Origin of the sequence: Sphingopyxis sp. YR583 (assembly GCF_900108295.1) — a bacterium.
Classification (GTDB): Bacteria; Pseudomonadota; Alphaproteobacteria; order Sphingomonadales; family Sphingomonadaceae; genus Sphingopyxis.
Genome location: NZ_FNWK01000002.1, coordinates 569811 through 625292 on the forward strand (window position 1 = coordinate 569811; position 55482 = coordinate 625292).

The 55482-nt window shown below is 64.1% G+C and carries 59 protein-coding genes (2 of these 59 running past the window's edge); 30 read left to right on the plus strand and 29 right to left on the minus strand.

From position 1 onward, the window contains the following. Window positions 1-15: the end of a citrate synthase gene (locus BLW56_RS14750; RefSeq protein WP_093511419.1), read on the plus strand. Its footprint begins 1269 nt before the window's first position; the window shows 15 of its 1284 coding nt (coding positions 1270-1284); its start codon lies beyond the left edge, outside the window; the stop codon is at window positions 13-15. A 72-nt stretch (window positions 16-87) separates the two neighbouring features. On the opposite strand, the gene BLW56_RS14755 is transcribed toward BLW56_RS14750, so the two are convergent. From BLW56_RS14755 to BLW56_RS14765, 3 genes are read right to left on the minus strand one after another with little or no spacing between them, the layout of a single operon-like run. Then, window positions 88-1455, minus strand: coding sequence for a sensor histidine kinase (locus BLW56_RS14755; RefSeq protein ID WP_093511420.1), 1368 nt, complete (start codon window positions 1453-1455; stop codon window positions 88-90). Further along, window positions 1452-2354 (minus strand): hypothetical protein, encoded by a 903-nt coding sequence (locus BLW56_RS14760; RefSeq protein WP_093511627.1) that lies wholly within the window; start codon window positions 2352-2354, stop codon window positions 1452-1454. The genes BLW56_RS14755 and BLW56_RS14760 overlap by 4 nt, the downstream gene beginning before the upstream one ends. A gap of 59 nt (window positions 2355-2413) precedes the next feature. After that, window positions 2414-3628 carry a hypothetical protein gene (locus BLW56_RS14765; RefSeq protein ID WP_093511421.1) on the minus strand — a complete coding sequence of 405 codons (1215 nt, stop codon included), beginning with the start codon at window positions 3626-3628 and terminating at the stop codon, window positions 2414-2416. Between the two features lie 257 nt (window positions 3629-3885). Here BLW56_RS14765 and gyrA point away from each other — a divergent pair, with 257 nt between their 5' ends. From gyrA to BLW56_RS14780, 3 genes are all read left to right on the plus strand, one after another. Next, window positions 3886-6585 (plus strand): DNA gyrase subunit A, encoded by a 2700-nt coding sequence (gene gyrA / locus BLW56_RS14770; protein ID WP_093511628.1) that lies wholly within the window; start codon window positions 3886-3888, stop codon window positions 6583-6585. Then, window positions 6582-6893, plus strand: coding sequence for a DUF952 domain-containing protein (locus tag BLW56_RS14775; protein WP_093511422.1), 312 nt, complete (start codon window positions 6582-6584; stop codon window positions 6891-6893). The genes gyrA and BLW56_RS14775 overlap by 4 nt, the downstream gene beginning before the upstream one ends. A 121-nt stretch (window positions 6894-7014) precedes the next feature. After that, window positions 7015-9084 carry an amidohydrolase family protein gene (locus BLW56_RS14780; protein ID WP_093511423.1) on the plus strand — a complete coding sequence of 690 codons (2070 nt, stop codon included), beginning with the start codon at window positions 7015-7017 and terminating at the stop codon, window positions 9082-9084. 5 nt (window positions 9085-9089) lie between these two features. Here BLW56_RS14780 and BLW56_RS14785 read toward each other — a convergent pair whose 3' ends face one another. The 3 genes from BLW56_RS14785 to BLW56_RS14795 form a co-directional block, all read right to left on the minus strand. Next, window positions 9090-10076, minus strand: coding sequence for an MBL fold metallo-hydrolase (locus BLW56_RS14785; RefSeq protein WP_093511424.1), 987 nt, complete (start codon window positions 10074-10076; stop codon window positions 9090-9092). 126 nt (window positions 10077-10202) lie between these two features. Beyond that, entirely contained in the window at window positions 10203-10760 is a 558-nt protein-coding gene (locus BLW56_RS14790) for a peroxiredoxin (protein WP_093511425.1), read from the minus strand. Between the two features lie 131 nt (window positions 10761-10891). Next, window positions 10892-11281, minus strand: coding sequence for a glycine zipper 2TM domain-containing protein (locus BLW56_RS14795; protein ID WP_093511426.1), 390 nt, complete (start codon window positions 11279-11281; stop codon window positions 10892-10894). 166 nt (window positions 11282-11447) lie between these two features. Here BLW56_RS14795 and BLW56_RS14800 point away from each other — a divergent pair, with 166 nt between their 5' ends. Next, a complete protein-coding gene (locus BLW56_RS14800; RefSeq protein ID WP_093511427.1) occupies window positions 11448-12293 on the plus strand; it encodes a TauD/TfdA dioxygenase family protein in 846 nt (281 codons plus the stop codon). Here the strand turns inward: BLW56_RS14800 and BLW56_RS14805 are convergent. Next, window positions 12290-12955 (minus strand): lysoplasmalogenase family protein, encoded by a 666-nt coding sequence (locus tag BLW56_RS14805; protein WP_093511428.1) that lies wholly within the window; start codon window positions 12953-12955, stop codon window positions 12290-12292. The genes BLW56_RS14800 and BLW56_RS14805 overlap by 4 nt on opposite strands. Window positions 12956-13031: 76 nt before the next feature. Between BLW56_RS14805 and trmFO the strand changes: the two genes are divergently transcribed. Then, window positions 13032-14378 carry a methylenetetrahydrofolate--tRNA-(uracil(54)-C(5))-methyltransferase (FADH(2)-oxidizing) TrmFO gene (trmFO, locus tag BLW56_RS14810; protein ID WP_093511429.1) on the plus strand — a complete coding sequence of 449 codons (1347 nt, stop codon included), beginning with the start codon at window positions 13032-13034 and terminating at the stop codon, window positions 14376-14378. Here the strand turns inward: trmFO and BLW56_RS14815 are convergent. After that, a complete protein-coding gene (locus BLW56_RS14815; RefSeq protein WP_093511430.1) occupies window positions 14375-14842 on the minus strand; it encodes an EF-hand domain-containing protein in 468 nt (155 codons plus the stop codon). The genes trmFO and BLW56_RS14815 overlap by 4 nt on opposite strands. 131 nt (window positions 14843-14973) lie before the next feature. On the opposite strand from BLW56_RS14815, the gene BLW56_RS14820 reads away from it, so the two are divergent. Continuing rightward, a complete protein-coding gene (locus BLW56_RS14820) occupies window positions 14974-15879 on the plus strand; it encodes a hydrogen peroxide-inducible genes activator (RefSeq protein WP_093511431.1) in 906 nt (301 codons plus the stop codon). Here the strand turns inward: BLW56_RS14820 and BLW56_RS14825 are convergent. Genes BLW56_RS14825 through pgsA form a run of 3 tightly spaced genes read right to left on the minus strand, consistent with a single transcriptional unit; the run spans window position 15876 to window position 17150 of the window. Beyond that, window positions 15876-16319, minus strand: a complete 444-nt coding sequence (locus BLW56_RS14825; protein WP_093511432.1) for a molybdenum cofactor biosynthesis protein MoaE — start codon at window positions 16317-16319, stop codon at window positions 15876-15878. The genes BLW56_RS14820 and BLW56_RS14825 overlap by 4 nt on opposite strands. Next, on the minus strand, window positions 16316-16573 hold the full coding sequence (moaD, locus tag BLW56_RS14830) for a molybdopterin converting factor subunit 1 (protein WP_177175975.1): 258 nt from the start codon (window positions 16571-16573) through the stop codon (window positions 16316-16318). Before moaD ends, BLW56_RS14825 begins: the two co-directional genes overlap by 4 nt. A 4-nt stretch (window positions 16574-16577) precedes the next feature. After that, entirely contained in the window at window positions 16578-17150 is a 573-nt protein-coding gene (pgsA, locus tag BLW56_RS14835; protein ID WP_093511433.1) for a CDP-diacylglycerol--glycerol-3-phosphate 3-phosphatidyltransferase, read from the minus strand. A 159-nt stretch (window positions 17151-17309) separates the two neighbouring features. On the opposite strand from pgsA, the gene BLW56_RS14840 reads away from it, so the two are divergent. Next, window positions 17310-18581, plus strand: coding sequence for an MFS transporter (locus BLW56_RS14840; protein WP_093511434.1), 1272 nt, complete (start codon window positions 17310-17312; stop codon window positions 18579-18581). Between the two features lie 8 nt (window positions 18582-18589). On the opposite strand, the gene BLW56_RS14845 is transcribed toward BLW56_RS14840, so the two are convergent. From BLW56_RS14845 to nadC, 3 genes are all read right to left on the minus strand, one after another. After that, window positions 18590-18814: a hypothetical protein gene (locus BLW56_RS14845; RefSeq protein ID WP_093511435.1), complete on the minus strand. Its 225-nt coding sequence runs from the start codon at window positions 18812-18814 to the stop codon at window positions 18590-18592. A gap of 94 nt (window positions 18815-18908) precedes the next feature. After that, window positions 18909-19625, minus strand: coding sequence for a ribonuclease T2 family protein (locus BLW56_RS14850; RefSeq protein ID WP_093511436.1), 717 nt, complete (start codon window positions 19623-19625; stop codon window positions 18909-18911). Beyond that, on the minus strand, window positions 19612-20460 hold the full coding sequence (gene nadC / locus BLW56_RS14855; RefSeq protein WP_093511437.1) for a carboxylating nicotinate-nucleotide diphosphorylase: 849 nt from the start codon (window positions 20458-20460) through the stop codon (window positions 19612-19614). Before nadC ends, BLW56_RS14850 begins: the two co-directional genes overlap by 14 nt. Window positions 20461-20554: 94 nt before the next feature. Here nadC and BLW56_RS14860 point away from each other — a divergent pair, with 94 nt between their 5' ends. Then, window positions 20555-21685: an NAD(P)H-dependent flavin oxidoreductase gene (locus tag BLW56_RS14860; RefSeq protein ID WP_093511438.1), complete on the plus strand. Its 1131-nt coding sequence runs from the start codon at window positions 20555-20557 to the stop codon at window positions 21683-21685. 38 nt (window positions 21686-21723) lie between these two features. Here the strand turns inward: BLW56_RS14860 and BLW56_RS14865 are convergent, their stop codons facing one another. After that, complete coding sequence (locus BLW56_RS14865) at window positions 21724-22173, minus strand: peptidylprolyl isomerase (RefSeq protein WP_093511630.1); 450 nt, start codon at window positions 22171-22173, stop codon at window positions 21724-21726. A gap of 152 nt (window positions 22174-22325) precedes the next feature. Between BLW56_RS14865 and mgtE the strand changes: the two genes are divergently transcribed. Then, window positions 22326-23777: a magnesium transporter gene (mgtE, locus tag BLW56_RS14870; RefSeq protein ID WP_177175976.1), complete on the plus strand. Its 1452-nt coding sequence runs from the start codon at window positions 22326-22328 to the stop codon at window positions 23775-23777. A 221-nt stretch (window positions 23778-23998) separates the two neighbouring features. Next, window positions 23999-24127 (plus strand): entericidin A/B family lipoprotein, encoded by a 129-nt coding sequence (locus tag BLW56_RS14875; protein ID WP_062180862.1) that lies wholly within the window; start codon window positions 23999-24001, stop codon window positions 24125-24127. A 16-nt stretch (window positions 24128-24143) separates the two neighbouring features. Here BLW56_RS14875 and tatC read toward each other — a convergent pair whose 3' ends face one another. From tatC to BLW56_RS14920, 9 genes are all read right to left on the minus strand, one after another. Next, window positions 24144-24950: a twin-arginine translocase subunit TatC gene (gene tatC / locus BLW56_RS14880; RefSeq protein WP_093511439.1), complete on the minus strand. Its 807-nt coding sequence runs from the start codon at window positions 24948-24950 to the stop codon at window positions 24144-24146. After that, on the minus strand, window positions 24947-25342 hold the full coding sequence (gene tatB / locus BLW56_RS14885) for a Sec-independent protein translocase protein TatB (RefSeq protein WP_093511440.1): 396 nt from the start codon (window positions 25340-25342) through the stop codon (window positions 24947-24949). The genes tatC and tatB overlap by 4 nt, the downstream gene beginning before the upstream one ends. 32 nt (window positions 25343-25374) lie before the next feature. Continuing rightward, a complete protein-coding gene (locus tag BLW56_RS14890; RefSeq protein WP_093511441.1) occupies window positions 25375-25608 on the minus strand; it encodes a twin-arginine translocase TatA/TatE family subunit in 234 nt (77 codons plus the stop codon). 25 nt (window positions 25609-25633) lie between these two features. Beyond that, the gene (gene scpB, locus BLW56_RS14895) at window positions 25634-26227 is read right to left on the minus strand and encodes an SMC-Scp complex subunit ScpB (protein WP_093511442.1); all 594 of its coding nucleotides are present in this window, start codon (window positions 26225-26227) and stop codon (window positions 25634-25636) included. Further along, a complete protein-coding gene (locus BLW56_RS14900) occupies window positions 26224-26997 on the minus strand; it encodes a segregation and condensation protein A (protein ID WP_093511443.1) in 774 nt (257 codons plus the stop codon). Before BLW56_RS14900 ends, scpB begins: the two co-directional genes overlap by 4 nt. A gap of 6 nt (window positions 26998-27003) precedes the next feature. After that, window positions 27004-28011, minus strand: a complete 1008-nt coding sequence (gene nagZ / locus BLW56_RS14905) for a beta-N-acetylhexosaminidase (RefSeq protein WP_093511444.1) — start codon at window positions 28009-28011, stop codon at window positions 27004-27006. Between the two features lie 107 nt (window positions 28012-28118). Then, complete coding sequence (locus BLW56_RS14910) at window positions 28119-28889, minus strand: SPOR domain-containing protein (RefSeq protein ID WP_093511445.1); 771 nt, start codon at window positions 28887-28889, stop codon at window positions 28119-28121. Continuing rightward, entirely contained in the window at window positions 28889-30616 is a 1728-nt protein-coding gene (gene argS, locus BLW56_RS14915) for an arginine--tRNA ligase (RefSeq protein ID WP_093511446.1), read from the minus strand. Before argS ends, BLW56_RS14910 begins: the two co-directional genes overlap by 1 nt. A gap of 135 nt (window positions 30617-30751) precedes the next feature. Beyond that, complete coding sequence (locus BLW56_RS14920) at window positions 30752-31423, minus strand: hypothetical protein (RefSeq protein ID WP_093511632.1); 672 nt, start codon at window positions 31421-31423, stop codon at window positions 30752-30754. A gap of 191 nt (window positions 31424-31614) precedes the next feature. On the opposite strand from BLW56_RS14920, the gene ispH reads away from it, so the two are divergent. The 3 genes from ispH to rnhA are packed head-to-tail and all read left to right on the plus strand — an operon-like array spanning window position 31615 to window position 33994. Further along, window positions 31615-32577 (plus strand): 4-hydroxy-3-methylbut-2-enyl diphosphate reductase, encoded by a 963-nt coding sequence (ispH, locus tag BLW56_RS14925; RefSeq protein WP_093511447.1) that lies wholly within the window; start codon window positions 31615-31617, stop codon window positions 32575-32577. Continuing rightward, complete coding sequence (gene thrB, locus BLW56_RS14930; RefSeq protein WP_093511448.1) at window positions 32577-33539, plus strand: homoserine kinase; 963 nt, start codon at window positions 32577-32579, stop codon at window positions 33537-33539. Before ispH ends, thrB begins: the two co-directional genes overlap by 1 nt. Then, window positions 33536-33994, plus strand: coding sequence for a ribonuclease HI (gene rnhA / locus BLW56_RS14935; protein WP_093511449.1), 459 nt, complete (start codon window positions 33536-33538; stop codon window positions 33992-33994). Before thrB ends, rnhA begins: the two co-directional genes overlap by 4 nt. 19 nt (window positions 33995-34013) lie before the next feature. On the opposite strand, the gene BLW56_RS14940 is transcribed toward rnhA, so the two are convergent. Then, entirely contained in the window at window positions 34014-34190 is a 177-nt protein-coding gene (locus BLW56_RS14940; RefSeq protein WP_093511633.1) for a YegP family protein, read from the minus strand. Between the two features lie 89 nt (window positions 34191-34279). Further along, on the minus strand, window positions 34280-35410 hold the full coding sequence (locus BLW56_RS14945; protein WP_093511450.1) for an NAD(P)/FAD-dependent oxidoreductase: 1131 nt from the start codon (window positions 35408-35410) through the stop codon (window positions 34280-34282). Between the two features lie 108 nt (window positions 35411-35518). On the opposite strand from BLW56_RS14945, the gene BLW56_RS14950 reads away from it, so the two are divergent. The 7 genes from BLW56_RS14950 to BLW56_RS14980 are packed head-to-tail and all read left to right on the plus strand — an operon-like array spanning window position 35519 to window position 42570. Then, complete coding sequence (locus BLW56_RS14950; protein WP_256203488.1) at window positions 35519-35989, plus strand: A24 family peptidase; 471 nt, start codon at window positions 35519-35521, stop codon at window positions 35987-35989. Window positions 35990-36043: 54 nt separating this feature from the next. Then, window positions 36044-37084: a Flp pilus assembly protein CpaB gene (gene cpaB / locus BLW56_RS14955; protein ID WP_093511452.1), complete on the plus strand. Its 1041-nt coding sequence runs from the start codon at window positions 36044-36046 to the stop codon at window positions 37082-37084. 1 nt (window position 37085) lies between these two features. Continuing rightward, on the plus strand, window positions 37086-38564 hold the full coding sequence (locus BLW56_RS14960; RefSeq protein WP_093511453.1) for a type II and III secretion system protein family protein: 1479 nt from the start codon (window positions 37086-37088) through the stop codon (window positions 38562-38564). A 25-nt stretch (window positions 38565-38589) separates the two neighbouring features. After that, the gene (locus BLW56_RS14965) at window positions 38590-39231 is read left to right on the plus strand and encodes a CpaD family pilus assembly protein (protein ID WP_093511454.1); all 642 of its coding nucleotides are present in this window, start codon (window positions 38590-38592) and stop codon (window positions 39229-39231) included. Then, window positions 39228-40499, plus strand: a complete 1272-nt coding sequence (locus BLW56_RS14970; RefSeq protein WP_093511455.1) for a pilus assembly protein CpaE — start codon at window positions 39228-39230, stop codon at window positions 40497-40499. The genes BLW56_RS14965 and BLW56_RS14970 overlap by 4 nt, the downstream gene beginning before the upstream one ends. Before the next feature lie 52 nt (window positions 40500-40551). Beyond that, window positions 40552-41520: a type II secretion system F family protein gene (locus BLW56_RS14975; protein WP_093511456.1), complete on the plus strand. Its 969-nt coding sequence runs from the start codon at window positions 40552-40554 to the stop codon at window positions 41518-41520. Window positions 41521-41532: 12 nt separating this feature from the next. Next, the gene (locus BLW56_RS14980) at window positions 41533-42570 is read left to right on the plus strand and encodes a type II secretion system F family protein (protein WP_093511457.1); all 1038 of its coding nucleotides are present in this window, start codon (window positions 41533-41535) and stop codon (window positions 42568-42570) included. Between the two features lie 62 nt (window positions 42571-42632). On the opposite strand, the gene BLW56_RS14985 is transcribed toward BLW56_RS14980, so the two are convergent. Further along, complete coding sequence (locus tag BLW56_RS14985; protein WP_093511458.1) at window positions 42633-43634, minus strand: fumarylacetoacetate hydrolase family protein; 1002 nt, start codon at window positions 43632-43634, stop codon at window positions 42633-42635. Between the two features lie 57 nt (window positions 43635-43691). Beyond that, window positions 43692-44105: a hypothetical protein gene (locus tag BLW56_RS14990; protein ID WP_093511634.1), complete on the minus strand. Its 414-nt coding sequence runs from the start codon at window positions 44103-44105 to the stop codon at window positions 43692-43694. Between the two features lie 149 nt (window positions 44106-44254). On the opposite strand from BLW56_RS14990, the gene BLW56_RS14995 reads away from it, so the two are divergent. Next, complete coding sequence (locus BLW56_RS14995; RefSeq protein ID WP_093511459.1) at window positions 44255-45487, plus strand: sensor histidine kinase; 1233 nt, start codon at window positions 44255-44257, stop codon at window positions 45485-45487. Between the two features lie 36 nt (window positions 45488-45523). Here the strand turns inward: BLW56_RS14995 and BLW56_RS15000 are convergent, their stop codons facing one another. Continuing rightward, on the minus strand, window positions 45524-46846 hold the full coding sequence (locus tag BLW56_RS15000; protein WP_093511460.1) for an aspartate aminotransferase family protein: 1323 nt from the start codon (window positions 46844-46846) through the stop codon (window positions 45524-45526). A gap of 193 nt (window positions 46847-47039) precedes the next feature. Here BLW56_RS15000 and BLW56_RS15005 point away from each other — a divergent pair, with 193 nt between their 5' ends. From BLW56_RS15005 to BLW56_RS15040, 8 genes are all read left to right on the plus strand, one after another. Next, window positions 47040-48386, plus strand: a complete 1347-nt coding sequence (locus BLW56_RS15005) for a glutamine synthetase family protein (RefSeq protein WP_093511461.1) — start codon at window positions 47040-47042, stop codon at window positions 48384-48386. 14 nt (window positions 48387-48400) lie between these two features. Then, complete coding sequence (locus tag BLW56_RS15010) at window positions 48401-49672, plus strand: NAD(P)/FAD-dependent oxidoreductase (RefSeq protein WP_093511462.1); 1272 nt, start codon at window positions 48401-48403, stop codon at window positions 49670-49672. After that, complete coding sequence (locus BLW56_RS15015; protein ID WP_093511463.1) at window positions 49669-51012, plus strand: aspartate aminotransferase family protein; 1344 nt, start codon at window positions 49669-49671, stop codon at window positions 51010-51012. Before BLW56_RS15010 ends, BLW56_RS15015 begins: the two co-directional genes overlap by 4 nt. Window positions 51013-51019: 7 nt before the next feature. After that, window positions 51020-52411, plus strand: a complete 1392-nt coding sequence (locus BLW56_RS15020; protein WP_093511464.1) for a glutamine synthetase family protein — start codon at window positions 51020-51022, stop codon at window positions 52409-52411. Between the two features lie 105 nt (window positions 52412-52516). Next, the gene (locus BLW56_RS15025) at window positions 52517-53623 is read left to right on the plus strand and encodes an ABC transporter substrate-binding protein (RefSeq protein ID WP_093511465.1); all 1107 of its coding nucleotides are present in this window, start codon (window positions 52517-52519) and stop codon (window positions 53621-53623) included. Window positions 53624-53646: 23 nt separating this feature from the next. Then, the gene (locus tag BLW56_RS15030; RefSeq protein ID WP_093511466.1) at window positions 53647-54552 is read left to right on the plus strand and encodes an ABC transporter permease; all 906 of its coding nucleotides are present in this window, start codon (window positions 53647-53649) and stop codon (window positions 54550-54552) included. Beyond that, on the plus strand, window positions 54552-55394 hold the full coding sequence (locus tag BLW56_RS15035) for an ABC transporter permease (RefSeq protein WP_093511467.1): 843 nt from the start codon (window positions 54552-54554) through the stop codon (window positions 55392-55394). Before BLW56_RS15030 ends, BLW56_RS15035 begins: the two co-directional genes overlap by 1 nt. A gap of 2 nt (window positions 55395-55396) precedes the next feature. Continuing rightward, on the plus strand, window positions 55397-55482 hold the 5' portion of the coding sequence (locus BLW56_RS15040) for an ABC transporter ATP-binding protein (protein WP_093511468.1). 1045 nt of this gene lie beyond the right edge of the window; the window shows 86 of its 1131 coding nt (coding positions 1-86); the start codon lies at window positions 55397-55399; the stop codon falls past the right edge of the window.

The following is a 55482-nucleotide window of genomic DNA, read 5'->3' on the forward strand; positions in this document are numbered from 1 at the left end:
GTCGACAAGCGCTAAGCGCCCGATATCTGGAAATTCGCAGCGGCGGTGCAGGGAACTGCGCCGCCGTTTCGATTCGAGCCCTTCGGTTCAGGCCTCGCGCGCCGGCAGGCTCAGCGTGAAGCGCGCGCCCTGCCCCGGCGCGCTGTCGACGGTGAGGTCGCCGTCCATCGCCCGCGCCAGGCGGCGCGCGATGTAAAGGCCGAGCCCCGACCCGCCGCTATCGGTGCGGCCGAGGCGCTCGAATTTCTCGAACACCACCGCCTGCTGGTCGGCGTCGATCCCCTGCCCCTGATCGGCCACCGTCACCATTGCGCGATCGCCCTCGCGATCAACGCGAATCCAGATTTGCGAATTTTCGGGCGAATAGCGGATCGCATTGCCGAGCAGGTTGAGCAGAACTTGCAAAACGCGGCGAAACTCACCCGTGGCAGGTGCCTTGTCGTCGGTGCGCGGTGCATCGATGCGAATGCCCTTTTCCTCGGCCTTCATGCCAAGCAGGCCGACGGCACGGCGCGCAAGATCGCCAAGGTCGATCTCGTCGCGCGCGGTCTTGAAGCCGGGGCGCTCGATATTCTGCAGATCGGCCAGATCGTCGACGAGGCCGAGCAGGTGACGTCCGGCGTGCGCAATATCGCCCGCATAGCGCGCATAGTCGGCGCGGATAGGGCCGTCGAACTGGCCCGAGATCGTCTCGGCGGTCGCGATGATGCGGCTGAGCGGCCCGCGCAGCGCGCCGTCGATACGGCGGCCGAACTGCGGATCGGACAGCGGCAGCGACCCGAACGCCGGATCAACCAGCGCGGCGGCGGCCTTCGGTTCGGCAGCGACTTCGCCCTCGGCCACGATCGCAAGCCCGCGAAATCCGGTAAAATGCCCCGTCGCGTCGAACAGTGCTTCGCCCGACAAATTCATCGCCATGCCCGCCACTTGAACGCGCTGGCCCTCGAAGCGCGATTGCCGTGCCAGCGCGCGCAGCACGGGAAAGCGTCCATCCTCGTCGGGCTGCAACTCGAACAATTCCGACAGCGAACGCCCTTCCCAGCCTTCCGGTATGGCGGGCGCGTCGAGGGCCGCACGCAACGCGACCAGCCGGAGCTGGGGGTCGCATTCCCATGTCCAGCTTTGTGGCACGGCGGCGGCATCGGCGATCGCCGGCACTTGCGGCAGCGTCACCGGGCGCGTGCGCCAGTCGCTGATCTCGAGATTCGCGCCGTCGGCATCGGGCACGATGCGGATGAGCGCATGGATGTCGCTATGATCGTCAGCGGCGTAGAGAGGTCGGCTGATATCGCGGTGAAGACGCTGCGCGAGCGCGACGAGCCGCGCGAGATGCGGCAGTGCGAGCGGCTTGTCGAGCCCGGAGCCCGCACGTTGCTGCAGACGGAGCAACGGCGCATCGGCGCTGATCAAGGCCCCCGCCCGATCGACCCGCCCCCGGATGATGCGTTCGCTCATCGCGCCGCTTCTCCAGAACTTGCGATCGCACGCGCGGGCAGCATCGCCAGAGAGGCTTCGAGCGGTGCGATCGCTGCATGGTCGAGGCGCAGCGGCGCGAGGAGCGACGGCAGCGCGGCACTCTCGGCCGTCAGCAGCGTCATCGCCATATCGTCATAGGTAGAGCCGTTCGCCGATGCGGCGAGCGCGATCACCATCGGCCAATTGTGCCGCGCAATCGCCGCAGCCGCGGCGTCGGGCCGTGCCGTGCCCAGAATTTCGGAATAGACCCGCCCCGCGTGCGTCATGCCGGTTTCACTGGCCTGCTGCTCGGTCGCGTCACGCACGGCATCGCCCAGCCGGGCAGCACGGCGTTTGTCGCCGCTCAGTTCGGCCAGCCGCCAGGCGGCGATATCTAGCAACAAGGCGCGAAAAATATCGCGATCCACGTCGGCGAGCGCCAGCGCGGGATTGCCAAGCGCATCGAAGCGGCGGCGGTCGGCGATCTGAAGCGCAAGGTAGGCACGGCCGACCTCCGTCAAGGGCGCACCGACCGTGGGAGCTTCGCCATTCGCTGCGTCGGGCTCGGACAGGATCGGCGGCGGGCTGGTGCGCAGCGCCGATTGTTCGCGCCAGCGATGCTCCTCGGCACGAGCGAAGCAGATGCCCGCAAGGCGTGTCGCGCAGGGCAATCCGCCGCGCAGCCATTCCTCCCACAAGCTGCCGGGATCTATTGCGGGATCGAGCCGCGCCGCGACATCGACAACCAGCCGCCGCGCAATGCCCAGCGACAGCGCGCGCTGCTCCTCGGTCAGTCGTCCGGCAGCCGGCGCGGCCAGATAACCCGCCAGCTCGCGCAGGCGCGCCGACAGCGTCGGCGACGGCGTGTCGATGCCGGGAGGGGAGACGGATTCACTCATGCGCATCCGCCAATAACAGCATAGCGTTAATAGGCGTTAAACCTTCAAGCGCATAAGTTTCAACGCGTTTCCGGGCGCCGCGCGAGCCGCAGCCAGAGCAATATCTGGAACAGGGCAAGGAGCGGAAGGATCGCAAACATGAGGGGTGCGAAACCGAAAAGCAGGGCGGGTGCGAGCAATATCCACGCCTGATCGGCATCGGGCAGCAGCCAGTGGAACCGCCGACGCTCGCCCGAATCCTCGTAAAGTGCGCGTGCGAGCAGGATCGTTGCGGCAAGGCATGGCGCCAGCGCCGCTTCCGAAAATGGCGGCATCCGATGCCCGGGGCCCGCAAGCGACAAAAGCCACGGAAAGAGCGCGAGAAGCACCCAGGCGAAAGTGCGGATGATGTCGCGCGTGCGGTCCTGCGCCGCACTTTCCGCGCGGAAGGCCGAAAGAAAGCGCATCGCCGCGAGCCCCAGCCCGCCAAGGGTGGCGACCAGCGCCCCGGCGGCGGCAAGCCCGCTCGCTGCCAAGAGCGCCACGATCACCCATAGCAGCGCCGTGACATAGGGCAGATATCTCGCGGTCGTCGGCGATTTTACAAGCAGCGGCCCCGCCAGCCGGATCAGCGGCATCATGATCGCCGAACGACCGAAGCCCATGCCGCCATATTCGACCTGCTGCAGGCTCGATTGCTCGATCAGCGCCGCCGTCGGACGGTCGGTGACGATCGCAATCTCGCCCTGCTCGAACAATGCGGGTTCGCAATAGAGCCGCCGCGCGCCCGATTGCACCGCGAGCCGCAGCAGCGTGAGCATCATGTCCCATTCGCCCGGCATCGCCGCAAGCTCGGCGGCCATCGGCTGCGAGATCGAGGCGAGCCCGCCCCATCGCCGCGTCGCGTCGATCCTCTCGAACCCCTGCGTCAGCATCGTGTCGCCGGTGACGAGGATCGCGGGCGACCCCGGTTTGGCGATCGCCGCATAATGTGTGCCGCCTGCCCGCAACCCGTCGGCGACGAGGATGATACGATCGTCGGCTTCGACCAGCGGTACCAGATCGCTCGCCTCACGCACCGGCGTAACCTTGATGCCGCGACGGCGAATGCGGTCGCAGGTCGCGAGCAGTTCGGCGGGGACCGCCGCGACCGCAACGGCAATATGCGTCACCCCGACATCTGCAAGCCGCGCCGCCTGCCGCTCGATCAGCGTCTCGCCCGCCACGGTGACGAGCGCGCGCAGCGACCCGTCGGGCAGCGTTTCGCTGGCGCCGACCAGCGCAATCAGCGCCATCGGCGCCGTCGGGTTTCAGCAGCGGTCATCGATGCGCAGCTTTAGGGCCGGTGAAGCGATTGGCAAGCCCCCGCAAGGGCGCGCGGTGACGTCACGCCTTCACCCGATTTTTCAGCGCTTTCCCGGCCATTTTCGTACGCAAAAAAAAGCCCGGAAAAGGACCGAATCGCTGGCCTTTGCCACCGCCATCGGCTAGGCAGAATCCATCTCCCGATAAGCAGAAAAAAGGCCGGGTCTTGACCGAAGAAAATACGTCTATGCCGCCGTCGGACGATGGCGTTTCGTCGATCAACATCGTCGACGAAATGAAGACTTCATACCTCGATTACGCGATGAGCGTGATCGTCAGCCGCGCGCTTCCGGACGTGCGCGACGGGCTGAAACCGGTGCACCGCCGCATCCTCTATTCGGCGTTCGAAAGCGGATATGTCGCCGGGCGCCCCTATCGCAAGTCGGCGCGCATCGTCGGCGACGTCATGGGTAAATATCACCCGCACGGCGACAGCTCGATTTACGAGGCCCTCGCGCGCATGACGCAGGACTGGTCGATGAGCGTCCCGCTTGTCGACGGTCAGGGCAATTTCGGTTCGATGGACCCCGACCCGCCGGCGGCGATGCGTTACACGGAATCGCGCCTCGCAAAGGTCGCGAACACGCTGCTCGGCGATCTCGACAAGGATACCGTCGACTTCCAGCCGAACTATGACGGCTCGGAATCCGAACCGACCGTTCTTCCTGCGCGCTACCCCAACCTGCTCGTCAATGGCGCCGGGGGCATCGCGGTCGGCATGGCGACCAACATTCCGCCGCACAACCTCGGCGAAGTGATCAACGCGACGCTCGCGACGATCGACAATCCCGAAATCACCCTCGACGATTTAATGGCGATCATTCCCGGCCCCGATTTCCCGACCGGCGCGATGATGCTGGGTCAGGGCGGCGCCCGCAACGCCTATGCCACGGGCCGCGGCTCGATCATGATGCGCTCGACCCATGTGATCGAAGAGGGCCGAAACGACCGGCAATCGATTGTTTTAACGTCGATTCCTTTCCAGGTCGGCAAGTCGGGCCTGGTCGAGAAGATCGCCGAAGCCGCCCGCGATAAGCGCATCGAAGGCGTCGCCGACATCCGCGACGAATCGAACCGTGAGGGCGTCCGCGTCGTCATCGAACTGAAGCGTGACGCGACCGCCGAGGTCGTGCTCAACCAGCTCTGGCGCCATACCCCGGCGCAGTCGAGCTTCCCCGCCAACATGCTCGCGATCCGCGGCGGCCGCCCCGAAATGATGGGTCTGAAGACGATCCTCGAGGCATTCATCGCCTTCCGCGAGGAAGTGATCACCCGCCGCTGCAAGTTCGAACTGGCCAAGGCACGCGACCGCGCGCACATCTTGCTCGGTCTCGTCGTCGCGGTCAGCAATCTCGACGAAGTCGTCCGCATCATCCGCGGTTCGTCGAGCCCGGCGGCGGCGCGCGACGCGCTGCTCGCCCGCGAATGGCCGATCGGCGACATCGCCCCCTATATTCGCCTCGTCGAAGCCATCGACGGCGAGATGGACGAGAGCTCGAGCTATCGCCTGTCCGAAGTTCAAGTGAAGGCGATCCTCGACCTCCGCCTGCACCGCCTGACCGCGCTCGGACGCGACGATATCGGGAATGAACTCAAGGAGCTGGCGAGCGAAATTGAGGGATTGCTTGAAATCCTAGCCGACCGCGAGAAACTCTATCTCGTGATGCGCGAAGAGCTGATTGCGGTGCGCGACGAATTTGCCAAGCCGCGCCGGACCCAGCTCGCCCCCGCCGCCGACGGTATCGACGATGAAGACCTGATCGAGCGCGAGGAGATGGTCGTGACCGTCACCCTCGACGGCTATATCAAGCGCACCCCGCTCGAGACCTTCCGCGCCCAGCGCCGCGGCGGCAAGGGTCGTGCGGGCATGGCGACCAAGGACGAGGATGTCGTCACCAATTTGTTCGTCACCTCGACGCACACGCCGGTGCTCTTCTTCTCGACCGTGGGCAAGGTCTACCGCATGAAGGTGTGGCGCCTGCCCGAGGGCGGGCCCGCGACGCGCGGCCGTCCGATGATCAACCTGCTGCCGCTCGCGCAGGGCGAGACGATCTCGACCGTCTTGCCGCTGCCCGAGGATGAGGGCGAATGGGGCAAGCTGCACGTCATGTTTGCAACCGCAAAGGGCAATGTGCGTCGTAACAGCATGGACGCCTTCACCAACGTGCCCTCGAACGGCAAGATCGCGATGAAATTCGAGGGCGAGGACGAGGATGATCGCCTGATCGGCGTGGCGCTGCTCGACGAAAGCGACGATGTGCTGCTCGCCACCCGCCAGGGCAAGGCGATCCGCTTCGCCGGTGACGACGTCCGCGAGTTCCAGAGCCGCAACTCGACCGGTGTGCGCGGGATGCGCCTCGCCGACGGTGACGAGGTGATCTCGCTCTCGATTCTTCACAAGGTCGGCACGACCAGCGACGAACGCGAAGCCTATCTCCGCGCCGCGCCGTGGAAGGATAATGAGAACGAGCCCACGCTGCCCGCCGACCGCATGGAAGAACTGGCCGCGCGCGAGGAATTCATCCTCACCGTCTGCGCCAACGGCTATGGAAAGCTGTCGTCGGCCTATGAATATCGGCGCACGGGCCGCGGCGGTCAGGGGATCACCAACATCGACAATATCGCCCGCAACGGCCTTGTCGTCGCAAGCTTCCCCGCCACCAAGGTGCATCAGCTGATGCTCGTCACCGATCAGGCGAAACTGATCCGCATGGGCCTCGATTCGATGCGCGTCATCGGTCGCGGCTCGGCGGGCGTCCGCTTGTTCGACGTCGCCAAGGACGAGCATGTCGTCTCGGCCGCGCTGATCGAGGACAGCGACGAGGAAGAGGTCGAAGCCGCCGAAACCGCAACCGAAGAGCCCGCGAGCGGGGCGCCGTCCGAATGACGATGCCCGCAACGGCCTTCAAGGTGCTCACCGCACAGCAATGGGCCGATTTCGAGCGTGAACGCGTGTTCCGCGGCGCACCGGTGGATATTGCCGACGGCTATATCCACCTGTCGACAGCGGAGCAGCTCGAGACGACGATCGCGAAATATTTCGCCGGCCAAAGCGGGCTGATGATCGCAGAGGTCGACCTTGTCTGCCTCGGCGACAAGGTCCGCTGGGAACCGGCACGCGGCGGCGATCTTTTTCCGCATATCTATGCCGAACTACCGATCCATGCGGTCGTCAGCCTGCAAAGGCGCGACTGACCCCGCACATTCGGCGCGTTGATCGAATGCTCGTCGCCTTTGGTCGCATCTTGCTTCGTCCGAGCAATCTCCCCTACCACCGTCGGACATCGCGACGTCCGCGCTCAGGGGAGATTATCGAATGCGCCGTTTCTTGATTGCCGCCTTGCTGGCTTCCGCCGCGCCGCTCACTGCGCACGCGCATGAGGCGCCCGCCCCCGTCGCGGCATCGAAACCCGTCCCCAAGGAAGAGTTGCTAAAGGCCCCTGCCGACGCGGCGCATTATGTCGTGGTGTCCGAGGCCGGAAAGCATGGCGACCAGTGGCGTTGGCAGCTTCCCGACGGCCGCACCGCCTATCGCTGGTCGCAGGAACTGCGCGGCTGGATCACCGAGATGGATCAGGTGACGGCCTTCGCACCCGACGGCACGATCGCCGCACTGACCGTGCGCGGCGTGACCATGTCGGGCGACGCTGCCGAGGATTATCGGGTCGCGAACGGACGCGCGACCTGGAAGACCGCGACCGATCAGGGCGAAGCACCCGCCAGCGGCTGGTATATCCCCGCCGGCGGCGTCGGCATTGCCAGCGCCCCGCTGATCGACGCGCTCGCGGCGGCGGGTGACGCGGGGATCGATTTCCTGCCCAGCGGCAAGGGTCGCATGACCTTTGGCCCGACGCAGGTTATCCAGGGGCCGACCGGTCCCAAAACCGTCCAGCTTGCCTTCGTCAGCGGCATCCTGCCGTCGCCATATCTCGTCTGGCTGGACGAGAATAAGCGCTATTTCGCCGACATCAGCTTCATCTCGGTCATCCCTGCGGGCTATGAAGGCGCGCTGAGGCAATTGCGCGATGCGCAGGAAAAAGCGACGGCCGAGGCGGTCGCGAGCGTCGCCAAGCGCTTCCTGACCCCCGCCGCCAAGGCCCCCGTCCTGTTCGACAATGTCCGGCTGTTCGACGCCGACAAGGGCGAATTCCAGACCGCACGCGCGGTGCTCGCACAGGATGGCAAGATCACCGCGATCGGCGCCGCCGGATCGCTGAAGGCGCCCGCGGGAACGCAGCGGATCGACGGCAGCGGCAAGACGCTGGTCCCCGGCATCTGGGACAGCCACCTTCATATCGGCGACGATTGGGATGTGCTGTCGAACATGGCGAACGGAATCACCAGCTTCCGCAGCCCGGGCACGACCTTCGACCGCGCGGTCGATGCGACCAAGCGCCGCGCCGACGGCACCCTGCTGATGGGCGAACCCTTCATCTCGGTCATCGTCGACAAGAAGGATCCGCTCGCGGCGCAGGGGTCCGAAGTCGTCAGCAGCGCCGAAGAGGCGATCGCCGCGGTGCGCCGCGTCAAGGACGCCGGCCTGTGGGGTGTTAAATTCTACACCTCGATGAACCCGGCGTGGATCGCCCCCGCTGCCGCCGAAGCGCACAAGCTTGGCCTTCACGTCCACGGCCATGTCCCCGCGGGCATGAAGCCGAGCGAGGCGGTCGCGGCCGGCTATGACGAACTCACCCACCTCAATTTCGTCGTCATGGAATCGATGCCGCGCGAAGTGATCGACAAGGCGAACACGCGGATGCGGATGGAAGGACCAGCGCGCTTCTTCAAGGACGTCGACCTCGACGCGCCGTTGATGAAGGGCTTCGTCGCCGACCTCGCCAAGACAAAAACCATCGTCGATCCGACGATCGTGATCTTCGAAGGCATGCTGACGCAGGACGGCGGCAAGCCCCAGCCCGCCTATGCCCCCTATATGGGCATCATCTCGCCCGTCATCGAACGCTCGGCCTTTACCAGCGCTGGCTATCCGCTCGTCGAGGGGCTGACGCGCGACGATTACCGCAAAAGCTATGCGAAGATGGTCGATCTCGTTGGCCGACTGCACAAGGCGGGCGTGCCGATCGTCGCGGGCACCGACGGCTGGGGCATCGAACTGATCCGCGAGCTCGAAATCTATCGCCAAGCGGGTTTCACCCCTGCCGAGGCGATCCAGAGCGCGACGATCGTCCCCGCGCGCATCGTTGGCGCCGACAAGCGCACCGGATCGATCGCAGTCGGCAAGGAAGCCGACATGGTCCTCGTCGACGGCGACCCCTCGACCGACCTTGGCGCACTACGCCGCGTCGTGACGGTGGTCAGCGACGGCTATGTCATGGACGCCGACGCGCTGCGCAAGGCGGCGGGGTATAGCGGGCGGCCGAAATAAGCCCGTCAGCCGCCGAAATCGGCAACATCGGCGGGGCGCATCGCAACGAAGCGCGCGGGATCCATTCCGCGCGCCGCGAGCGCCGCCGTCAGCCGGTTCGCGGGATCGTCGCGCGCCTCATCGGTCAGTTTGAAGGTGCCCCAATGCATTCCGACGGCCGCCCTGGCGCCGACGTCCTCGAATATCCGGACGGCTTCCCCGGGATCGCAATGCTGCGCCGCCATGAACCAGCGCGGATCATAAGCGCCGATCGGCAGGATCGCGAGATCGATCGCGCCGAAACGCTGCCCGATCGCGCGGAAGATATTTCCGGTGCCATAGCCCGTGTCGCCCGCAAAATAGATGAGCCTTCCGTCCACCTCGACCACGAAACCGCCCCACAGCGCCATGCGACGATCGCGCGGCCCCCGCGACGACCAGTGCAGCGCGGGCACGATATGCGCTTTTGCGCCGGGCGCGATTTCTATCGCGTCGCCCCAGTCGCCGGTTTCGACGCGCGCGGTCGATATGCTGCCGTGGATGATCGCATCGTTACCCAGCGGCGTAACGACCAGCGGATTGTGCCGGGCGTGCAACGTGCGCAGCGATGCCAAGTCCAGATGGTCATAATGATTGTGCGACAGCAGGATGACGTCGATCTGCGGCAAGTCGTCCAGCCGGACGCCGGGCATGGTGACCCGCCGTGGCCCTGCGAAGGACAGGGGACTGGCGCGATCGGACCATACCGGGTCGGTCAGGATATTGAGCCCGCCTGCCTGAATCAGAAGCGTCGCATGACCGACCATTGTCACGCGCAATCCATCCACCCGCGCGTCCGGGATGACCGGCACGACGTCGACCGATGACGGCCAGCGATTGTCGGGTGCCGAGCGGCGCCAACGCAGGAGGTCTCCGAAAGACCGGTCGGTTTCGGGCTCCCCCGCCGGATTGAGAAACCGCGTGCCGTCGAAATGGTCCGATGACGGGCCCTGATAATATCGATTGCGCGTCATGGTCGAAGGCCTGGTCCATTGAAGCTCGGATCAAGCCGATGTGGCCCCTCGCCGCCGCTCCGCAAGAGACATCCGCAAAGCAAAAAGAAGGCGCTGCAGGCGATCGGCAAGGCGCCTACCCTTTCGTCAGCGCCGCGCCTTCCAGGCCCGCACCGCCGCCAGCGTCTTTTCGATATGTGCCTGCGGTTTGCTGTCGGTGTAGCTCAGCAGGATCGTCCCGTTCGGCGCGACGACATAGGATGTCCGGTTCGATAGCGGCTTGCCGTCGGAGCCCTGCATTGTCGCGTCATATTGCGCGGCGACCTTCGCGCCCGGATCGGCGGCGACGGCAAATTTATCGCGACATTCGGAGCGAGAAAATTCGGCGACGCGGTGGATATTCCCCGCCGTCACGCCAACAACGCGCGCACCCAACTGGTTGAACTGGCCATTGGCTTCGGCGAACAGATGCGCTTCCATCGTACAGCCGGGCGTAAAGGCGGCCGGAAAGAAATAGAGCACGACCGGCCCGTTCCGCAGCGTCTGCTTCAGCGACAGGCTGAACTCCTTGCCCGCCTGCGCCGCAGTCAGCGTAAAATCGGGGGCCTTCGTGCCCTGATTGAGCGCGGCGATGCCCTGCACAGACAACACCGAAAGCGGCAGGCCGAGGCCAACCGCCAAAGCGAATTTGGTCAGCATTTTCATAAGCGGCCTCCCCAAAGGGCAGAGAAACCCTCCGCCGAGATATCCACTTTATCGCCATATTCGGCCGCTGCAAACGGCATCTCGCGTCGCACGCTCCGACGGAACGCGCGACGCGAACGCCCAGACCCCGGTCAGCAGCGGCGACCGCCGCGATCAACCTCGCGTCCGATCAGCGCACCAGCAGCGCCACCGATGATCGTGCCGGGCAGGCGATCACCATAGCGATCGACCTCACGGCCGAGCAGCGCGCCCGCCGCGCCGCCGACGATCAAGCCGGTCGTTCCGCTGCCGCGCCGGCAATAATGGCGGCGGTCGCCACGATAATGGTTCCGACGGTAGTCGCGGCGATAATCACGGCGGTAATCGCGCCGATAGTCGCGTCTGTAATCGCGATAATCGCCGCGGTCGCCATAATAGCCGTGACGATGATGCCGGTCGCGCGCATCGGCTTCGACCGGCATCGCGGCAAACGCGCTGGCCCCGATCAGCGCCGTCAGCGCCAGTTTCTTGAGCAGGAACATCTGTCTTCTCCGTCCTTGCCCCCCATGAGCAGATTAGGAAGCGAAACATGGCGCCCGGCTGAACTGCGAAGCCTCTCCCCTCGGCATCGCCCTCGGTTCGGCGATCTTTCGGGGCGCCCTGCCGCGCCCGATTGACCATACGCCGCAATCGGCGCAGCATCGCCATATGACCTTGACCATCACCCCCAGCGGCCAGTCCTGCGGCGCGCGCGTCACCGGTGCCGACCTGACGCAGCCGCTCGATGCCGGAACCATCGCCGCGATCCGCGCCGCATGGCTCGACCATCATGTGCTGTCCTTCCCGGACCAGAAGATGAGCGAGGATGATCTCGAACGTTTCACCGGCTATTTCGGCGGCTTCGGCGACGATCCCTTCATTCGCCCCATCCCGGGCCGCGAGCATATCATCGCGGTCAAGCGCAAGGCCGACGAGACCGCGCCGCTCTTTGCCGAAAACTGGCATAGCGACTGGAGCTTTCAGGCGCGCCCGCCCGCTGGCACCTGCCTCTTCGGCATCACCATCCCGCCGGTCGGCGGCAACACCGAATTTTCGAACCAGCACGACGCGCTCGACGCGATGCCGGCGGAGCTACGGGCCCGCGTCGACGGCTTGCAAGCGATCCACAGCGCGCGCGCCGGATATGCTCCCACCGGCATGTATGGCGCAAACGATCGCGGCCGCAGCATGGATATCAGATCGGACGACGAAGCGCTCGACACGCAGCTTCATCCGTTCGTTCGCGTGCATCCCGAGACGGGCCGGAGGGGCCTGTTCGGATGCGCCGGCTATATCATCGGCTTCGACGGCGTCGACGACAGCGAAGCCCTGCCCCTGCTCTACGAGCTGATCCAGTGGCAGGGCCGCGAAGAGTTTCGTTACGCCCACATATGGGAGCCCGACATGCTGATCATGTGGGACAATCGATCGGTCCTGCATCGCGCGACGGGCGGCTATGACGGCTATGACCGCCTGCTTCACCGCACGACCATCGCCGCATGGGACGGCGCCTAGGCTTTTGCTTCCTTCGACAAGGTGCTGACGACGCCCCACGCAATCAGCGCTTGCCCGGCAAAATAGAGCGGCCATACGAGCCACAGCCTGACGTCCCTGGATATCACCCCACCCTCGCCCGCAAAGATGAAGAGATCGCTTGCGAGGAAGATCATTGCGCCAATACCCGTGCGATAGCGCGGGAAGCGGCTGGTCCAGGCCGCCGCGGCCATCGCGGCGACGAACAGCGAATAGACGGCGGCATGCCACCAGCCCGGCGCGGGGCTCAGCATGCCCCACACGATCACAAGCGTCGCCGGCATCGCCAGCCAGCCGAGCAGGCGCTGCGATGGCGTCATCTGCGCGCGCCGGTTCGCCAGATAGAGGATGATCGCGATGACATGCCCCACCACAAACGCGACCGCGCCCGTCTCGAGCCCCTTCGCATCGAGCAGATAATCGCCGAGCGCCCCAAAGCCGAGCGCCGCCGCGATCAACCAACCATTCTTCCCGCGCGCATTCGCCGCGGCCCAAACCGCCAGCAGGCCGACGCCGCTCGTCTTCCATGCCCATATGGCCGGACCATCGAGCCGCAAATACACGGCGGCGAAAAAACTGATCCCGCCGGCCAGCGCCAGCCACCACAGCCACCGCGCCCGATCCCAACCCTGTTCGCCGCTCATCGACCGCCCCCTTTGCATCTTGCTTTCAATGGGCCTAGTGCGCGGCTCCACAAGTGCAAGTCAACGGATAGCGTAAATGAGCCACGACATTCACATCATCGGCGGCGGCCTCGCGGGCTCCGAAGCGGCCTGGCAGCTCGCCGAGGCAGGCTATCGCGTGCGCCTGTCCGAAATGCGCGGCGGCGGCGACATGACCCCGGCGCATCAGGGCGACACGCTCGCCGAGATGGTGTGCTCGAACAGCTTTCGCAGCGACGACGGCGACAGCAACGCCGTCGGCCTGCTCCACCGCGAGATGCGTTCGCTCGGCTCGATCATCATGCGCGAAGCCGACGCGACGAAAGTCCCCGCCGGTTCGGCGCTTGCGGTCGACCGCGACCTCTTTTCGGGCGGTGTAACGTCGGCCCTCTCCGAGCATCCGAACATCACCATCGTCCGCGAACGCGTCGACACGCTGCCGTCGGAAGGTCTCGCCATCGTCGCGACCGGCCCGCTCACCGCTGCCTCGCTTGCCGAAAGCATCGGCGCCGCGACCGGCAAGGATGCCCTCGCCTTTTTCGACGCGATCGCCCCCATCGTCTATCGCGACAGCGTCGACATGGACGTGGCCTGGATGGCGAGCCGCTGGGACAAGGTCGGGCCGATCGGCGACGGGAAGGATTATATCAACTGCCCGATGGACAAGGAGCAATATTACGCCTTCGTCCAGGGACTGATCGACGGCGACAAGACCGACTTCAAGGACTGGGAAAAGGACACGCCTTACTTCGAGGGCTGCATGCCGATCGAGGTGATGGCCGAACGCGGCATCGAAACCTTGCGCTTCGGCCCGATGAAAGGCGTCGGCCTCGACAATCCGCGCACCGGCCGCTGGCCCTATGCGGTCGTCCAGCTCCGTCAGGACAATGCGCTCGGCACGCTGTGGAACATGGTCGGTTTCCAGACCAAGCTGAAGCATGCGGCGCAGGTCGAACTCTTCCGCACCATCCCCGGGCTCGAAAAGGCCGAGTTCGCGCGCCTCGGCGGCCTCCACCGCAACAGCTTCATACGCTCGCCCGAACTGCTCGACGGCCAGCTTCGCCTGAAATCGGCGCCGCATATCCGCTTCGCGGGCCAGATCACCGGTTGCGAGGGCTATGTCGAAAGCGCCGCGATCGGCCTCGTCGCCGCGCGCTTCGCAATCGCCGAGCTTGGCGGCCGCACCCTGCCCCCGCCGCCGCCCGAAACCGCACTCGGCGCGCTGCTCGGCCACATCACCGGCGGCGCCGACGCCTCATCCTATCAGCCGATGAACGTCAATTTCGGCCTCTTCCCGCCGCTTGCCGACGATGTGCGCAAGAAGGACCGCAAGCTCGGCTACACACAGCGCGCCGGAACTGCGCTTGCCGAATGGATGAAGCAGGCCGACGGCGTCCCCGCCTAGCAGCTACACTTGGGCTTCGCTGCCGCCTTCGGCGCCGTCGTCGCAAACTCGGCGCGGGTCAGGTCACCTGACTTGTCCGCATCGGCTCCGGCAAAACGCTGCCCCGTCGCTGCGGCCCATTCCTCGAAGGTCAGCAGATTATTGCCGTCCTTGTCGAGCTTGCGGAACGCCGCAGTCCGCGATGACATCAGCTCGACGCGGCTGATCCGGTCGTTACGATCACGATCAAAGCGGTTGAAGCGCCGTTCCTCGCGCGAGGCTTCCTTGGCGGCGGGCAGCGCCGGCGGTGCCGGGCCGCGCTTCGGCGCATTCGCCGCCGCGACCGGGATCGCGGGCAAGGTGGGCGGCGGATCGGGCAACACCTCTTCTTCGGCGATCTGCGTATAGCCCTTCCACATGAAGAGGCCGCCGGTGAGCAGCAGCGCGCTCGCCACGCCGCCGATCAGGAACCGCGAAACCGCCATAGCTCTCTCCCGCAATTTCGGATGAGCTATCATGCCGCGCGCCACGACGCCAACAGACGCCACCATTTTGGCGTCGAATTTCAATCGACAAACTTGTTCAAAATTTCTTGGGTCATAGCTATATTCGATCAATGCATAATTACCTCCCCTCGCTCAAACAGATGCAATATCTCGTCGCGCTGCACGAGCACGGCCATTTTGGCCGCGCCGCCGACGCATGCAATGTCACCCAGTCGACGCTGTCGGCGGGTATCCGCGAGCTTGAGACCTTGCTCGGCCAGACGCTTGTCGAACGCACGCGCCGCGTCGTCCGCTTCACCGCGCTCGGCAACGCAATCGTCGAAAAGGCGCACCGCGTGCTGCGCGAAGCCGAGGAACTTGCCGACATGGCAGCGGCGGCCGCCGCGCCGCTCGTCGGCGAACTGCGCATGAGCGTCATCCCCACAATCGCGCCTTTCCTGCTACCGGGTCTGCTGCCGCGCCTGCGCAAGGAACGCCCGTCGCTCAAACTGTTCCTTCGCGAAGAGCCGAGCGCGCAGGCGTGCGAATCGCTGCACCACGGCACGGTCGATTGCGTCCTGCTCGCGCTCCCTTACGCCTGCGGCGATGTCGAGAGCGAAGCCTTGTTCGACGACGCCCTGTTCGTCGCATTCCCCGGCGACCAGAGCGAAGACCTTCCCGCCATGGTCAGCGCCGACCAGATCGACCCGTCACAAATGCTGATGCTCGAAGACGGCCACTGCCTGAAGGATCATGTGCTCGCCGCGTGCAATCGCCCCGAACTCCGCGCCGGCGCGCGGATGATGGGAACGTCGCTGCACACGCTGGTCCAGATGGTCGACAACGGCCTCGGCATCACGATGCTCCCCCAGATGGCGATCGAGGCAGGCATCCTAGACCACACCGACATCGACACCCGCCCGCTCGATTCGGACCATGACTGGCGCACGATCGCGCTCGTCTGGCGCAAGGGCAGCCCGCGCGCCGACGAATTTCGCATGCTCGCCGATATCTTTCGCAAGCATCAGGTGAATTAGGCGCTCCAGCGTTCGGCGCGCGTGTCGTCATCCGCGCGCTGTTCGACCCACGCCACCCGCCCGTCGCCGAACGTCTCGCGCTTCCACAGCATCACGTCGGTTTTCAGCCGGTCGATCAGAAACTCACACGCTGCCAATGCCTCGGCGCGATGCGGGCTGCTCGCCAGGACGAGCACGATCGTCTCGCCCGGTGCCATCGCCCCGACGCGATGAACCAGCGTCAGCGCCGACAGCCGCCAGCGGTCGGCCGCGGCATGGGCGAGGTCGGCGAGGCCCGCTTCGGTCATCGCGGGATGATGCTCGAGGAACAGCTCGGTCAGACCGTCGTCGCCGCGCACGCGCCCGATAAAGCTCGCGCTCGCGCCATGGCCTCCGGCATCGTGCAGGTCGAATTCGGCGGTGACATCGATGACCGCCGGATGCGCCAGCACCCGGATCATCCGCCGGTCACCGGCGGAAACAGTGCGACCTCGCGCGCGCCGCCGAGTGGCGCATCGGGGCCCATCATCACCCCGTCGACCGCGGCGCGAATCCGCTGCGGCTCGGCAAAAGCCAGCGCGCCGCGCTCGTCGCGCGCGGCCAGCCATGCGACCAACGCGCCGACGTCGGCGACGCCGGTCGGAATTTCGACCATCTCGTCGGCCATTCCCATCCGTTCGCGGACCCAGGCAAAATAGGCGATCTGCAGCGCCATCGCGCTAATCCATATGCTTCAGGCCAACGCGCAGATAATCCCAGCCGGTGATCAGCGTCAGCACAGCCGCGCCCCACAATGAGATAAGCCCGACGGTCTTGATCCACACCATCGCCGGCAATGCGCCCGCCAGGATCAGCGCGCCGAACGCGATGAGCTGGAACGTCGTCTTCCATTTGGCGAGCTGGGTCACCGGCATCGACACCTGCAACGTCGCGAGGAATTCGCGAAGGCCCGATACGATGATCTCGCGGAGCAGGATCATCAGCGCGGCGATGACATGATAGCCCGAAATGTCGCGCGTAAAGACAAGCAACAAGATGACCGCCGCGATCATGATCTTGTCGGCGATCGGATCCAGAAAGGCCCCCAGCCGCGACACGATCCCGCGCGAGCGTGCAACATAGCCGTCAAAATAATCTGTAATGCCCATCAGGCAATAAAGGACGAAAGCCAGAGCATAGTCGATCGGCTTGGGCTGATGCGACCCTTCGACCACCCCCGGCCACAACAGGAAAAGCAGGATGGGCACCGCCAGGATGCGCGACAATGTCAGGATGTTCGGAAGGCTCAGCATGATCCCTGTCGATATGTCCGTTCGAAAATGGGCCCCAAAATCGGCTTTGACCCCGCCAGCCCTAACCGATAAGCCGCCCGTGCGACAACAATATTGCCTCCGGAAAGCTCGGACGGCATCGGCGTTGTCGGGATGTCGGATGATAAAAGTGGATTTTCAATGACCGGTTCTTTTGCGCTGATGAAGCAACGCCGGTTCCTGCCCCTTTTCGCGACGCAGTTCCTCAACGCCTTCAACGACAATTTCTACAAGATGGCGATGGTGATTCTCGTCACCTTCACCATCTACAAGGACCCGGCGACCGAAGCGTGGTTCAACGCCCTCGCCGGCGGCCTCTTCATCCTGCCCTTCTTCCTCTTTTCGGCGCTCGCGGGACAACTCGCCGACAGTACCGACAAGACGCGGATGATCCGCCTGATCAAGACGGCCGAGATTTTCATCATGATCGTCGGCGCGATCGGTATCTGGTTCCATCTGGTTCCGGTCATGCTCCTCGCGCTGTTCGCGATGGGAATGCACTCGACCTTTTTTGGCCCGATCAAATATGCAATTCTGCCCCAGCATCTCGAGGAGGACGAGGTTCTCGCCGGCACCGGCTGGGTCGAGGCCGGCACCTATATCGCCATCCTCGGCGGTACGATCGTCGGCGGGCTGACCCCGCCGCATTTTGCCATCCCCGGGATCATCGTCGTCGCCGTAATTGGCCGCCTGACCGCCAATTACGTCCCCGCCGCACCGCCCGAAAAGGATGCCGAGGGGCTGGTCGTCGACCACAATGTGTTGCGCTCGTCCTGGCAGCTCGTCAACGGCACCATGCATATCCCGCGGCTATTCCTCGCGATCATTTCGATCAGCTTTTTCTGGGCGATCGGCGCGATCCTCGCAGCGCAATTCCCGCCACTGGTCAAAAATGCGCTTGGCGCCGACAAGACCGTCGCGACGCTCTTTACCGCCATCTTCTCGGTCGGGGTCGCGATCGGCTCGATCGTGGTCAACCGCTTGCTGAAGGGGCATGTCTCCGCACGCTATTCCCCTGGTTCGGTGATCGTGATGGGCCTGTTCGTGCTCGATCTCTGGTGGAATGTGAAGGGCTGGGAACATATCGACGGCAGCCTGATGGACTGGCGCGAGTTCCTCTCGCTGACCGCGGGCGACCGCATCATCTTTGACCTGCTCGGCATCGCGATCGCCGGGGGCATGTTCGTCGTGCCGCTCTACGCCTTCCTGACGACGACCGTGCCCAAGTCACAGACCGCGCGCACCGTCGCCGCAAACAATATCGTCAATTCGGGCTTCATGGTCGCCGCGACACTGCTTCTCAGCGTACTGATCGGCATGGGCCTGACCATCGACGATACGCTGCTGATGGTCGCGGCCATGTGCCTCTTGTCGTCCCTGCTGGCGTGGCGCCTGCACAAGGCATGCGATTAGGATTTCCGTCAGATCAGGAACATCATCGCGGCAGTAAAGAAGATCGCGAAGCTCTGAAGAAACAGCCGGAAGTCATTGTTCGAAAAAATCGTCGCCGGCTCGCGGTGCGCGGCAAGCGCAGTCCGCAGCTCATTCTGCCAGTCCGCCGGCGCGCTGAGCCGCGCGATGACGAGCTGCCGTGCGCCATGCTCGCGGATACGGCCGCGAATATCGACATGATTGTCCGAGTCCATGAACTCGAAGCTAGGACGACGTTAACGAGTCGGTAAGGTTAAAAGAGTGTTAACGCGCGGATGTCCCGGCATGATACGCTTTGCGGTATCGCCGTTAACGCACGGGCATCGGGCGGACACGAATCTGGCGTGCATCCTTTGCGCCCGACTGGAACGCCTTGCAGCGCGCGGGCTTCATCCGCGGGCCGAGGCAAAAGCGTATTTCATCGAGCCAGCCTTGTTTGTCGGCCGAGACGGCAATCATCTGAGCGCTCACTCCGGGATTGACCGCAGCAAAGGCACGGCGGACGCTCGCCGCAGTCTGGGGCTTCGCCGCGAGCGCTTTCATATCGGGAAAGCGCACCGCGCGGAAAAGCAGTTCGGCCGATCGGAAATAGGCCGCAGGGTGCGGACTCATGCACGTCCCGTGCTTCGCCCACTCGTGCTGGAGAAGCTGCGCGGAGGGCGTCATGCACATGTGACGCTTCAAAACGGGCTGCGGCACGATCTTCGCCGGGCGGCACCATTGCGGATAGGCCGGATTGTCGGTTTCGGGCCACAGCCCGTGCAGCACCCACCCGAAACGCCCGTTCGCGCCCGAACATTGGAAACGGTCACGCGCATCCGTGGGGTTGCGCACGTCGGCGCAATGCTGCGGCGACCAGCTCATCGCCAACAGATAGCCGGTGATTGCCGGATCGCGGACGGGCTCGCCGCGTTTCGGCTGTTCGAGGCGGGGCACCGGGATGCGGTCGGGCAACGAACAGGCGAGCGATTGCGCCTGCGCCGCGACCGGCAGCAACGACAGCGCGGCGGCGCTAAGCCAGCGCAAAATCGAGCCCGATGTCCGCGGCAGGCGCCGACTGCGTCAGCCGTCCGACCGACACATAGGTCACGCCCGTCGCCCCGATATCGCGGATGGTATCGAGCCGGACGCCGCCCGACGCTTCGGTCGGCACTTTGCCGCCGACCAGCGCAACGCACTCGCGCAATTCGGCGAGGGTCATATTGTCGAGCAGCAGGTGCGTTGCCCCGGCGTTCAGCGCGGGTTCGACCTGCGCCACACGGTCGACCTCGACAATGATATCGGCAATTCCTGCAGCGACCGCGCGGCGCACTGCTTCTTCGACCGAACCCGCGACGGCGACATGATTGTCCTTGATCATCGCGGCGTCCCACAGGCCCATGCGGTGATTCTTGGCGCCGCCCATGCGCGTCGCATATTTCTCGAGCACGCGCAGGCCGGGGATCGTCTTGCGTGTGTCGAGCAAGGTCGCGCCCGTTCCGGCCAGCGCATCGACATATTGCCGCGTCATCGTCGCGATGCCCGACAGATGCTGAACGGTGTTGAGCGCCGATCGCTCGGCGGTGAGCATCGCGCGCGCATTGCCTGACAGGCGCATCAGGTCACTGCCCGCCGGCACCTGCGCGCCTTCTTCGACCAAGATCTCGGTTTCCATCGCCGGCTCGAGCGCCCGAAAGAATCGCTCGGCGATCGGCAGCCCGGCGACGGTGATCGCGTCGCGGCTGTCCATCACGCCGCCGAAACGCGCATCGGCGGGAATCGTCGCCGCCGAGGTGATATCGCCCCCTGCCCCCAAATCTTCGGCCAAAGTGGCGCGGACAAAGGCATCGAGGTCGAAATCGGGCAAGGAAAATTGGGTCATGGCTCTGCGATAATCGGCCCGCCGAGCAAATCAACTTGACGTTTACGTCAACTGACGCTGACATAGGTGCAAATAAGGAAAATGGAGAGGCCCCATGCAATCACCCATCTGCACGATGCTCGACATCGAATTCCCGCTGCTCGCCTTCTCGCACTGTCGCGACGTCGTTGTCGCGGTATCGAAGGCGGGGGGCATGGGCGTTTTTGGGGCGGCATCGCTGCCACCCGAGCGGCTTGAAGAAGAGCTTGCGTGGATCGACGCCCATATCGGTGGCCGCCCCTACGGCGTCGACCTGATCGTTCCCAACAGCTTTGCCGGCAAGGGCGAAGCGAGAAGCGAACTTCCCCCGATCCCCGCCGAGCATAAGGCGTTCGTCGCCGACCTGTTGGTCAAACATGGCGTCGACGAGGGGAATCTCGCGCTTCCCAGCGTCGGCGGAGGTCTCGGCGAGAATATGACGGACGATGGCGCGGCGCGCCTGCTCGAAGTCGCCTTCCGCCACCCGATCGCACTCATCGCCAACGCCCTTGGCGTGCCGCCGCCGCTGATGCTCGAACTCGGCAAGCGTCACAATGTCCCCGTCGCTGCCCTCGTCGGCACGCGCGACCATGCGCTGGCTCAGGTGCATGCGGGCGTCGACATTCTGGTCGTGGCGGGCGGCGAAGCCGGTGGTCACTGCGGCGAGGTCGCGACAATGGTGCTCGTGCCCGAAGTCGCCGCTGCGGTCGAAGCCGTGGGAGCAACCACCCCGATCCTCGCCGCGGGCGGCATCGTCACCGGGCGCCAGATGGCAGCCGCAATGGCGATGGGCGCACATGGTGCATGGACCGGATCGGTATGGCTGACCACCGCAGAGGCAGAGACCAATCCCGTCGTGAAGGACAAGATGCTCGCCGCATCGTCGCGCGACACCGTCCGGTCGAAGAGCCGCACGGGCAAGCCGTCGCGTCAGCTCCGCTCGCCATGGACCGATGCGTGGGAGGCCGAAGGTGCGCCGAAACCGCTACCGATGCCATTGCAGTCGCTGGTCAGCGAACCCGCGCTGCGCAAGGTCGATAAGTTGTCCGAGGGCGGCCATGAAGGAGCAAAAGCGCTCGCGACCTATTGGGTCGGACAGGGCGTCGGCCTGATGAACGAGGCGATGGGCGCGGGCCAGGTCGTTCAGGAGTTCAAGACCGACTGGATTGCCGCGTGCGAACGCCTCAACGGCTTTATTGGCGACTAGGCAAAAAAATCCCCGCCGAAGCGGGGATTTTCTCAAAATCAGCTGACGGTCGCCTTGACGATCTTGCCGGGTTCGCGCGGCGGCTCGCCCTTGGGCAGCGCGTCGACATTGTCCATGCCTTCGGTCACTTCGCCCCAGACGGTGTACTGGTTGTCGAGGAAGCGTGCGTCGTCGAAGCAGATGAAGAACTGGCTGTTCGCGCTGTTCGGGTTCTGCGCGCGCGCCATCGAGCAAACGCCGCGGACGTGCGGCTCGCTGCTGAACTCCTGCGGCAAGTCGGGCAGATCGCTGCCCCCCATGCCGGTGCCCGTCGGGTCGCCGCCCTGCGCCATGAAGCCCGGGATCACGCGGTGGAACACGACGCCGTCGTAAAAGCCGTCCTTCGCGAGGCCGGTGATGCGCTCGACATGCTGCGGTGCCAGGTCGGGGCGAAGGCGGATGACAACATCGCCGGTCGACAGCGAAAGGGTGAGAGTGTCGGACATGATGGAACTCCTGCGGTCTATGTTGGCGGTCCCATAGCCGGACGAGCCGCCAAAGCCACGCATTAAATCGCGAAACGGCGCTCGCGGCGTTGCCATCGGCGGGCGGCAGCACTAGGGGAAGGCTAAACGCCGCAACCGTCAGGGAGGACTGCGCGATGGACAAACGCGAAGATTCCCTGCCGCCCGAAGATGTCGTCATCACCGACGACCGTGACCGCGAACAACCGGCGCGCGAAACCGACACCGAGCTCGATAAGGACGACCGGCTGAAACCCGAATTCGTTCGCGACGTGATCGAATTGGCGGAAGCTGGCGAAAGCGAAGCCGCGCGCGAACGCATCGGCCGCCTGCACCCCGCCGACATCGCCGACCTTTTCGAACTCGCGCGCGCCGACGAGCGGCCGATGCTTGCGGCGGTGCTCGGCGACATGCTCTCCGCCGACGTGCTGGCGGAAATGAACGATTATGTTCGCGAGGAACTGATCGACCTTCTCGCACCCGAGCAAGTCGCCGAACTCGCGTCCGAACTCGATACCGACGACGCCGTCGCCATCATCGAGGATATGGAGGAGGACGAGCAGCAGGCGGTCCTCCAGGCGATGGAACCCGAAGATCGCGCCGCGATCGAGGACGCCCTCTCCTTCCCCGAGGAATCCGCCGGGCGCCTGATGCAGCGCGATCTGGTCGCTGTGCCCGAGCATGTGACCGTCGGCGACGTCATCGACCGGCTGCGCGAAGACACCGACCTCGCAAGCGATTTCTGGGAAATTTTCGTTGTCGACCCGATGCACAAGCCGGTCGGCACCTGCCAGCTGAGCTGGATCCTCCGCACGCCGCGCGACATCGCGATCAGCGATGTGATGAAGCGCGAACAGACGCTGATCCCGGTCGACATGGACCAGGAAGAGGTCGCGCTGCGCTTTCAGAAATATGCGCTGATTTCGGCGGCCGTCGTCGACAAGAGCGGACGGCTGGTCGGCATGATCACGGTCGACGACATCGTCCACATCATTCAGGAAGAGGCCGGCGAGGATATCCTGCGCCTCTCCGGCGCCGGCGACGGCGACATCAACGAACCGATCCGCGAAACATATAGCGCACGCGTCCGCTGGCTGATCGCCAATCTGGGCACCGCTCTCGTCGCCTCGACGATTGTAGGCATCTTCGGCGGCGCGATCGAACATATGGTCGCGCTCGCCGCGCTGATGCCGATCGTGGCGGGGGTGGGCGGCAATGCCGGGACGCAGACGCTCGCGGTTACGGTGCGTGCGCTCGCGATGAACCAGCTCACCGATTCGAACAGCTGGCGCGCGATCTGGCGCGAAATGAAGATTGCGCTGCTCAATGGCGGCACCATCGCGCTGATCGCGGGAACCGCCACGGCCTTGTGGTTCGCCAATCCGCAGCTCGGCATGGTGATCGCGGCAGCGATGATCGTGAACATCTTTGTGGCGGGCGTGGCCGGGGTAGCGATCCCGCTGATGCTCGACCGGCTCGATCAGGATCCCGCCGTCGCGAGTTCGATTTTCGTCACGATGACGACCGATTCCATGGGATTTCTCGCCTTTCTCGGCCTCGCGGTACTCAGCGGACTGACGACGCTCTGAGAGCAAACCTCTGGAATCCAAGCGATTCAAAAATTTCCGAAAAATATTTCATCCGTGCGATTTTTTTCGGGAACTTATTGGCTGCATCGGTCGTTTCCCCTTCGAGCAGCGGTCATCGCCCCCCCGCAGCGCTGCTCAGCAACATTGGCCCGGCCCGCATTCCCTCCCCCCCCTCGAAGCGTGCCGGGCCATTTTGCGTCAACTCCTGAGAGGTTAGAAAAATGACGAGTTTCCGAGCAATCCTTCTCGCCCTGATGGCAAGCTTTCTGGTCACTGGTTGCAACACGGTGAAGGGTGCTGGCCGCGACATCGAGTCGGTCGGTCAGGCAGGCAGCGACGCCATCAACTGATCTTGAGTAACTTACCCTAAGCCTCTTCGAGAGGCTCGACAGGCGCCGCTTCGGCGCCTGTTTTGCGTCGGCGCTGGGTAAACCAGATCGCGAGCAGCGACATTTCGTACAGAAACACCAAAGGCACCGCGAGCAGAAGCTGGCTCAGGATATCGGGCGGCGTAAAAACCGCAGCGATCGCGAACGCCGCGACGATCATGTAACGACGCGCCGAGACGAGCTGCTCGCGTGTCACCAGCCCCGAACGCTCGATCAGCATCAGCAGGATCGGCAGCAGGAAAGCGATGCCGAACGCCATGATGAACTGCATCGTGAAGCTTAGATAATTGCCAACCGACGGCAGCGCTTCCTGCGTGATACCGCCGACATTGCCCTGATAACCGAGCAGGAATTTAAGCGCGATCGGGATGGTGATGAAATAGGCAAAGCTGGCGCCGATCGCGAACAGCACGGGCGTTGCGATCAGGAACGGCAGCAATGCGCGCTTTTCCTGCTTGAACAGACCGGGCGCGACGAATTTCCAGAGCTGGTTGGCGATTACAGGAAAGGCGATCATCATCGCCGCAAACAGCGCTACCTTGATCTCGACGAAAAAGGCCTCGAACAACTGGGTATAGATCAACTTACCCTGCCCCGCGCGGACGAGCGGCTGCACCAGTATCCCGAAAATCGGTTTGGCGTAATAGAGGCACACGCCAAAGGCGAGGCCGATCGCCAGCAAGGATTTCAGCAGGCGCGAGCGCAGTTCGATCAAATGGTCGAGAAGCGGCATCTTGCCACCGGCGCCATCCTCATCTGCCGAGACTGGAGCTTCGCCGCTCATGGCAGGGGGCCATCCTTTGGCGGCACGCTATGCGTTTCCGGTGGATTGGCGGCCGCAGCCTCATCGATTGCGGTTTCTGTCGCAGCCTCCGCATCGGTGGCTTCGGCCCGCGTTTTGTTCGCAGGCGTTGCCGGCGATGCGTTCACATCGTCGATCCGCGGAAACTCCCGCATGATCGCCTCATTCTGTTCACGCCACTGCTTTTCGAGTTCCTCGAGTTCGGCTTCGCGCATCATCGTATCGAGCCCCGACCGGAAATGCCGCGCCATACCGCGCGCCTTTCCCATCCATTTGCCGACAAAGCGCATCGCTTTGGGCAAATCCTTCGGGCCGATAACCACCAAGGCCACCACCACGACGAGCAGCAACTCGGTGGGCGCAACATCGAACATCGCTTAAAAAATCCCCCGCCGGCGACTGGCGATCAGAGCTTGTCGTGCTCGGCGGTCGGGGTCGACATCGGCGCGGCGTCCGGTGCGCGCTGGCCTTCGATCTGCTTCGGTGCAGGCGTAGGCGCGTCATCGTCGGCCATGCCCTTCTTGAAGCTTTTGATGCCCTTGGCGACATCGCCCATCATATCGGAAAAACGGCCCTTGCCGAACAGCAGCAGGACAAGAATCCCGACCACGAGCCAGTGCCAGATGCTGAAGCTACCCATCTTGAATTCTCCTTGAAGGGCCCATCTAGGCCTCTTCGCCGTCTTTTACTAGGTCCAGTTCGCCCATCGCTTCGTCGAAAGCGAGATCGACCGGGTCGAGCAGGCCCGCCGCACGCAAATCTTCGATTCCCGGCAGGTCCTTGCGGCTCGTGAGGCCGAAATGTTGCAGGAACGCGTCGGTCGTCTTGTAGATCAGCGGGCGCCCGGGAACCTCGCGGCGTCCGGCGGGCGCGATCCATTCGGCTTCCATCAGCACGTCGAGCGTGCCCTTTGACGTCTGAACCCCGCGGATCGCCTCGATCTCGGCGCGGCTGACGGGTTCGTGATAAGCGACGATCGCGAGAACCTCGGCAGCGGCGCGCGACAGTTTGCGTGGATCGTCGCGCTCGCGGCGAAGCAGATGCGCCAGATCGGCGGGCGTCTGGAAATGCCAGTTCCCGCCGCGCTCGACGAGTTCGATCCCGCTTCCGGCATGACGTGCCGCGATCGTCTGGATGATCGCCCGAACCTCGCCCGGGGTCATCTCGTCGCCCATACGCCCGGCGACCTGCCGCGCATCGAGCGGCTGATCGCTCGCGAACAGCATCGCCTCTATCGCGCGTTCCAGATCGTCGATCATGCTTGTGCGGCCTTCAGATAGAGGGGTTCGAACGCGCCGTCCTGCCTGAGATCGACGCGGCCCTGCCGCGCGAGTTCGAGCGCGGCGACGAAGCTCGACGCGATCGCCGAGCGGCGAAGCGGCCCGTCATAATCCGCAGGCAGAAAATCCGAGAGTTCGGCCCAGTCGAGTTTCACCCCGAGCAGGCGCTGGAGATGATGGAGTGCCGCATCGAGCGTGACGACCGGCCGCCGCGAAACCATATGCACGACGGGTTCGGAGCGCAGCTTGACCTGCCCATAGGCCGAAAGAAGGTCGTAGAGGCTGGCGTCCCAGCGCCGGACCTTAATGTCTCGCAGCCCCTCGGGTTTTTCGCGCAGGAAGACGTCGCGCCCGACGCGGTCGCGCGCCAGCAGCCGCGCCGCCGCATCGCGCATCGCCGCGAGCCGTTGCAGCCGAAGTTGCAGCCGCAACGCGAGCTCGTCGGGCGACGGATCTTCCAGCGGATCCTTGGGCAGCAGCAGCGCCGATTTGAGATAGGCTAGCCACGCCGCCATCACCAGATAATCGGCCGCAACCTCGAGCTTCAGCTCGCGCGCCTCCGCGATGAAGGTCAGATATTGCTCGACGAGCGCGAGGATCGAAATCTGTTTGAGGTCGACCTTTTGGCCGCGCGCGAGCGTCAGCAGCAGATCGAGCGGCCCTTCCCAGCTTTCAAACGAAAGCTGGAGCGCATCCTCACGCTCGGGTGCTGCCGGTACGATCTCGAAATCGAGCGGCAGTTCCTCCATCGACGATCAGGCCGTTGCCAGCAGCGCGTCGCGCTGATCGACCAGCGTTGCGAATTCGCGGCCGTCGCTGTCACCCGAAATCCGGTCCATCGCGCCCTCAAGACGTGCGCGGGACACCGTGCTGATCGGGTCGAGCGCGTTCGCGATCCCGATCATATCATCCATCTTCGCCCAGCAATTGAGCGCAATGTCGCAGCCCGCAGCGATCGCGTCGGCGGCGCGCGAGGGCACGTCGCCCGATAGCGCCTTCATGTCGAGATCGTCGGTCATCAGCAGGCCGTGAAAGCCGATCCGCTGGCGAATGACGCTGTCGATGACGACGGGCGACAGCGTTGCGGGCCGGTCGGGATCCCATGCTTCAAAAATGACATGGCAGGTCATCGCCATCGCCGCGTCGCGCAGCGCGGCAAAAGGCGCGAGGTCTGTCTGCAGATCACGGTCGGGCGCGGTGACGGTCGGCAGGGCTTCGTGCGTATCGAGCAGCGCCCGACCGTGGCCGGGAATATGCTTGACGATCCCGACGACGCCGCCGGCCTGCAATCCGCCGAGGATCGCGCGGCCGAGCGCGGCGACGCGCATCGGCTCGCTGCCGAGCGCGCGATCGCCGATCACATCGCTGGCGCCGGGTTGGCGGACGTCGAGCAGCGGCAGGCAGTCCACCGTTATTCCGACCTCCGACAACATGGCCGCAAGCGCCATCGCGTTGAGCCGCGCCGCCTCGATCGCGCTCGCCGGCGCGCGCTCATAGAGCGCATCGAATGCAGCGCCGCTTGGGAAAAGCGGCCATTCGGGCGATCGCATGCGCGCCACACGGCCGCCCTCCTGATCGATCAGGATCGGCAGATTCGCCCGTCCATCGAGATCGCGCAGCTCGTCGGTCAGGCGCCGCAATTGCTCGCGATTTTCGATATTGCGCCCGAACAGGATATATCCCGCAGGGTCGCTGTCGCGAAAGAAAGCGCGCTCATCGTCGGTGAGGGTCAGGCCCGACAGGCCGAAAATTGCCGGTATCATCGTGCATCAAACTCCATCGATCGCCGCCCCCTCAGGCGATGACCAAGCTGCAATCATGCCATGACCGCACGTTTGCACCAACAGAGTCTGCGGCCAAACGGGCCGAATCAGCGAACGACGACGCAATTTTCACCCGCAACGCGCAATTTCCCGCACAAATTCGCGGCATTAGCCGCCGTTCCCGCTGCCACGCGGAGGCGATAGACCGTGCTGTCGCCGACTTTTGCCGGCGACACCGACTTGTTGAGTTCAGCGAGATACGCGAAGCGTTTCGACAGGTTCGTCCACGCCTTGGCCGCCGCCGCATCGCTGCTGAACGCGCCCAGCTGGATCATTGCGCCCCCCGATGCCGGAGCGGCCTTGGCCGGGGCCTCCGCGGTCTTTGCCGGTGCGGCGGCCGTTTTGGCCTTGTCGACCGGCGCCGTCTTGGCAACCGCAGCCTGCGTTGCAGCAGCCTTGTCGGCCGCCGCCTTCTTTGCGGCGGCTTCGCGTTCGGCGGGCGTCACCGCCGGCTCCTCGGGCATGCGCGTCGGGTCGACCTTGCCTGCGGGCTCGGCGCCTTCGCTGGCCGAGAAGCTGGCATCGCCCTCGCCTTCGAACGTCTTGGCACCGTCGGTCTTGGGCGCGACCTTATAGTCGCCCTGCTGCGCCGCGATCAGTTCGCCATTACCGCGCGCGCCGCCGTTCTGGATCCACCACAGGCCGCCCAGAACCGCACCAATCAAAAGCAAACCGCCCAGCACCATTACAAGCAGCCGTGCGGGCGAGACTTCGCCGTCTTCCTCGAACCCGTCGGCCGCCTCGAGCCAGGGCAGACGATCTTCGTCGTCGAGCCCGAGGCCCGCATCGCCCTGTTCCGCATTCTTGTCCCCGGCCATCAGTTCATCTCCTCGATCGCCTCGACCCCCATCAGGGACAGCCCGTTGCGGATAACCTGCCCGATTCCGTCGGCCAAATAAAGCCGCGTCGCGGTCAATTCGGGGTCATTGTCGAGAACGATCCGAAGACCGGGGTCGTCGTTGCCGAGGTTATACCAGGCATGGAAGGCGGCCGCGACGTCGGCGAGGTAGAAAGCGATCCGATGCGGTTCGCGTGCCGATGCCGCCGCCTCTACGGTGCGCGGAAACTGGGCAAGCAGCTTGATCAGCCGCAATTCATGCTCGTTCAGGCGCGCCGGCGCGGGTGCCGGCAGGTCGATCCCCGCATCGGCGGCCTTTTTGCGCAACCGCGCGATACGGGCATTGGCATATTGCAGATACCAGACGGGGTTGTCCCGCGAAGCCTCGACCACCTTTGCGAAGTCGAAATCCATCTGCGCGTCGGCTTTGCGCGTCAGCATCGTGAAACGGACGGCATCCTTGCCGACTTCGTCGACGACATCGGCAAGCGTCACGAAATTGCCCGCACGCTTCGACATTTTGAACGGCTCACCATTTTTGAGCAGCCGCACCATCTGCACCAGTTTGACATCGAAACGCGTCTTGCCGCCCGTGAGCGCAGCAACAGCAGCCTTGATCCGCTTGACCGTTCCGGCGTGGTCGGCACCCCAGATGTCGATCAGTTCGTCGGCATTCTGGCTCTTCTGGAAATGATAGGCGAGGTCGGCACCGAAATAGGTCCAGCTGCCATCCGACTTCTTGATCGGACGGTCCTGATCGTCGCCGAATTGCGTCGAACGGAACAGCGGCAGTTCGACCGGCTCCCAATCTTCGGGCGTCTCGCCCTTCGGCGCTTCGAGCTGGCCATCATAGACAAGATCGTGATCGCGCAGCCATTTCTCGGCCGCGGCGGGTTTACCTTCCGCCTGCAATTCGGCTTCCGACGAGAAGAGGTCGTGATGGATGCCAAGCTTGCCGAGATCGGCGCGGATCATGTCCATCATCGCGCTGACCGCCTCGGCACGGAACAGGCCGAGCCATGCGCTTTCGGGTGCGCCGACGAAGCGGTCGCCATATTCGGTTGCCAGCTTGTCGCCGACGGGCATCAGATAGTCGCCGGGATAAAGCCCCTCGGGGATCGCACCAATGTCTTCGCCAAGTGCCTCGCGGTAGCGCATATGCACCGACCGCGCGAGGACATCGACCTGCGCGCCAGCATCGTTGACATAATATTCGCGGATCACCTCGTGCCCCGCATATTCGAGCAGTGCCGCGAGCGCATCGCCGACGACCGCGCCGCGGCAGTGGCCGACATGCATTGGGCCAGTCGGGTTCGCCGAGACATATTCGACATTGACGCGCCGCCCCTGCCCCATCGTCGAACGGCCATAATCGCCACCCTCGCTGAAGATCAGCGCGAGTTCGTCGCGCCAACTGTCGCTGGCAACGCGCAGGTTGATGAAACCGGGGCCGGCAACGCTCGCCTCGGTCACTTCGTCGAGCGCGCCGAGTTCGGCAACGAGCAGGTCGGCGAGCGCGCGCGGGTTCATGCCCGCAGGCTTCGCGAGCACCATCGCGGCATTGGTCGCGACATCCCCATGCGAGGGATCGCGCGGCGGCTCGACGCTGATGGCTGAGCGGTCGAGCCCAGCAGGCAAGGCATCGCGAGCGACAAGCGCATCGAGCGCGGTGCCGATATGGTCGGAAAAACGGCTGAACAGGGTCACGGGACTGGCCTATCTTCGATCGGAGAAAGTCTTGCGCGCGCCCTATAACAGCTTGGCGCACGCGAAAAGCCCTGCGTCACCCGATGGCGCGCAGGGCGTAAGCAGGCGAACGGCGCCGGGGCGCCGCCGCACATCCTATCGTCGGACGTTATATTCGAGCTGTTCCTGCGTCAGCTGGAAGCCGACGAGCAGCTCGAAACTGGCGCGTTGCACAGCGGCGCGGACTTCGGGAAGGCTGAGCGGATCGACCGCGGCGTCCTGATCGCCCGCCTTGCGCTTGCGGGTAATGCGTTCCTGAATATCGGCGGGCAGCGTCGAGGCGGCGCGATCGACATAGGCCGAAGCCTGCCCGCGCCCGGTGCCGCGCACCTGTCCTTCGGCGAAATTCACCGTGACGTTGCCGAGCCGCTTTGCAACGACCGCGGTACCGCCCTGCAGGACGGTCGCGTAATAAGGCAAGGTGACCGTGCGCGCCGGCCCCGCGTCGCGGCGCGTCGCGACGACGTCGAAGCTGGCCTGCTGATAGACTTTCTCACCCGTATCGTTGCACTGCGGCGTCACGTTGGTGATCGCGGCGACAACATCGACAGCGCTCGCATCGCGGCTCGTCGCCGGGTCGAACAGCGTGATATCGCCGGTGTGCAGCGGAATCGCTACCGCGGGGCAGGCGCTGCGGGTCGCAGTGATGCCGACGCCGCCGGCGAGGTCGATTTCATTGTCCTTCGCGCAGCCCGCGACCGTCGCCATGGCTGCCGTACCGCACAGCACAGTCAGGAACTTACGGGACGGAAACGAAATGGACATCATGATAATCGGGCTTTCCAAACAGGCGCGCTGACAGGCGTCGGGACGATTGATCCCGCTTCATGCGCGCCGCTTCTTATCGGTGCGATGAACGCGGCGCAACAAAGAGAACAAGAATGAGGACGGGATGAAGCGGCTTTACCGCGGACGGCTTGCTGCGCTAGAGCGCCCCCACCATGGACGCTCCCCATCCGATGACGCCCGCGCGAGGCAGCGAAGCGGCAGAACTCAGGGTTTTGATCGCGGCGCCGCGCGGTTTTTGCGCCGGCGTCGATCGCGCGATCCGCATCGTCGAGCTCGCGCTGCTGAAATATGGCGCGCCGGTCTATGTCCGCCACGAGATCGTCCATAACCGCTATGTCGTGGACTCGTTGAAGGCCAAGGGCGCGATTTTTGTCGAATCGCTCGATCAGGTTCCCGATGGCGTGCCCGTCGTATTCAGCGCGCACGGTGTACCCAAGGCGGTCCCGGCCAAGGCCGAAATGCGCGGGCTCGATTATATCGACGCCACCTGCCCGCTGGTGTCGAAAGTGCATCGGCAGGCCGAGCGCGCGCACGAGGTCGGGCGCCACATCGTTTTTGTCGGACACGCCGGCCATCCCGAAGTCATCGGGACGCTGGGGCAGCTTCCCGAAGGCGCGATGACGCTGGTCGAATCGGTCGACGACGTCGCCGCGCTGGCGCCCACCGATCCCGAAAAATTGTCCTTCCTGACGCAGACGACGCTGTCGGTCGACGATACGCGCGATATCATCGCCGCACTTCAGCATCGGTTCCCGGCGATCACCGGGCCGCGCGGCGAAGACATCTGCTATGCGACGTCGAACCGGCAGGACGCCGTCAAGGCGATCGCCGGGGAATGCGATCGCATGATCGTGATCGGCGCGCCGAACAGCTCGAACAGCCTGCGCCTTGTCGAGGTTGCCGAACGGCTCGGAACACCCGCGCACCTGGTCCAGCGCGGTACGGACATCGATCCGGCCTGGCTCGACGATATCGGGACGCTCGGGATCACCGCCGGTGCGAGTGCGCCGGAGACATTGGTCCGCGAAGTCATCGACGCCGTCGCTTCGGTTCGCCCCATCGTCGAAGACGTCGTGATCACCGCCGAAGAGAATATGGTCTTCAAGCTGCCGCGCGGGCTCGAACCCGCCTGATGGCCGTCTATACGCACGTCGAGCCCGACGATCTTGCCGCGCTGGTCGCCCGATATGACATCGGGACCGTCGTGTCGTGCAAGGGCATTGCCGAGGGTGTCGAGAACAGCAACTTCCTGCTCGAAACCACGGGCGGGCGCTTCATCCTGACGCTCTACGAAAAACGGGTCAGCGAGGGCGATCTTCCCTTCTTCGTTGATCTCCTCAGCCACCTCGCCAACCAGAACCGCCCCGTCCCGGCGATGATCCGCGATCGCAGCGGTGTCGCGATCCAGCAGATATCGGGCCGCGCGGCGTGCGTGATCCAGTTCCTGCCCGGCATTTCGCTGACCCACCCGACCCCGGCCCAGTGCGAAGCGGCGGGCGCGGCGCTTGGCGCGATGCACCGCGCTCTCGAAGGTTACTCCGGTGCGCGCACGAACAGCATGGGTCACGATCACTGGCGCAGCGTCGCAGAGGCAACCGGCGACCTCGACGTAGTACTGCCCGGACTCCAGTCGACCGTCGACGAAGAGCTGGCCTATCTCGATGCGCACTGGCCGACCGACCTGCCCGCGCACGTTATCCATGCCGATCTGTTCCCCGACAATGTGCTGATGCTCGGCGACCGGGTCACCGGGCTCATCGACTTCTATTTCGCCGCGACCGACTTCCGCGCCTACGACCTCGTCATCACGCACGCGTCCTGGGTCTTTTCGACCGATGGGAAAGTTTGCGATCCTGCGCGCGCCGAGGCGTTGATGCGCGGCTATGCCAGCGAAATTGCGTTATCCGACGCCGAAGTTGCCGCGTTGCCGCTGCTTGCGCGCGGCGCGTCGCTACGCTTTCTGCTGACGCGCGCGCACGACTGGGTCCATACCCCCGCCGACGCCCTCGTCACGCGCAAGGATCCCTCGCCATTCCTTGCCCGCCTGCGACGCTATAGCGCGCCCGACGCCGCCAGCCTGTTTACCGTCGCATGACCGACGGAACGGGCAAGACCGTGATCGTCGCCACCGACGGCGCGTGCAAGGGCAACCCCGGCCCCGGCGGCTGGGGCGCCGTGCTGCGCTGGGGCGATGTGGTGAAGACCCTTTCGGGCGGCGAACCCGACACGACGAACAACCGCATGGAACTGATGGCCGCGATCGAAGCGCTCGCCGCGCTCAAGCGCGCCTGCAACGTCGAACTGTCGACCGACAGCGTCTATGTCCGCGACGGGATCACCAAATGGATTTTCGGCTGGCAGAAGAACGGCTGGAAGACCGCGGCGAAAAAGCCCGTCGCCAATGCCGACCTGTGGCAGCGTCTCGTCAAGGAAAATTCGCGGCACAAGGTTGAATGGATCTGGGTCAAAGGCCATGCAGGCCACGGCGACAATGAACTCGCCGACCAGCTCGCGAGCGATGCAGCGTTGAAGGTCGCGCGGGCGCGTTGAACGCCCGCGCGCTTCGGTCTCAGTCGGTTTCGCGTACTTCCGCGGTCGGTCCGTTCTTCAAAATCGACTCGATGGCATTTTTCGCGGAGGCCTTGCTGCTATAGCCTTCGGTCCAGAAGATGGATTCGCTATTATATTTGAAATAGGCGACAAATTCGCCGGCCTTGTTCTTCTTGATCTCGAAATAATGGGCCATGCCATCCTCCACAGCTCGGGCCGCGCCGGGGGTGGCGCGACCAAACCCATGTTAATCCAGTTGTTTCGCCGTGCAAGCGGTCAGAATGCTCACGCAAAGCGCGATGGAGCGAAAGGTGCGGGATCGACGCCGCCGATCGCCCCGTCAGGCGCGGGAGCGCCAAGCTCGGCCGCGAGCAACGCTGCGATCGCAGGCGAGGTCTGGATGCCGACACCGCCCTGTCCCGCGCACCAGATGAAGTGTGGTTCGTGCCGGTCGGCGCCAAACACGGGGATGCGGTCGGGCGCGAAGCTGCGCAATCCCGCCCATTTGCGCTCGACCGCCGCAACGGGCCAGTCCACCACCGATTGCATCCGGTCGATCGCCAGCGCGACATCGATCTCCTCGGGCGCGGCATCGTGCGGAGCCGTCGGCGTCTCGTCATGGGGGGTCAGCCAGACGCGCCCCTCGCTCTGCCCCTTGAAATAGAATTCGCCGCCGACGTGGACGACCAACGGAAAGTCGGCGGGGACCGGCACGCCCAGCCGAACCTGCATCACCGTGCGGCGATAGGGCTGAATACCGACCGGCGCGATGCCGCAAGCAACCGCGACCTCATCCGCCCATGCCCCGGCGGCATTGACGATCAGCGCCGCGCGAACGCGATCTCCGCCCAACTCGACATCCCAGCCTTCGCCGACGCGCCGCGCCCGCCGGAGCGGAGCACGCGTGATCAGCGCCGCGCCGGCGCGCTTCGCCGCGCGAAGATAGGCGGCATGCAGGCTGCCGACGTCGATGTCGCAGCACGCCGCTTCATATGCGGCTTCGCTCCATTCGGTACGAAGGCCGGGGATCCGGCGTGAGACCTCGTCGCCCGATATCCGCATGACGTCGACACCCTGCGCGGCGAACTCGGCGGCGAAGGCATCGATCGCTGCGGCGTCGGACCGCCGGCCCAGCGTCAACGCCCCGCGCGGCGAGAGGAAACCATGATCCGAAAACCCGGGCGCCGGATTATTCAGCATCTCGAGGGATGCGCGGGTCAAGGGCTGCACCCCCGCCCCGCCATAGCTTTCATGCCAGAAGGCGGCCGATCGGCCCGTTGCATGATAGCCGGGCGCCTCCTCGGCTTCCACCAGCATGACGCGGCGCCAGGGGGCCAGCGCGGCAGCAAGGCTCGCACCCGCGATCCCCGCGCCGACGATCAGCACATCGGTATGGGAAGGCGGCGCGGCGGTCATGTCCCGCCGCATATCGGTTGACCCACGGAATGCAAGCCGTGCGTGCCGGGAGGCATGGTTACTCTTTGGTAAGCCATGTTCCCTATTAGGGCGCCTATGGAAAGCGGCATGATCTCTGTGGGACTGATGATCCTGCTCGGCGCGTTGATGATTGCAGCGGCAATCAGCGACCTGCGCTCAAGGACCATTTCCAATGAACTCAACGCGGCGATCGCCTTGCTCGCGATCCCCTTCTGGGTCGCGACGGGCCTTGCCCTGTGGCCCGACATCCCGATCCAGTTCGGCGCCGCATTCGGCATCTTCCTGATCTTCGCCGGGCTGTTCGCCGTCGGTGCGATGGGCGGCGGCGACGTCAAAATGATCGGCGCCGTGATGCTGTGGATCCCGCTGCCCCTGTTCATGCCCATGCTCACGATCATGGCTATCGGTGGCGGCATCCTCTCGGCGGTCATGCTTATCCATATGAAATTGCGTCCTTCGGACAAACCGGTTGAGGTTCCCTATGGGGTCGCCATCGCCGCCGCAGGCCTGTGGGCGCTTCACCAACACTATCTTAACCAGTTTCAGGTTATCGGATGACCTGAGGGAAAAGCACGACCGTCTCTGGTGGGTGCAGGAGGGCGACAAATCGTCATGGATACGCGAAAGATTATGCTGATCGTCGGCGCGCTGGTGATTGCCATCGGCGCAGCGTTCGGGGTCAACCAGATGATGCGCGGAGCGGCGGCGCCACAGGCCCGTGCAGCCGCGGCACCGGAAATTACCGGTCCGATGATCCTCGTTGCGACGCGGCAGCTGCCCGTCGGCACGATCGTCGGCCCGGACAGCTTCCGCTTTCAGCCCTGGCCGAAGGAGCTGGTCGAGAAAGCCTATTTCATGAAGGACAAGACCGACGTGAACACGTTGGTCGGGACCGTCGTGCGCTATCCGATCACCGCAGGCCAGCCGCTGACGCAAGGCGCGCTGGTCCATCCTGACGACCGCGGTTTCCTCGCGGCGGCGCTTGGCCCGGGCATGCGTGCCGTCACGGTCAAGGTCAGCCAGGAACAGGGTGTCGCCGGGTTCGTCTTTCCGGGTGACCGCGTCGACGTGGTTCTCGCGCAGCGTATCTCGGTCGATTCGGACACGTCGAGCTATCCCGACAAGGAATTGTTCACGGCCGAAACGATCGTCCGCAATGTCCGCATTTTGGCGACCGACCAGCGCTACGATGCCGAAGATGAAACGGGCAAGACCCCGGTTCGCACCTTCGGTTCGGTGACGCTCGAAGCGACGCCCGAAATCGCCGAGAAGATCGCCGTCGCGCAGGACATGGGCAAATTGTCGCTCGCACTGCGTCCGCTGGCCGAAAGCGCCGGCGAACTCGACGCTGCCATCGCATCGGGCGAAGTCAATGTTCCGGCCACCGGCGGCGCCAGCGCCGAACGGAAGATGCTGGCCGAAGCCGCCGCGCGTCCAACCGCAAGCCGCTCGTCGGCGACCACCGGCGGCGACGTCTCGCGCTTCTGGATCCCGGTACGCGGCCGTGTTCAGGCTCCGCGGGCGCAGCCCGCTGCGAACAACAGCGGTTCCACACAATCCTATGGGGGGCGCCCCGTGTCCGTTCCGACCGGCCCGGTCGTGCGCGTGACCCGCGGCGACAAAGTGACCGAAGTTCCGGTCGGGGGTAAGTAAGATGAACAGCACAGCCAAACTCAAGGCGACCGCCTTGGCTCGCACCCTGGCCATCGGCCTCGTGGCAGCCACGCTGGTAGCGGCTCCTTCGGCGCCCGTCACCGCACAGGCCGTCCAGAACGCCAGCAGCAGCATCGAACTTTCGGTGGGCCGCGGCCGCCTGGTCAGCCTTCCCGCCTCGATGTCGGACATCTTCGTCGCTGACGACGCGGTCGCCGACGTCCAGGTGCGGTCGAACCGCCAGCTCTACATCTTTGGCAAGAAGCCGGGTGAAACCAGCATCTATGCCACCGACGCCAGCGGCCGGGTCGTCTTCTCGACCGTCGCCCGCGTCGGCAACAATATCGAGACGATCGACCAGATGCTGTCGCTCGCGATGCCCGACGCCAGCATTGCGGCCAACCCGATGAACGGCTTCGTGCTGCTCACGGGAACGGTGAAATCGCCCGACGACGCTGCCGAAGCCGAACGGCTGGTGCAGGCGTTTGTCGGCGAAGATACCAAGGTGCTGTCGCGCCTGCGCACGGCAACGCCGCTGCAGGTCAATCTCCAGGTCCGCATCGCCGAAGTGAACCGTTCGCTGGTCAAGGAAATCAGCGGCAATATCCTGACCCGCGACACCGACGGTCCGCTCGGAAACGGTTTCCTCGGCGGCGTCTTTGGCGGCCGTCAGGCCGGTACGATCACGACCGACAGCAATGGCAACACGACCTATACCTTCACGAACCCGGCCGGAACGCGAAGCCTTGCCGGCGCCGGGCGCCTGTTCGGGCTCGACCTGATGGCGTCGCTCGATATCGGCGAACGTTCGGGTCTGGTCGCCACGCTGGCGCAGCCCAATCTGACGGCGATTTCCGGCGAAACGGCCGATTTCCTTGCGGGCGGCGAATTCCCGGTTCCGATCCCCGGCAACTTCGCCGGCACGACGATCGAATATCGCAAATATGGTGTCAGCCTCGCCTATACGCCGACGGTGCTGTCGAACGGCCGGATCAGCCTGCGCGTTCGTCCCGAAGTGTCGGAACTGTCGACCGAAGGCGCGATCGAGATGCAGGGCTTCCAGGTTCCCGCACTGACGATCCGCCGCGCCGAAACGACGGTTGAACTCGGCTCGGGCGAAAGCTTCATGATCGCCGGCCTGCTCAACAACCGCTCGATCGGCGCGATCGACAAGATGCCCGGGCTCGGCGACGTTCCCCTGCTCGGCCTGCTGTTCAAGTCGGACAGCTTCCGTCGCGGCGAAACCGAGCTGGTGATCGTCGTCACGCCTTATCTGGTGCAACCGGTATCGGCGAACGACATCAAGCTGCCGACCGACGCCTATCAGGACGCGAACGACATCCAGCGCCTACTGCTCAACCAGACGAGCAACGGCGTGACCGGTGGCGATCGTCCCAAGCCGCGGCTCGACACCAGCGTCGGCGATGCCGACCGTCCGCGGGGCAGCGGCGACGCGTCGCCCGGTTTCAGCATCAAGTGAAGCGCCGGATTTCAGGAGCAAAGTGATGAAAAAAATCGCAACTTGGACGGTCCTGGCTCTGGCGACGTCGCTCGCCGGCTGCACCGGCGCCGCCTACAGCAACCATAGCCTGGAATCGGTGCATCAGCCGGTCGTGCGCAATAGCATCTATCAGTTCGATGTTGCCGCCACCAATGGCGAGCTTCCTCCCAGCGAACAGGGCCGCCTGCAGGGCTGGCTCGACGCGATGGGCGTTCGCTACGGCGACCGCGTCGCGATCGAAGATTCGTCGATTTACGGCGCGACCGCGGCGCAGGCCACCGTCCGTTCGATGGTCGAACGCCGCGGCCTGCTGCTCAGCACCGACGTTCCGGTCACGACGGGCGCGGTACCTGACGGCCATGTGCGCGTCGTGGTGACGCGCGCCTCGGCTTCGGTGCCGGGCTGCCCTAATTGGGAAAGCAAATCGTCGCTCAACCCGACCAATGCGACGTCGTCGAATTATGGCTGCGCGACGAACAGCAATCTCGCCGCGATGGTCGCGGACCCGAACGACCTGATCAAGGGCGCCAGCAACACCGGTAGTGATCCGGCGGCGGCGACGCGGGCGATCCAGACCTATCGCACGAAACCCCAGACCGGGGCCGGCGAACTGACCAAGACACCCACCAGCGGAGGCAGCCAGTGAACGCTCCTTTCAAATCAGCAGGATTGCGCGATCCCTTCAATGCATTCGTCTGCGACGACGATACGCTTGAGCTGATCCGCGCGGCAGCCGGCGACATGGGCTGGCCGACCGAGAAGTGCAACAAGGGCGGCCTGCGCAATGCGGTGCAGTCCCTGTCGGTGTCGGCGAGCCCGAACATCCTGTTCGTCGACATGTCGGAATCGGGTGACCCGATCAACGATATCAACGCGCTGGCCGAAGTCTGCGAGCCCGGCACCGTCGTGATCGCGGCGGGCCAGGTGAACGACGTTCGCCTGTACCGCGACCTGCTGTCCAGCGGCATCCAGGACTATCTGCTGAAGCCGCTGTCGCTTGAACAGGTTCGCGAATCGCTCACCATGGCGCAGGCCATGCTGTCGGCGCCGAAACATGCCGATATGCACGACGACAAGCCGCACCATATGATGGGCGTCGTCGGGGTGCGCGGCGGTGTCGGTGCGTCGCTGGTCGCGACGTCGCTGGCCTGGGCAATCAGCGAGCAGGCCGGTCGCCAGACCGCATTGCTCGATCTCGACGTTCATTTCGGCACCGGCGCGCTGACCCTCGACCTCGAACCGGGGCGCGGTCTCATCGATGCGATCGACAACCCCAGCCGTATCGACGGTCTTTTCATCGAACGCGCGATGGTGCGCGCGTCGGACAAGTTGAGCCTGCTGTCGGCGGAAGCGCCGATCCATCAGCCGGTGATGACCGACGGCTCCGCCTTCTTCCAGCTGGAAGAGGAGCTTCGTTCGGCGTTCGAGATGACGATCGTCGATATCCCGCGACAGGTTCTGATCCCCTTCCCGCACCTCGTGTCGGAAGCGGGCACGATCCTGCTCGTCAGCGATGTCACGCTCGCCGCGGCACGCGACACGATCCGGCTCCTGTCCTGGTTCAAACAGAATATCCCGGGGGCACGCGTCGTACTTGTCGCGAACAAGTTCCAGAACGCCATCGGCGAGCTGTCACGCAAGGAATTCGAATCGTCGATCGAACGTCCGATCGACATCGTCATTCCGTTCGACCCGAAGCTGGTCGCCCAGTCAGCGAAGCTTGGCAAATCCTATGCGGAAACCTGCAAGGGCACCAAGGCGGCGCAGGTTTGGAACAATCTGATGCGCCTCATCCTCGACGGCGCCGACGTCGAAGCCGAGGAAGCACAGGCCGCTCCGGCAAAGAGCAAATCGGGCGGTTCGCTGCTCGGCAAGCTCGGGCTCGCCAAAAAGGGCGTGAAGCAGGCGGCGTGATGGCGGCCTTTGGGCCGTCGCCACGTCCAACGATAGAAGCGGACAGCTGACCATGAATTTGCCAGTCATCCTTATCATCGCAGGGGCCTTCCTGGCCTTTTCGCTCCTCGTCATCCTGCTTGGCGGACCGTCGTCGGGCAAGGCCAAGACGCGGCGGCTGGCGATGGTCAAGGACCGCCACGCGAACTCGACCGAGGCCGTGGTCGCGGCGCAGATGCGCAAGACCATCCAGTCGGGTCGCAAGGGCGATTCCTCGCTGGTAGCTCTGCTGCCGCGCCGCGAAGAGCTGGAAAAGCGGCTGCGCCGGACCGGAAAAGGATGGACGCTGACGCAATATGTCTTTGCGTCGATGATGGTGTTCGTCGTGGTAACCGGCGGCATGCTGATCGTCCGGGCGCCCATCCTGATGGCCGGGCTGGTCGGCTTGTTCCTTGCGCTGGGTTTGCCCTATTTCGTGGTCGGCATGGCGATCAAGCGGCGGCTGGCGCAGTTCAACGCGCGCTTTCCCGACGCAATCGATCTTCTGGTACGCGGCCTGAAGTCGGGCTTGCCGGTCACCGAAACATTTCAGGTGGTGAGCCACGAACTGCCGGGTCCGGTGGGCGAGGAATTCAAGGGCATCGTCGAACGCATCCGCATCGGTAATACTATGGAGGCGGCGTTGCAGGAATCGGCCGACATGCTCGGCACGCCCGAATTCCAGTTCTTCTGCATCACCATCCAGATTCAGCGCGAAACCGGCGGCAACTTGGCCGAAACGCTCGCCAACCTGTCGGACGTGCTGCGCAAACGCGCGCAGATGAAACTGAAGATCCGCGCAATGTCGTCGGAAGCCAAGGCCTCGGCCTATATCGTCGGCTCGCTGCCCTTCTTCGTGTTCGGCGTCGTCTGGTCGATGAACCCCAGCTATCTGGCGGGCTTCTTCTACGAGGAACGGCTCATCATCGCCGGGCTCGGCGGGCTTGTCTGGATGAGCATCGGCGCCGGCATCATGGCCAAGATGGTCAACTTCGAAATCTGAGAAGGCATAGACATGAACAGCAGCCTCCTTCTCTCTTCGGCCTTCTCCGGCGCACAGGCAGGACCGAAAATCCTCGGCATCGACGTCATATGGGCGGGCACGATGCTGGCGGCGGTCGGCGTCTTTGCGGTCCTGTTCGCGATCTACAACGCGTTGACGGTCCGCAATCCGATGACGAAGCGCGTCAAGGCGCTCAACGATCGCCGCGAACAGTTGAAGGCGGGCATTACCGCCTCGACCGCAAAACGCCGCGCCCGACTGGTTCGCAAGAACCAGACCGCGGATCGCATGCGCACCTTCCTCGGCCGGCTTCAGGTGCTGCAGGAAGGGCAGATCAAGGACGTCCAGCAAAAGCTGGCCCAGGCCGGTATCCGGTCGAAGGATCTGGCCGTCGCGGTCATTTTCGGCCGCATGGTTCTCCCGATCCTGTTCGGCGGTCTTGCGCTGTTCCTGATCTATTGGGTCGACATGTGGCCCGATCTGACGTCGTTCAAACGCTCCATGTACACGATGGGTGCGCTGATCCTTGGCTATAAGGCGCCCGACCTGTTCGTGAACAATATGCGCCAGAAGCGGACCGACGCGATCCGCAAGGGCCTTCCCGACGCGCTCGACCTGCTCGTGATCTGCGCCGAGGCTGGCCTGACCGTGGACTCCGCCTTTGCCCGCGTGTCGAAGGAACTGGGCAGGGCCTATCCCGAACTCGGCGAGGAATTCGCGCTGACCTCGATCGAACTCGGCTTTTTGACCGAGCGTCGTCAGGCTTTCGAGAATTTCGCTTACCGCGTGAATCTGGAATCGGTGAAGGGCGTCGTCACGACGATGATCCAGACCGAGAAATATGGCACGCCGCTCGCCAGCGCGCTGCGCGTCCTGTCGGCCGAATTCCGCAACGAACGCATGATGCGTGCGGAGGAAAAGGCCGCGCGTCTGCCTGCGATCATGACCGTGCCGCTCATTCTGTTCATTCTGCCGGTGCTGTTCATCGTCATTCTCGGCCCGGCGGCCTGTTCGCTCAGCGACGCGATGTCGGGCGGCAGCTTCGGCTAACCGAGCGGAAGCATCAGCATCATATCGGGAGAGGGCGGAAGCGATTCCGTCCTCTCTTGCCTTTAACCGACGCTTTGCTCGATCGCGCCGAAAATACTGTGGTGGCGGTCGTCGTCCATCCAGATGCGAACCGTGTCGCCCTTCTGCATGAACGGAGTCTTCGGCTCGCCCTGCTGGATCGTTTCGACCGTGCGCACTTCGGCGAGGCAGCTATAACCAAGGCCGCCCTCGGCGATCGGCCTGCCCGGCCCGCCGTCGGCGTCGCGGTTCGAAACGGTGCCCGACCCGATGATCGTGCCGGCGCCAAGGTCGCGCGTCTTTGCCGCATGGGCGATCAGCGCGCCGAAATCGAAGGTCATGTCGACGCCCGCATTGGCGCGCCCGAGCGGTTGACCGTTGAGGTCGACCGACAGCGTACCATGCAGCTTGCCGTCCTTCCAGCGCTCGCCAAGCGCATCGGGTGTCACGAACACCGGCGACATCGCGCTCGACGGCTTCGACTGGAAGAAACCGAAACCCTTGGCGAGTTCCGCCGGGATGAGCCCGCGCAGCGACACGTCATTGGTCAACCCTACGAGCAAAATCGTCTCGCGCGCCGCGACCGCATCGATCCCCTTGGGGACATCGCCCGTCACGACGACGACTTCGGCTTCCATGTCACAGCCCCACGCCGGATCGCCGAGCGGAATCGCATCGCGCGGTCCCAGAAAGGCGTCGCTGCCCCCCTGGTACATTAGCGGATCGTGCCAGAAGCTGTCGGGCATCTCGGCGCCGCGCGCCTGCCTGACCAGCGCGACATGGTTCACATAGGCGCTGCCGTCCGCCCACTGATACGCGCGCGGGAGCGGCGAAGCCGCGTCATGCTCGTGAAAACGATCCTTCGGAATCGCATCGTGATTGAGATCCTCGGCCAGTGCCGCGAGCCGCGGCGCGGCATAGGCCCAATTGTCGAGCGCCGCCTGCATCGTCGGCACGATCTGACCCGCGTCGGCATACCAGGCGAGATCGTCCGACACGACGACGAGGCGCCCGTCGCGACCCTTTTTGAGCGAAGCTAGTTTCACGAAAATTCCTTTGATTGGCGACGCCGTTGAACCGACATCGCCTCAAAGAAACGAAAATCAGCGCGTCGTCGTGATCGATGCGAAACAGGTAAAGCCGCTCTGTCCCGCCTGCAAGCGCCGGATATACTGAAGATAGGCCTGCGACTGATTATAGGTCGTCCCCGGCAGCGTCTGCCCCCGAAATGCGCGCTTCACTTGCTCGCCCGTGAAGGGACGCGGCGACCCCGGAAACGCACCCTTGGTACCCGGCGGAACCAGCTTCCCCGCCGCATCGATATATTTGCCGGCACCAGTCGGGCCGGGAATTGGAATCTCGCAGTTCATCACCGACACCGCGGTCTGGGCAAATGCGGGACGGATCGTCAGCGCAGCGGACACACCGACAGCGCCGAGCGCCAGCATTTTGCGCCGCGAAGGGATGCTTTCGTCCGTCCCTGCGGCGTTTTCGTCGGGAATATCGCTGTTTTGCATGTCGCGCGCATAACCCAATGCGCTGCCAAGGAAAAGTAAAAGACGGCCCACCTTCGCGCCCTTCCCGCTTTGGGACATTCGCCGTCAGGACATTAATTCGCGTAAACATCCTTGCACATGATCCCCGCTTCGTGCGAGGCGCAGCGACGATGTTCGATCGCCTCTCCAGCCTGGTCATCGCTCTCACGCTTGTCGCCATCGCGGCGATTTTGGCTACGCTGGCCGGGGGCGATCCGCTGTCGATCGCCATCATGGTGATCGCGGGCTTTCTTGCCGCCGCCACGGTTTACAGCGCACTCCCGGTGCCCTTGCCGGATACAACGGACGCTGGCGCAGTCCCCGCCGCCGCTCCGCCTCTCTCCCTGCTCCGTCATCCCGACTTTGCCCATTGGGTCGATCAGGAAAAGGAGCCACTGATCGGAACCGCCGACAATATCGTGACCATCGCCAACGATGCCGCAATCCGTTTGCTCGGACGGCATATCGTTGGGGCGGATGTCCGCACCGCGATCCGTCACCCGGCGGCAATCGACTGGCTGTCGCAAATCAATACGGACGTTCCGCTGGAAACGGTCAATTTGATCGACTTTCCGCGTCCCGGCCAACGGTGGACGATGCGGATAGCGGCGCTATCGGGCAGCGAGAATATCATCTTCCTGTCCGACCGCTCTGCCATCGATGCCGCGGACCGGATGCGATCCGACTTCGTCGCCAACGCCAGCCACGAATTGCGGACGCCGCTTGCCGCGATCCTCGGCTATGTCGAAACGCTCCTCGACATGAATGGCGACACCGACGGCCCAACGCGCAGCCGTTTCCTGTCGATCATCCACCGCGAGGCCGGGCGGATGCAACAACTCGTGATCGACCTTCTCTCGATCTCGCGCGTCGAGGCCGACCGCTTTCGTCGTCCGACGACGCCGGTCGATCTGACCGCAATCGTCAAAACGACGATCGCGCAGCTACGCGACAGCGAGCAGGCGCGCGCGAAAGACATCGTCGCAAAGCTAGGTGACGAACCGCAACCGATGTTCGGCGATGAAGCGCAGCTCGGCCAGCTTGCGCACAATATCATCTCGAACGCGATGAAATACGGCCACGCCGGAACCCCAGTGACGGTCGAGCTGATACGTGAGGGCCGACGCGTGCGCTTGTCGGTCAGCGACGAGGGCGACGGCATCGCTCCCGATCATCTGCCCCGCCTGACCGAACGCTTCTATCGCGTCGACGAAGCCCGCAGCCGGTCGGTCGGCGGAACCGGCCTCGGCCTGGCGATCGTCAAGCACATCAGCGAGCGCCATCAGGGGCGGCTCGATATCGAAAGCGAGCTTGGCAAGGGAACCCGGGTTTCGGTGACTTTCCCGCTCCGCGTCGAAAGCTAGGACCGACGCCGCGACAAGCTTCCATTGCAGCGCGGCTCATTCGATAGCGCGAAGCAATTCTCCGATCTTCCCGAACATCTCATCGATCTGCACCTTTTCGACGATCAGCGGCGGCGACAGCGCAATGATGTCGCCGGTCGCGCGAACGAGCAGGCCGTTATCGAAACAGGCATGAAACAGCTCCATCGCGCGCGCCGTCGGCGCGCCCGCACGCGGTTCGAGTTCGATCCCGGCAACAAGGCCGATAGTGCGGATATCGATGACATGGCGCGCGCCCTTCAGGCTGTGCGCCGCATCTTCCCAATAGGACGCAAGCTCGTTCGCCCGGTCGAACAGGCCATCCCGGGCATAAAGATCGAGCGTCGCGAGCCCCGCCGCGCTCGCCAGCGGATGCCCCGAATAGGTATAACCGTGGAACAGCTCGATCCCGCCGGGCACGCTGTCGATCACCGCATCATGCAACTCACGTTTCACCGCGACCGCGCCCATCGGGACCGCAGCGTTAGTCAGCCCCTTCGCCATCGTGATGATATCGGGCGTCACGCCCCATTGCCCGGCGGCGGTTGCCCCACCAACGCGGCCGAAGGCGGTGATCACCTCGTCGAAGATCAGGATTATGCCGTGCCGGTCGCAAATCTCGCGCAGCCGCTGCAAATAGCCGACCGGCGGCACCAGCACACCGGTCGACCCTGCCATCGGCTCGACGATCACCGCCGCGATCGTGTCGGCACCGTGCAGGTCGACGAGTCGCTGCAGATCGTCGGCCAGTTCGGCACCATGTTTCGGAAACCCGCGCGTGAAGGCGTTACGTTCGATATCGTGCGTGTGGCGAAGATGATCGACGCCGGGCAGCCCTCCGCCAAACGCGCGGCGATTGTTAACGAGTCCGCCGACGCTGATCCCGCCGAAACCCGTGCCATGATAGCCGCGCTCGCGTCCGATCAATCGCGTCCGCGTCCCCTGCCCCTTGGCGCGCTGTATGTTGAGCGCGATCTTGAGCGCGGTATCGACCGATTCCGACCCGCTGTTGGTGAAGAATATCCGGTCGAGCCCTTCGGGCATCAGAGCCGCAAGCCGCTGCGCCAGTTCGAACGGCAGCGGGTGCCCGAGCTGGAACGTCGGCGCGAAATCGAGCGTCGCCGCGGCCTTTGCAATCGCTTCGGTGATCTCGGGGCGGCAATGGCCGGCATTACTGCACCATAGCCCCGAGGTGCCGTCGAGGATCGCCCGGCCGTCGCCCGACTGATAGTGCATTCCGCTCGCCGCAACGAGCTGGCGCGGGTGCGCCTTGAAGGATTTGTTGGCGGTGAACGGCATCCAGAAGGACGCCAGTTGGTCGTTGTCGCCGCGCATCGCCATCTCCTTCAAGTTCGGGCTGCGCGAGATTGCTTCGCTTCGCCCGGAATGACAACGGACATTTGCCCGGACAACGAATCCGGCATGTATTCATGCCGGAAACGGCCCGATAGCGGCCCCCTCTGGCGCTTCGCCCAAGCTTGCGATACGCTGAGCTTCCACAAACGGGCCGGCTCCTCGGCCCAATCGGGGGCGCATGTCAGTCAATCTGGAACAATGGATCAGCGACCATAAAATCGACGAAGTCGAATGTATCGTCCCCGACATCAACGGGGTCCAGCGCGGCAAGGTGCTGCCCGCCAAGAAGTTTCTGTCATCGGTGAAGGACAAGTCGCTGCGCATTCCGGGCAGCGTCTTCATCTGCACGATCGACGGCCACTACCCCGACGATATCGACGATATCTGGGACAAGGATCCCGACAAATATCTGATCGCCGATCCAGACACGATCTGCGTCGCTCCGGGCTTCACCTCGCCGACCGCCTTCGTGATCGCCGACGCATTCAACGGCGACGGCAGCGAGGTCGACATCGCCCCGCGCACGATCCTCAAGAAAGTGCTCGGCCTCTATGCCGAGAAAGGCTGGAAACCGATCATCGCGCCCGAGGTCGAATTCTATCTCGTCTCGCAGAACGCCGACCCCGATTTTCCGCTGACCCCGCCGGTCGGCCAATCGGGGCGCAGCGAGACCGCGAGCCAGCCCTATGGGCTGGAGGCGATGAACGAATATGAGGATATCATCGATCATATCTATGACGATTGCGAGATGATGGGGCTCGATATCGACACGATGATTCATGAAATGGGTGCCGCGCAGCTTGAGGTCAATTTCGAGCATGGCGACCCACTGCGCCTCGCTGACGAAGTGTTTCTGTTCAAACGCGTCGTGCGCAATGTCGCGAAGCAGCACAATGTCTACGCGACTTTCATGGCGAACCCGATGGCGGGCCAGCCGGGCAGCGCGATGCATATCCATCAGTCGGTGGTCGACGCCGCGACGGGCAAGAACCTTTTCTCCACCGCGAACGGTCGCGATAGCGCGATGTTCCGCAGCTACATTGCTGGCCTCGTTCGCTACATGCCGCAAATCTCGCCCTTATGGGCGCCCAATGTGAACAGCTTTCGCCGCATGCGTCCCGACAGCGCCGCGCCGATCAACGTCCAGTGGGGCGAGGACAATCGCTCGTGCGGATTCCGCGTGCCGATCTCCGACAAGGCGAACCGCCGCGTCGAGAACCGCCTTCCGGGCGCCGACAGCAATCCCTATCTCGCTATCGCGGCGTCGCTCATCTGCGGCTATATCGGCATGGTCGACCGCATGGTCCCCGCCAAGCCGATCACCGGCAGCGCCTATAATCGCGCGCGCACCCTGCCCCGCACATTGGAAGCGGCGCTCGACCGCTTCGCCTCGTGCAAGAAGGTGCGCAACCTGCTCGGCGATGATTTCTTCGAAATCTTCTTCGCGGTGAAGGATCACGAGCTGTTCAACTATCAATCGGTGGTGTCGAGCTGGGAACGCGAACATCTTTTGATGCGCGTCTGACCCGCACCGCTGCCATGACCGATACGCTCGCCAACAGCTATTATGCCGCGACCGCGCATCCGTGGCGGGAATTAGGCGATATCGACGGCGACCTGGAATGCGACGTCGCGGTAATCGGTGGCGGTTTCACAGGCCTGTCGGCGGCGCTGGCGTGCGCCGAGCGCGGCTTCTCGGTCATTCTCGTCGAGCGCGAGCATATCGGTTTTGGGGCCTCGGGCCGTAACGGTGGACAGCTCATACCGGGGCTTCGCTGGACGGCCTCGGAGTTGGAGGAAGAGTTCGGCAGCGAACGCGCCGATGCGCTGTTCGACCTCTGCTGGCGCGCAAACCCGGTCAAGGCACGCATCGAAAAACACGGCATCGATTGCGACCTCAAGACCGGGCATCTCGAGGCGGCATGGACCCCCACCGACTTCGACACGATGCAGCGCGAAGCTGAATATCTGGACAAGCGCTTCAATTATCGAACCGACGTCATCGCAAAAACCAGGATGGCGGAGCACATCGCAAGCCCCCTTTATCATGGCGGAATCCACGATCTTCAGGGCGGTCATTTCCATCCGCTCAATTATGCGATCGCACTGGCGAAGGCGGCAGAGGCAGCCGGTGTGCGCATTTGGGAGGGTGAGCGCGTCAACCGGATCGTCGAATTCAGCGACGGGTCAAGCGAGTTGATCACAAACCGGGCAATCATAGGCGCGCGCTATGTCATCGACGCGACCGATAGCTGGATCGGCGACGTCGAGCCCGACCTCGGCCGCTACACCGTCCCGATCATGAACTATAATATCGCGACGGCTCCGCTCGCGAACGCCGACGAGCTGCTCCCGACCGACGCCGCGGTCGCCGACAGCCGTTTCGTGCTCAACTATTTCCGCCTGTCCGCCGACAAGCGGCTGATCTTCGGAGGCGGCGAGCGCTATTCGCAGACGCCGCCACGCGACATCGCAGCCTTCGTCCGCCCGTTCGTGGCAGAGGTCTTTCCGCAGGTCGCCGACGCGCCGATCGACTATGGCTGGGGCGGCGCCGTCGCGGTGACGATGAACCGGCTGCCGCATATCGGGCGGCGCAGGAATGTCTTTTTCGCACATGGCTTCTCGGGCCACGGCGCGCTGGTGACGACGCTTGCCGGCGAACTCGTCGCCGAAGCCATGGCGGAGACCGCCGAACGCTTCGACGTGCTGGCAAATCTTCCGTCAAAGCCCTTCCCCGGCGGCAAATGGCTGCGGCGGCCGCTCGCGACGCTCGGGCTGCTCTATTACGCGATGAAGGACAAGCTCGGATGATCGCCGACGCCGCCATCGCGCGCGTTGCGGCACGCGAAGCCGACCGCTTTCGTACAGCGAACCCGCGCGCCTTCGCCCATCATGCGGCGGCGACCGGCTGGTTCCAGTCGGTGCCCTTTCACTGGATGACGGACTGGCCCAGCCCGGTGCCGATCGTCGCGGCCGCGGCGAAAGATGCGACGCTGACCAGTATCGACGGCCAAGCTTACGACGATTTCTGCCTCGGCGACACTGCCAGCCTCTTTGGCCATTCGCCGCCCGCGCTCGCTGCCGCGCTGGAAAAACAGGCTAGCGAAGGCCTGAGCTATATGCTTCCCACCGAGCGCGGCGCGGCGCTCTCCGAAAAGCTCGCCGCGATGTTCGGCCTGCCGCAATGGCAGGTCACGACGACCGCCAGCGAGGCCAATCGCGCCGTCATCCGCTGGTGTCGCGGGATCAGCGGGCGCGCGAAAATCCTGACCTTCAACGGTGCCTATCATGGTGCGGTCGACGACGCATTTGTCGACTTGAAGAACGACACACCGGTGATGCGCGCTAGCCTGGTCGGCCAGGTCCATGACCTGCGCGACACCACGACCGTCATCGAGTTCAACGACGAGGAAGCGCTCGCCGCAGCGCTGCGCGGCGGCGATATCGCCTGCGTGCTTGCCGAACCGGTCATGACCAACGTCGGCATGGTGCGCGATGCACCGGGTTTCCTGACGATGCTGCGCAGGCTCTGCGACGAGACCGGAACGCTACTGGTGTTCGATGAAACCCACACCATTTCGTCGGGCTATGGCGGCCATGGCGTCACCCACGGTCCTGCGCCCGACCTGATGGTCGTCGGCAAGTCGATCGGCGGCGGCGTTCCATGTGCGGTCTATGGTTTCAGCGCTGAGGTCGCCAAACGCATGGCCGCACTCAACGCGTCGCGCCCTGCCGGCCACAGCGGTATCGGCACAACGCTCTCCGCCAACGCCCTCGCAATCACCGCGATGGACGCGATGCTGTCCGATGTCATCACGCCCGATGCCTATGACAGGATGCTGCACGGCGCCGCGCGCCTGGTCTCCGGGCTCGAACAGGAAATCACCGCAGCCGGTTTCGATTGGCACGTCACCCAGGTCGGCGCCCGCGTCGAGTTCCTCACCTGCCCTACTCCGCCGCGCAACGGCGCCGGGGCAAAGGCGGCGATGCATCCCGAACTCGAGGCTGCGATCCACCTCTTCCTTGCCAATCGCGGGATTTTGCTGGCGCCGTTTCACAATATGATGTTGGTGAGCCCGGTTACGTCGGACGATCAGATCGACCGGCTCGTCGGCGCATTTGCCGGCTGCGCGCGTGCATTGAAGGAGTAGAGGGGCCATGTCGAAATCATCGGGCGTGATCGCGGGCCGTGCAGAGGCCGAGGCCTTTTTCAAGGCGAACCCCGACGTCGATTCGATCGAGATGATCTACACCGATTTCGGTGGCGTTCCGCGCGGCAAGCGCCTCCGCCAGCATGAGGTGATGGCCGTCTATGAAAGCGGCCGCATGTTCCCCGGCTCGATCACCGTCGTCGACATCACGGGGCAGGACACGGTCGAGACGGGCCTCGTCTGGGAAGATGGAGACGCCGACCGCTCGATGAAGCCGATCCCCGGCACGCTCGTCCGCACCCCGTGGGGCGGCGAGAATGCTGCGCAATTCCTCGTCGACTTCTACGAACTCGACGGCACGCCGCACGACCTCGACCCGCGCCATGTGCTGGGCCGCGTCGTCGACCGCTTCGCCGCCGATGGCCTGACGCCCGCGCTTGCGGTCGAGCTGGAATTCTACCTCGTCGATCCGCGCCGCGCACGCGACGGTGGCATCCGTCCCGCGCGCCCCGGCTATAGCCGCGACACACCGCGCAATGTCGAAGTCTATGGCCTGCGCGAGCTGGAAGACTTCCGGCCGTTCTTCGACGCGCTCTACGCCGCGACCGAAGTGCAGGGCCTGCCACTTGAAAGCGCGATCTCCGAATTCGCGCCGGGCCAGTTCGAGCTGACCCTGTGCTACAAACCCGACACGCTGCGCGCCTGCGACGATGCCATCATGTACAAGCGCCTCGTCAAGGCGATCGCGCAGCAACAAGGGCTGGAGGCGACCTTCATGGCCAAGCCCTTCGCCGACCAGGCGGGCAGCGGGATGCATATCCATGTCTCGGTCAACGACGACAAGGGCAGCAATATCTTCGCCAGCGACGACCCCGAAGGCACCCCGGCGCTGCGCCATGCGATCGGCGGGATGATCGGCAGCGTCGGCGACGGTTTCGCGCTCTTCGCCCCGCATGCGAACAGCTATCGCCGCTTCAAGGCGAACAGCTATGCCCCCGTCGCTCCGACCTGGGGCGTCAACAACCGCACCGTATCGTTCCGCATCCCCGCCGGCCCACCGCCGAGCCGCCATGTCGAGCATCGCGCGTGCGGCGCCGACGCCAACCCCTATCTCGCGGTCGCGGCGGTGCTGGCCGGCATGCATCACGGCATGACGAACAAGGTCGATCCGGGCACAGCAGTCGTGGGCAACGGCTACGACCGCGACAACAGCGGCGACGACAAGCCCCCCTCCAACTGGTTCGCCGCGGTCGATCGCTTCCACGCGTCGAAGCTGATGCGCGACTATCTCGGCGACCGCTTCGTCGACATGTTCAGCATCGTGAAGCGCGTCGAGCAGGACAATTATTTCAGCGTCGTCCCGACGCTCGATTACGACTGGTACCTGCGCAACGCCTGAACGCCTTTGGAACAAAGTTTCAAAGAATCTTGGTGCAGCGCAAAAAAGCTCTTTTCAAGCCGACCTTATTGAGTCAGCTTGACGTCACAAACAGGGAGGCTGCACATGGATCCGATTGAACTGATCAAGCAAACCCGCGGACGCCGCTCGCTGCTTCAGGCGATGGGGGTCGCGGCCATCGGGATCAGTTTCGGCGGGCTCGCCGCCTGCAGCAAGGGCGAAGGCAAAAAGCTCGCGAACGGCGAGGAAGCCAAGCTCAACTTCTACAACTGGGACACCTATATCGGCGAGAATACGCTCGACAATTTCAAGGAAGCGACGGGCGTCGACGTCACGATGGACCTGTTCGACAGCAACGACGTGCTGTTCGCGAAATTCAAGGCCGGCAACCCCGGTTACGACGTGATCGTCCCCTCGAACGACTTCGTCGAACGCATGGCGAAAGCCGACATGCTCATGCCGCTCGACCATGCGCAGATCCCGAACAAAAAGAATATCGATCCCGCCTACATCAACGTCGAATATGACCTGCAGCGCAAATATTCGATGCCCTATACGTGGCTCGCGCTCGGGATCGGCTTTCGCAAATCGAAGGTGTCGGCGACGCCCGACAGCTGGAAAGTCTTGTTCGACAGCCCCGAATATGCCGGCCGCATCGCCTGGCTGTCGGAGGCCGGCGACATGTTCCGCCTCTACGGCAAATATCTCGGCAAATCGGTCAACGCGCTGACCCCGGCGGACATTGCGACGATCGAAAAGATGATGATCAAGCAAAAGCCGAATGTGAAGAAATTCCACGAGGACGACGGGCAGGATCTGTTGCTGAAGGGCGACGTCGACGTCGTGCTCGAATATAATGGCGACATTGCGCAGGCGATGGTCGAGGACAAGGATCTCGATTTCATCATCCCCAAGGAGGGCAGCCAGCTCAACTCGGACAATCTCTGCATTCCGAAAGGCGCGCCGCACCCGAAGAACGCGCATGCCTTCATCAACTATATTCTGGATGCCCAGGTCGACAAGGAAATCACCGAGACGATCCTGTATCCGACGCCCAATGCGGCAGCGAAGGCGTTGATGCCCGACAGCTACAAGAATAATCCGGTGATCTTCCCGCCCGCCGACGTGCTGGCGAAATGCGAATATGCGCGCTTCAATCCCGAATTGCAGCCGCTTTACGAAGAAGCCTTCACGCGGGTGCGGGCGGCCTGAGTATCTGAAGGGGGCATCGGGGGGTGGCCGAACAGGACTGGAAAACGAACAAGAGGGTCTTCGCGGCGGTGTCGCTGCCGACCCTCTTCTGGATCATCCTCTTCTTCCTCGTCCCCATGGCGATCGTCTGGCTCTACAGCTTCGGCGAGAATAGAGGCCTCACCGATATCGAGATTTCGGGCACGCTCGAAAATTACAAGCGCGCGACCGAGTGGCTGTACCTTACTATTTTCGGCAAGAGTTTCGCCGTCGCCGCGCTCGTCACCCTCATATGTCTGATCATCGGCTTTCCCGTTGCTATGGCGATCACCTTTGCCAGCGAAAAATGGCGACCGTGGCTGCTGCTCGGCATCATGTTGCCCTTCTGGACCAACCTCCTCATCCGCACCTATGCACTGATGATGCTGCTCGGCACGCAGGGGTTCGCGAACAAGGGCCTCGGTGCGCTTTGGGAGGGAACGAGCTGGATCAAGACGCTCGTCGGGCTCCAGCCCCTCCCGACATGGGAGCCGGTCCAGCTCCTCTTCAACAATTTCGCGGTCGTCTTCGGGCTCGTCTATGTCCACCTGCCCTTCATGGTCCTGCCGCTCTACGCCGCGCTCGACCGGCTCGACCGCAGCCTGATCGAGGCGAGCCTAGACCTTGGCGCCGGGCATTTCCGCACGATCATGCGCATCGTCGTCCCGCTCGCGGCGCCGGGGATTATCGCGGGTGTCATGATCACGCTGATCCCCGCCTTGGGCGCTTACCTTACGCCCGACCTGATGGGCGGAACCGACAGCCAGATGATCGCCAACGTCATCGAGCGCCAGTTCAAGAAGGCGAACGACTGGCCCTTCGGCGCCGCCCTCTCCTTCCTGCTCATCTACGCAATGTTCGCGCTGATCGCGATCCAGTCGATGCGCAAAAAAGTGCCGGAGGCCCACTGATGGCCCTCTTCGCCCGCCAACCGATCGCGCCGCTCGAATATAGCCGGACACTGTGGATGCGTCTGTGGGTCGGCGCGGTGATGGTCTTCCTCTATGCGCCACTGATCGTGCTGATGATCTTCAGCTTCAATGACAGCAAACGCAACGTCGTCTGGCGCGGTTTCACGACCAAATATTATGAAAAGGCGCTCGGCAACGACCAGCTTGTCGAGGCGCTGGTCAACTCGCTGACCATCGCCGCGCTGGCAACGATCGTCAGCCTCGCGCTTGGCGCCGTCGCGGCGGTGATGCTGTGGCGCTTCCGCTTTCCGTTGAAGGGCGCGGTCGACGGCACGATCTCGCTGCCGATCATCGTCCCCGAAATCTGCCTCGGCGTCGCCTTCCTGATGTTCTTCGCCGCGGTGGGCTGGCCCACCGACCTCGTTTGGCCGTTCAATCTCGGTGCGATCACGATCGCGCACATCACCTTCTGCTTCCCCTTCGTGACAATGGTGGTGCGTTCACGCCTCGCGACCTTCAACCGCGAGCAGGAAGAAGCGGCCAAGGATCTTGGCGCAAGCGAATGGCAGGTGTTCCGCGACGTATTGATCCCGCACATCAGGCCCGCGCTCGTCGCCGGTGCGCTCCTGTCCTTTACATTGAGCCTCGACGATTTCGTCATCACCTATTTCACCAGCGGCCCCGACACGATCACCTTCCCGGTGAAAGTCTATTCGATGGTCCGCTTCTCGGTGACGCCCGAGGTCAACGCAGCCTCGACCCTGCTCATCATCCTGACCGTCGCCATCACCTTCGTCGCCCTGAAGGCACAGGGTGTGAAGGCCATTGCGGAAACCCACTGACCATGACCGAAACCGCACGCCCGATCATCCAGATCCAGAATGTCTCCAAACGCTTTGGGAAGGTCACCGCGGTCGACAATGTCAGCCT

Excerpts from the sequence above, each read along its gene's own strand:
- BLW56_RS14755 (WP_093511420.1), bottom strand. The coding sequence starts at position 1,455 with ATGAGCGAACGCATCATCCGGGGGCGGGTCGATCGGGCGGGGGCCTTG.
- BLW56_RS14760 (WP_093511627.1), bottom strand. The coding sequence starts at position 2,354 with ATGAGTGAATCCGTCTCCCCTCCCGGCATCGACACGCCGTCGCCGACG.
- BLW56_RS14765 (WP_093511421.1), bottom strand. The coding sequence starts at position 3,628 with ATGGCGCTGATTGCGCTGGTCGGCGCCAGCGAAACGCTGCCCGACGGG.
- gyrA (WP_093511628.1), top strand. The coding sequence starts at position 3,886 with ATGCCGCCGTCGGACGATGGCGTTTCGTCGATCAACATCGTCGACGAA.
- BLW56_RS14775 (WP_093511422.1), top strand. The coding sequence starts at position 6,582 with ATGACGATGCCCGCAACGGCCTTCAAGGTGCTCACCGCACAGCAATGG.
- BLW56_RS14780 (WP_093511423.1), top strand. The coding sequence starts at position 7,015 with ATGCGCCGTTTCTTGATTGCCGCCTTGCTGGCTTCCGCCGCGCCGCTC.
- BLW56_RS14785 (WP_093511424.1), bottom strand. The coding sequence starts at position 10,076 with ATGACGCGCAATCGATATTATCAGGGCCCGTCATCGGACCATTTCGAC.
- BLW56_RS14790 (WP_093511425.1), bottom strand. The coding sequence starts at position 10,760 with ATGAAAATGCTGACCAAATTCGCTTTGGCGGTTGGCCTCGGCCTGCCG.
- BLW56_RS14795 (WP_093511426.1), bottom strand. The coding sequence starts at position 11,281 with ATGTTCCTGCTCAAGAAACTGGCGCTGACGGCGCTGATCGGGGCCAGC.
- BLW56_RS14800 (WP_093511427.1), top strand. The coding sequence starts at position 11,448 with ATGACCTTGACCATCACCCCCAGCGGCCAGTCCTGCGGCGCGCGCGTC.
- BLW56_RS14805 (WP_093511428.1), bottom strand. The coding sequence starts at position 12,955 with ATGAGCGGCGAACAGGGTTGGGATCGGGCGCGGTGGCTGTGGTGGCTG.
- trmFO (WP_093511429.1), top strand. The coding sequence starts at position 13,032 with ATGAGCCACGACATTCACATCATCGGCGGCGGCCTCGCGGGCTCCGAA.
- BLW56_RS14815 (WP_093511430.1), bottom strand. The coding sequence starts at position 14,842 with ATGGCGGTTTCGCGGTTCCTGATCGGCGGCGTGGCGAGCGCGCTGCTG.
- BLW56_RS14820 (WP_093511431.1), top strand. The coding sequence starts at position 14,974 with ATGCATAATTACCTCCCCTCGCTCAAACAGATGCAATATCTCGTCGCG.
- BLW56_RS14825 (WP_093511432.1), bottom strand. The coding sequence starts at position 16,319 with ATGATCCGGGTGCTGGCGCATCCGGCGGTCATCGATGTCACCGCCGAA.
- moaD (WP_177175975.1), bottom strand. The coding sequence starts at position 16,573 with ATGGCGCTGCAGATCGCCTATTTTGCCTGGGTCCGCGAACGGATGGGA.
- pgsA (WP_093511433.1), bottom strand. The coding sequence starts at position 17,150 with ATGCTGAGCCTTCCGAACATCCTGACATTGTCGCGCATCCTGGCGGTG.
- BLW56_RS14840 (WP_093511434.1), top strand. The coding sequence starts at position 17,310 with ATGACCGGTTCTTTTGCGCTGATGAAGCAACGCCGGTTCCTGCCCCTT.
- BLW56_RS14845 (WP_093511435.1), bottom strand. The coding sequence starts at position 18,814 with ATGGACTCGGACAATCATGTCGATATTCGCGGCCGTATCCGCGAGCAT.
- nadC (WP_093511437.1), bottom strand. The coding sequence starts at position 20,460 with ATGACCCAATTTTCCTTGCCCGATTTCGACCTCGATGCCTTTGTCCGC.
- BLW56_RS14860 (WP_093511438.1), top strand. The coding sequence starts at position 20,555 with ATGCAATCACCCATCTGCACGATGCTCGACATCGAATTCCCGCTGCTC.
- mgtE (WP_177175976.1), top strand. The coding sequence starts at position 22,326 with ATGGACAAACGCGAAGATTCCCTGCCGCCCGAAGATGTCGTCATCACC.
- BLW56_RS14875 (WP_062180862.1), top strand. The coding sequence starts at position 23,999 with ATGACGAGTTTCCGAGCAATCCTTCTCGCCCTGATGGCAAGCTTTCTG.
- tatC (WP_093511439.1), bottom strand. The coding sequence starts at position 24,950 with ATGAGCGGCGAAGCTCCAGTCTCGGCAGATGAGGATGGCGCCGGTGGC.
- tatB (WP_093511440.1), bottom strand. The coding sequence starts at position 25,342 with ATGTTCGATGTTGCGCCCACCGAGTTGCTGCTCGTCGTGGTGGTGGCC.
- BLW56_RS14890 (WP_093511441.1), bottom strand. The coding sequence starts at position 25,608 with ATGGGTAGCTTCAGCATCTGGCACTGGCTCGTGGTCGGGATTCTTGTC.
- scpB (WP_093511442.1), bottom strand. The coding sequence starts at position 26,227 with ATGATCGACGATCTGGAACGCGCGATAGAGGCGATGCTGTTCGCGAGC.
- BLW56_RS14900 (WP_093511443.1), bottom strand. The coding sequence starts at position 26,997 with ATGGAGGAACTGCCGCTCGATTTCGAGATCGTACCGGCAGCACCCGAG.
- nagZ (WP_093511444.1), bottom strand. The coding sequence starts at position 28,011 with ATGATACCGGCAATTTTCGGCCTGTCGGGCCTGACCCTCACCGACGAT.
- BLW56_RS14910 (WP_093511445.1), bottom strand. The coding sequence starts at position 28,889 with ATGGCCGGGGACAAGAATGCGGAACAGGGCGATGCGGGCCTCGGGCTC.
- BLW56_RS14920 (WP_093511632.1), bottom strand. The coding sequence starts at position 31,423 with ATGATGTCCATTTCGTTTCCGTCCCGTAAGTTCCTGACTGTGCTGTGC.
- ispH (WP_093511447.1), top strand. The coding sequence starts at position 31,615 with ATGACGCCCGCGCGAGGCAGCGAAGCGGCAGAACTCAGGGTTTTGATC.
- thrB (WP_093511448.1), top strand. The coding sequence starts at position 32,577 with ATGGCCGTCTATACGCACGTCGAGCCCGACGATCTTGCCGCGCTGGTC.
- rnhA (WP_093511449.1), top strand. The coding sequence starts at position 33,536 with ATGACCGACGGAACGGGCAAGACCGTGATCGTCGCCACCGACGGCGCG.
- BLW56_RS14940 (WP_093511633.1), bottom strand. The coding sequence starts at position 34,190 with ATGGCCCATTATTTCGAGATCAAGAAGAACAAGGCCGGCGAATTTGTC.
- BLW56_RS14945 (WP_093511450.1), bottom strand. The coding sequence starts at position 35,410 with ATGACCGCCGCGCCGCCTTCCCATACCGATGTGCTGATCGTCGGCGCG.
- BLW56_RS14950 (WP_256203488.1), top strand. The coding sequence starts at position 35,519 with ATGATCTCTGTGGGACTGATGATCCTGCTCGGCGCGTTGATGATTGCA.
- cpaB (WP_093511452.1), top strand. The coding sequence starts at position 36,044 with ATGGATACGCGAAAGATTATGCTGATCGTCGGCGCGCTGGTGATTGCC.
- BLW56_RS14960 (WP_093511453.1), top strand. The coding sequence starts at position 37,086 with ATGAACAGCACAGCCAAACTCAAGGCGACCGCCTTGGCTCGCACCCTG.
- BLW56_RS14965 (WP_093511454.1), top strand. The coding sequence starts at position 38,590 with ATGAAAAAAATCGCAACTTGGACGGTCCTGGCTCTGGCGACGTCGCTC.
- BLW56_RS14975 (WP_093511456.1), top strand. The coding sequence starts at position 40,552 with ATGAATTTGCCAGTCATCCTTATCATCGCAGGGGCCTTCCTGGCCTTT.
- BLW56_RS14980 (WP_093511457.1), top strand. The coding sequence starts at position 41,533 with ATGAACAGCAGCCTCCTTCTCTCTTCGGCCTTCTCCGGCGCACAGGCA.
- BLW56_RS14990 (WP_093511634.1), bottom strand. The coding sequence starts at position 44,105 with ATGCAAAACAGCGATATTCCCGACGAAAACGCCGCAGGGACGGACGAA.
- BLW56_RS14995 (WP_093511459.1), top strand. The coding sequence starts at position 44,255 with ATGTTCGATCGCCTCTCCAGCCTGGTCATCGCTCTCACGCTTGTCGCC.
- BLW56_RS15000 (WP_093511460.1), bottom strand. The coding sequence starts at position 46,846 with ATGGCGATGCGCGGCGACAACGACCAACTGGCGTCCTTCTGGATGCCG.
- BLW56_RS15005 (WP_093511461.1), top strand. The coding sequence starts at position 47,040 with ATGTCAGTCAATCTGGAACAATGGATCAGCGACCATAAAATCGACGAA.
- BLW56_RS15010 (WP_093511462.1), top strand. The coding sequence starts at position 48,401 with ATGACCGATACGCTCGCCAACAGCTATTATGCCGCGACCGCGCATCCG.
- BLW56_RS15015 (WP_093511463.1), top strand. The coding sequence starts at position 49,669 with ATGATCGCCGACGCCGCCATCGCGCGCGTTGCGGCACGCGAAGCCGAC.
- BLW56_RS15020 (WP_093511464.1), top strand. The coding sequence starts at position 51,020 with ATGTCGAAATCATCGGGCGTGATCGCGGGCCGTGCAGAGGCCGAGGCC.
- BLW56_RS15025 (WP_093511465.1), top strand. The coding sequence starts at position 52,517 with ATGGATCCGATTGAACTGATCAAGCAAACCCGCGGACGCCGCTCGCTG.
- BLW56_RS15035 (WP_093511467.1), top strand. The coding sequence starts at position 54,552 with ATGGCCCTCTTCGCCCGCCAACCGATCGCGCCGCTCGAATATAGCCGG.